At 63.1% G+C, this 56,849-nt stretch carries 54 protein-coding genes, 1 tRNA gene and 3 pseudogenes (2 of these 58 only partly in view); 22 read left to right on the forward strand and 36 right to left on the reverse strand.

Translation table 11 applies throughout. The features are described 5' to 3' along the window. On the forward strand, nt 1-312 hold the 3' end of the coding sequence (locus CDA09_RS21330) for a DUF4124 domain-containing protein (protein ID WP_121430489.1). It extends 333 nt beyond the left edge of the window; 312 of the gene's 645 nt are visible here — the last part of the coding sequence; its start codon lies off the left edge, out of view; it ends in the stop codon at nt 310-312. Between the two features lie 57 nt (nt 313-369). On the opposite strand, the gene CDA09_RS21335 is transcribed toward CDA09_RS21330, so the two are convergent. Next, nucleotides 370-1,236, reverse strand: coding sequence for a YicC/YloC family endoribonuclease (locus tag CDA09_RS21335; protein ID WP_121430490.1), 867 nt, complete (start codon nt 1,234-1,236; stop codon nt 370-372). Nucleotides 1,237-1,329: 93 nt separating this feature from the next. On the opposite strand from CDA09_RS21335, the gene CDA09_RS21340 reads away from it, so the two are divergent. Genes CDA09_RS21340 through hemW form a run of 5 tightly spaced genes read left to right on the forward strand, consistent with a single transcriptional unit; the run spans nt 1,330 to nt 5,760 of the window. After that, nucleotides 1,330-2,280 carry a serine/threonine protein kinase gene (locus CDA09_RS21340; protein ID WP_121430491.1) on the forward strand — a complete coding sequence of 317 codons (951 nt, stop codon included), beginning with the start codon at nt 1,330-1,332 and terminating at the stop codon, nt 2,278-2,280. Between the two features lie 10 nt (nt 2,281-2,290). Continuing rightward, nucleotides 2,291-3,208, forward strand: coding sequence for a PP2C family protein-serine/threonine phosphatase (locus tag CDA09_RS21345; protein ID WP_121430492.1), 918 nt, complete (start codon nt 2,291-2,293; stop codon nt 3,206-3,208). A gap of 8 nt (nt 3,209-3,216) precedes the next feature. Further along, entirely contained in the window at nt 3,217-3,936 is a 720-nt protein-coding gene (gene rph / locus CDA09_RS21350) for a ribonuclease PH (protein ID WP_121430493.1), read from the forward strand. Between the two features lie 4 nt (nt 3,937-3,940). Further along, complete coding sequence (gene rdgB, locus CDA09_RS21355) at nt 3,941-4,537, forward strand: RdgB/HAM1 family non-canonical purine NTP pyrophosphatase (protein ID WP_121430494.1); 597 nt, start codon at nt 3,941-3,943, stop codon at nt 4,535-4,537. Then, a complete protein-coding gene (gene hemW, locus CDA09_RS21360) occupies nt 4,534-5,760 on the forward strand; it encodes a radical SAM family heme chaperone HemW (RefSeq protein ID WP_121430495.1) in 1,227 nt (408 codons plus the stop codon). The genes rdgB and hemW overlap by 4 nt, the downstream gene beginning before the upstream one ends. Nucleotides 5,761-5,763: 3 nt before the next feature. Here hemW and sppA read toward each other — a convergent pair whose 3' ends face one another. The 4 genes from sppA to thiS form a co-directional block, all read right to left on the reverse strand. Further along, complete coding sequence (gene sppA / locus CDA09_RS21365; RefSeq protein ID WP_121430496.1) at nt 5,764-7,569, reverse strand: signal peptide peptidase SppA; 1,806 nt, start codon at nt 7,567-7,569, stop codon at nt 5,764-5,766. 119 nt (nt 7,570-7,688) lie between these two features. After that, nucleotides 7,689-8,471, reverse strand: a complete 783-nt coding sequence (gene trmB / locus CDA09_RS21370; protein ID WP_286164280.1) for a tRNA (guanosine(46)-N7)-methyltransferase TrmB — start codon at nt 8,469-8,471, stop codon at nt 7,689-7,691. Between the two features lie 113 nt (nt 8,472-8,584). After that, nucleotides 8,585-9,370, reverse strand: coding sequence for a thiazole synthase (locus CDA09_RS21375; RefSeq protein ID WP_121430497.1), 786 nt, complete (start codon nt 9,368-9,370; stop codon nt 8,585-8,587). A gap of 57 nt (nt 9,371-9,427) precedes the next feature. After that, the gene (gene thiS, locus CDA09_RS21380) at nt 9,428-9,631 is read right to left on the reverse strand and encodes a sulfur carrier protein ThiS (protein ID WP_121430498.1); all 204 of its coding nucleotides are present in this window, start codon (nt 9,629-9,631) and stop codon (nt 9,428-9,430) included. A 123-nt stretch (nt 9,632-9,754) separates the two neighbouring features. On the opposite strand from thiS, the gene CDA09_RS21385 reads away from it, so the two are divergent. Together CDA09_RS21385 and CDA09_RS21390 are read left to right on the forward strand one after the other, a co-directional pair. After that, nucleotides 9,755-9,829 (forward strand) — tRNA-Gly (locus tag CDA09_RS21385). Between the two features lie 223 nt (nt 9,830-10,052). Continuing rightward, a complete protein-coding gene (locus CDA09_RS21390) occupies nt 10,053-11,921 on the forward strand; it encodes a tyrosine-type recombinase/integrase (RefSeq protein ID WP_050417853.1) in 1,869 nt (622 codons plus the stop codon). Nucleotides 11,922-12,006: 85 nt separating this feature from the next. Here the strand turns inward: CDA09_RS21390 and CDA09_RS21395 are convergent, their stop codons facing one another. Then, a complete protein-coding gene (locus tag CDA09_RS21395; protein ID WP_050417854.1) occupies nt 12,007-12,648 on the reverse strand; it encodes a LysR substrate-binding domain-containing protein in 642 nt (213 codons plus the stop codon). 103 nt (nt 12,649-12,751) lie between these two features. Here CDA09_RS21395 and CDA09_RS21400 point away from each other — a divergent pair, with 103 nt between their 5' ends. Then, complete coding sequence (locus CDA09_RS21400) at nt 12,752-13,045, forward strand: helix-turn-helix domain-containing protein (protein ID WP_050417855.1); 294 nt, start codon at nt 12,752-12,754, stop codon at nt 13,043-13,045. A gap of 27 nt (nt 13,046-13,072) precedes the next feature. Here CDA09_RS21400 and CDA09_RS21405 read toward each other — a convergent pair whose 3' ends face one another. Next, a complete protein-coding gene (locus tag CDA09_RS21405) occupies nt 13,073-13,972 on the reverse strand; it encodes a LysR family transcriptional regulator (protein ID WP_050417856.1) in 900 nt (299 codons plus the stop codon). Nucleotides 13,973-14,146: 174 nt separating this feature from the next. On the opposite strand from CDA09_RS21405, the gene CDA09_RS21410 reads away from it, so the two are divergent. The 6 genes from CDA09_RS21410 (at nt 14,147) to CDA09_RS21435 (ending at nt 19,989) form a co-directional block, all read left to right on the forward strand. After that, nucleotides 14,147-15,175 carry an IS630 family transposase gene (locus CDA09_RS21410; RefSeq protein ID WP_050417857.1) on the forward strand — a complete coding sequence of 343 codons (1,029 nt, stop codon included), beginning with the start codon at nt 14,147-14,149 and terminating at the stop codon, nt 15,173-15,175. 112 nt (nt 15,176-15,287) lie between these two features. Then, complete coding sequence (locus CDA09_RS21415) at nt 15,288-16,646, forward strand: IS1182 family transposase (protein ID WP_050417858.1); 1,359 nt, start codon at nt 15,288-15,290, stop codon at nt 16,644-16,646. Nucleotides 16,647-17,015: 369 nt separating this feature from the next. Continuing rightward, nucleotides 17,016-17,462, forward strand: coding sequence for an IS66-like element accessory protein TnpA (gene tnpA, locus CDA09_RS21420; protein ID WP_198149581.1), 447 nt, complete (start codon nt 17,016-17,018; stop codon nt 17,460-17,462). Next, nucleotides 17,459-17,806, forward strand: coding sequence for an IS66 family insertion sequence element accessory protein TnpB (gene tnpB / locus CDA09_RS21425; protein ID WP_050417860.1), 348 nt, complete (start codon nt 17,459-17,461; stop codon nt 17,804-17,806). The genes tnpA and tnpB overlap by 4 nt, the downstream gene beginning before the upstream one ends. A 66-nt stretch (nt 17,807-17,872) precedes the next feature. After that, a complete protein-coding gene (gene tnpC / locus CDA09_RS21430) occupies nt 17,873-19,402 on the forward strand; it encodes an IS66 family transposase (RefSeq protein ID WP_050417861.1) in 1,530 nt (509 codons plus the stop codon). 2 nt (nt 19,403-19,404) lie between these two features. After that, a complete protein-coding gene (locus CDA09_RS21435; RefSeq protein WP_050417862.1) occupies nt 19,405-19,989 on the forward strand; it encodes a plasmid pRiA4b ORF-3 family protein in 585 nt (194 codons plus the stop codon). A gap of 293 nt (nt 19,990-20,282) precedes the next feature. Here CDA09_RS21435 and CDA09_RS21440 read toward each other — a convergent pair whose 3' ends face one another. The 15 genes and pseudogenes from CDA09_RS21440 to CDA09_RS21505 form a co-directional block, all read right to left on the reverse strand. Beyond that, nucleotides 20,283-21,107 carry an alpha/beta fold hydrolase gene (locus CDA09_RS21440; protein WP_083447098.1) on the reverse strand — a complete coding sequence of 275 codons (825 nt, stop codon included), beginning with the start codon at nt 21,105-21,107 and terminating at the stop codon, nt 20,283-20,285. A 99-nt stretch (nt 21,108-21,206) separates the two neighbouring features. Next, complete coding sequence (locus CDA09_RS21445; protein WP_083447099.1) at nt 21,207-22,583, reverse strand: OmpP1/FadL family transporter; 1,377 nt, start codon at nt 22,581-22,583, stop codon at nt 21,207-21,209. Nucleotides 22,584-22,765: 182 nt separating this feature from the next. Then, nucleotides 22,766-23,673, reverse strand: a pseudogene (gene bphD, locus CDA09_RS23780) (2-hydroxy-6-oxo-6-phenylhexa-2,4-dienoate hydrolase). After that, complete coding sequence (gene dmpG / locus CDA09_RS21455; RefSeq protein WP_050417864.1) at nt 23,673-24,707, reverse strand: 4-hydroxy-2-oxovalerate aldolase; 1,035 nt, start codon at nt 24,705-24,707, stop codon at nt 23,673-23,675. The pseudogene bphD and the gene dmpG overlap by 1 nt, the downstream one beginning before the upstream one ends. A 16-nt stretch (nt 24,708-24,723) precedes the next feature. Next, nucleotides 24,724-25,674, reverse strand: a complete 951-nt coding sequence (locus CDA09_RS21460; RefSeq protein ID WP_269469643.1) for an acetaldehyde dehydrogenase (acetylating) — start codon at nt 25,672-25,674, stop codon at nt 24,724-24,726. 191 nt (nt 25,675-25,865) lie between these two features. Then, nucleotides 25,866-26,648 (reverse strand): 2-oxopent-4-enoate hydratase, encoded by a 783-nt coding sequence (gene dmpE, locus CDA09_RS21465; RefSeq protein WP_083447177.1) that lies wholly within the window; start codon nt 26,646-26,648, stop codon nt 25,866-25,868. A gap of 171 nt (nt 26,649-26,819) precedes the next feature. Continuing rightward, entirely contained in the window at nt 26,820-27,755 is a 936-nt protein-coding gene (locus CDA09_RS21470; RefSeq protein ID WP_174718467.1) for a VOC family protein, read from the reverse strand. A gap of 26 nt (nt 27,756-27,781) precedes the next feature. After that, on the reverse strand, nt 27,782-28,615 hold the full coding sequence (bphB, locus tag CDA09_RS21475; protein ID WP_050417867.1) for a cis-2,3-dihydrobiphenyl-2,3-diol dehydrogenase: 834 nt from the start codon (nt 28,613-28,615) through the stop codon (nt 27,782-27,784). Between the two features lie 58 nt (nt 28,616-28,673). Next, nucleotides 28,674-29,732, reverse strand: a complete 1,059-nt coding sequence (locus CDA09_RS21480) for an NAD(P)/FAD-dependent oxidoreductase (RefSeq protein ID WP_286164282.1) — start codon at nt 29,730-29,732, stop codon at nt 28,674-28,676. Next, complete coding sequence (locus CDA09_RS23850; RefSeq protein WP_286164283.1) at nt 29,713-29,916, reverse strand: FAD-dependent oxidoreductase; 204 nt, start codon at nt 29,914-29,916, stop codon at nt 29,713-29,715. The genes CDA09_RS21480 and CDA09_RS23850 overlap by 20 nt, the downstream gene beginning before the upstream one ends. Next, complete coding sequence (locus CDA09_RS21485) at nt 29,913-30,242, reverse strand: non-heme iron oxygenase ferredoxin subunit (protein WP_083447100.1); 330 nt, start codon at nt 30,240-30,242, stop codon at nt 29,913-29,915. Before CDA09_RS21485 ends, CDA09_RS23850 begins: the two co-directional genes overlap by 4 nt. 41 nt (nt 30,243-30,283) lie before the next feature. After that, nucleotides 30,284-30,730: a BphX family protein gene (locus CDA09_RS21490; RefSeq protein WP_121430499.1), complete on the reverse strand. Its 447-nt coding sequence runs from the start codon at nt 30,728-30,730 to the stop codon at nt 30,284-30,286. Between the two features lie 71 nt (nt 30,731-30,801). Continuing rightward, complete coding sequence (locus CDA09_RS21495; protein ID WP_050417870.1) at nt 30,802-31,356, reverse strand: aromatic-ring-hydroxylating dioxygenase subunit beta; 555 nt, start codon at nt 31,354-31,356, stop codon at nt 30,802-30,804. 106 nt (nt 31,357-31,462) lie between these two features. Beyond that, a complete protein-coding gene (locus CDA09_RS21500; RefSeq protein WP_174718468.1) occupies nt 31,463-32,827 on the reverse strand; it encodes an aromatic ring-hydroxylating dioxygenase subunit alpha in 1,365 nt (454 codons plus the stop codon). Nucleotides 32,828-32,912: 85 nt separating this feature from the next. Next, nucleotides 32,913-33,647: a GntR family transcriptional regulator gene (locus CDA09_RS21505; protein WP_083447101.1), complete on the reverse strand. Its 735-nt coding sequence runs from the start codon at nt 33,645-33,647 to the stop codon at nt 32,913-32,915. Nucleotides 33,648-33,950: 303 nt separating this feature from the next. On the opposite strand from CDA09_RS21505, the pseudogene CDA09_RS21510 reads away from it, so the two are divergent. From CDA09_RS21510 to CDA09_RS21530, 4 genes and pseudogenes are all read left to right on the forward strand, one after another. Further along, a pseudogene (locus tag CDA09_RS21510) lies at nt 33,951-34,196 on the forward strand (IS66 family transposase); the annotation flags it as partial. 121 nt (nt 34,197-34,317) lie between these two features. Continuing rightward, entirely contained in the window at nt 34,318-34,674 is a 357-nt protein-coding gene (locus CDA09_RS21520; RefSeq protein WP_232299290.1) for a hypothetical protein, read from the forward strand. A gap of 146 nt (nt 34,675-34,820) precedes the next feature. Then, a complete protein-coding gene (locus tag CDA09_RS23735; protein WP_232299460.1) occupies nt 34,821-35,228 on the forward strand; it encodes a tyrosine-type recombinase/integrase in 408 nt (135 codons plus the stop codon). 205 nt (nt 35,229-35,433) lie between these two features. Then, nucleotides 35,434-35,671, forward strand: a pseudogene (locus CDA09_RS21530) (transposase domain-containing protein); the annotation flags it as partial. Nucleotides 35,672-35,706: 35 nt separating this feature from the next. On the opposite strand, the gene CDA09_RS21535 reads toward CDA09_RS21530, so the two are convergent. Then, nucleotides 35,707-36,051 carry a winged helix-turn-helix transcriptional regulator gene (locus tag CDA09_RS21535; RefSeq protein ID WP_050417872.1) on the reverse strand — a complete coding sequence of 115 codons (345 nt, stop codon included), beginning with the start codon at nt 36,049-36,051 and terminating at the stop codon, nt 35,707-35,709. A 144-nt stretch (nt 36,052-36,195) separates the two neighbouring features. On the opposite strand from CDA09_RS21535, the gene CDA09_RS21540 reads away from it, so the two are divergent. Continuing rightward, nucleotides 36,196-36,981: an NAD(P)H-binding protein gene (locus tag CDA09_RS21540; protein WP_164844454.1), complete on the forward strand. Its 786-nt coding sequence runs from the start codon at nt 36,196-36,198 to the stop codon at nt 36,979-36,981. 372 nt (nt 36,982-37,353) lie between these two features. On the opposite strand, the gene CDA09_RS23740 is transcribed toward CDA09_RS21540, so the two are convergent. Continuing rightward, nucleotides 37,354-37,536, reverse strand: a complete 183-nt coding sequence (locus tag CDA09_RS23740; RefSeq protein ID WP_050417873.1) for a hypothetical protein — start codon at nt 37,534-37,536, stop codon at nt 37,354-37,356. A 344-nt stretch (nt 37,537-37,880) separates the two neighbouring features. Here CDA09_RS23740 and CDA09_RS21550 point away from each other — a divergent pair, with 344 nt between their 5' ends. Both CDA09_RS21550 and CDA09_RS21555 read left to right on the forward strand, forming a co-directional pair. After that, complete coding sequence (locus tag CDA09_RS21550) at nt 37,881-38,141, forward strand: luciferase domain-containing protein (RefSeq protein WP_050417874.1); 261 nt, start codon at nt 37,881-37,883, stop codon at nt 38,139-38,141. Between the two features lie 10 nt (nt 38,142-38,151). Then, nucleotides 38,152-39,243, forward strand: a complete 1,092-nt coding sequence (locus tag CDA09_RS21555) for an alkene reductase (protein WP_232299291.1) — start codon at nt 38,152-38,154, stop codon at nt 39,241-39,243. Nucleotides 39,244-39,371: 128 nt separating this feature from the next. On the opposite strand, the gene CDA09_RS21560 is transcribed toward CDA09_RS21555, so the two are convergent. The 12 genes from CDA09_RS21560 to CDA09_RS21615 form a co-directional block, all read right to left on the reverse strand. After that, nucleotides 39,372-40,478, reverse strand: a complete 1,107-nt coding sequence (locus CDA09_RS21560; RefSeq protein WP_198149583.1) for an ABC transporter permease — start codon at nt 40,476-40,478, stop codon at nt 39,372-39,374. Nucleotides 40,479-40,516: 38 nt separating this feature from the next. Beyond that, complete coding sequence (locus CDA09_RS21565) at nt 40,517-41,671, reverse strand: ABC transporter permease (protein WP_050417877.1); 1,155 nt, start codon at nt 41,669-41,671, stop codon at nt 40,517-40,519. After that, nucleotides 41,668-43,629: an ATP-binding cassette domain-containing protein gene (locus tag CDA09_RS21570; protein ID WP_050417878.1), complete on the reverse strand. Its 1,962-nt coding sequence runs from the start codon at nt 43,627-43,629 to the stop codon at nt 41,668-41,670. Before CDA09_RS21570 ends, CDA09_RS21565 begins: the two co-directional genes overlap by 4 nt. Further along, nucleotides 43,608-44,717, reverse strand: a complete 1,110-nt coding sequence (locus CDA09_RS21575) for an HlyD family secretion protein (protein ID WP_050417879.1) — start codon at nt 44,715-44,717, stop codon at nt 43,608-43,610. Before CDA09_RS21575 ends, CDA09_RS21570 begins: the two co-directional genes overlap by 22 nt. Nucleotides 44,718-44,730: 13 nt before the next feature. Next, nucleotides 44,731-46,035 carry a TolC family protein gene (locus tag CDA09_RS21580; RefSeq protein WP_050417880.1) on the reverse strand — a complete coding sequence of 435 codons (1,305 nt, stop codon included), beginning with the start codon at nt 46,033-46,035 and terminating at the stop codon, nt 44,731-44,733. After that, a complete protein-coding gene (locus tag CDA09_RS21585) occupies nt 46,032-49,313 on the reverse strand; it encodes an efflux RND transporter permease subunit (protein ID WP_050417881.1) in 3,282 nt (1,093 codons plus the stop codon). The genes CDA09_RS21580 and CDA09_RS21585 overlap by 4 nt, the downstream gene beginning before the upstream one ends. Further along, nucleotides 49,313-50,392, reverse strand: a complete 1,080-nt coding sequence (locus CDA09_RS21590; protein ID WP_121430502.1) for an efflux RND transporter periplasmic adaptor subunit — start codon at nt 50,390-50,392, stop codon at nt 49,313-49,315. The genes CDA09_RS21585 and CDA09_RS21590 overlap by 1 nt, the downstream gene beginning before the upstream one ends. A gap of 266 nt (nt 50,393-50,658) precedes the next feature. Next, the gene (locus CDA09_RS21595) at nt 50,659-53,187 is read right to left on the reverse strand and encodes an MGDG synthase family glycosyltransferase (RefSeq protein ID WP_232299292.1); all 2,529 of its coding nucleotides are present in this window, start codon (nt 53,185-53,187) and stop codon (nt 50,659-50,661) included. Between the two features lie 2 nt (nt 53,188-53,189). Next, nucleotides 53,190-53,969, reverse strand: a complete 780-nt coding sequence (locus CDA09_RS21600) for a polyprenyl synthetase family protein (RefSeq protein WP_050417883.1) — start codon at nt 53,967-53,969, stop codon at nt 53,190-53,192. After that, the gene (locus CDA09_RS21605) at nt 53,962-54,909 is read right to left on the reverse strand and encodes a patatin-like phospholipase family protein (RefSeq protein WP_050417884.1); all 948 of its coding nucleotides are present in this window, start codon (nt 54,907-54,909) and stop codon (nt 53,962-53,964) included. Before CDA09_RS21605 ends, CDA09_RS21600 begins: the two co-directional genes overlap by 8 nt. A 2-nt stretch (nt 54,910-54,911) precedes the next feature. Continuing rightward, nucleotides 54,912-56,582, reverse strand: a complete 1,671-nt coding sequence (locus CDA09_RS21610; protein WP_050417885.1) for an ABC1 kinase family protein — start codon at nt 56,580-56,582, stop codon at nt 54,912-54,914. Then, nucleotides 56,582-56,849, reverse strand: partial view of a DUF2934 domain-containing protein gene (locus CDA09_RS21615; RefSeq protein ID WP_083447102.1) — the end only. Its footprint extends 593 nt past the window's final position; 268 of the gene's 861 nt are visible here — the last part of the coding sequence; its start codon lies beyond the right edge, outside the window; it ends in the stop codon at nt 56,582-56,584. The genes CDA09_RS21610 and CDA09_RS21615 overlap by 1 nt, the downstream gene beginning before the upstream one ends.

The raw sequence follows: 56,849 nt of genomic DNA on the forward strand, positions 1-56,849 counted from the left end.
CGCTGGTACTACGAGAGCGAAACGCGCACCAATCCGAACAACGAGGCGGCGATCGACGCCAAGCGCTCGGCGATGTTCGGCGCGTGCGGCATGAAGGAGCCGGACCGCGTGGAAGTGCGCCGGAATGTCGTCGTGCGCCAGGAGTTGGCGCCGGTACCCCGATCGATGGCGCCGGCTGGCCTCGACACGCGCTGCAACGGTTCCGACTGCCGGGACAGCGCCGGCAACCACTTCCAGAAGGATCGGCGCGGCACGCTCCACAGTCCGAACGGCCCGTGCCGCTTCATCGGCAAGTCGCTTCACTGCCCATGACCTGCTCGGGCAAGGGCGCGCCGCTCCGTTCGCCCGCTCGCGGCGCCCCTGCGGCACTTACTCGATGTTTTGCACCTGCTCGCGCATCTGCTCGATCAGCACTTTCATCTCCATCGCGATGCCGGTGACCTCGGTCGCGGCGGATTTCGATGCGAGCGTGTTGGCTTCGCGGTTGAGTTCCTGCATCAGGAAGTCGAGGCGCTTGCCGGCGGCGCCGCCGGCCTTGAGGATGCGCTGCACTTCGTCGATGTGGGCGGTGAGGCGCGACAGCTCCTCGGCGACGTCGATGCGCTGCGCGAAGAGGGCGACTTCCTGGCGGATGCGGTCTTCGTCGAGCGAGGCGACCGCTTCGCGCAGGCGCGTCGTGAGCTTGTCCTGATATTCGGCGACCAGTTCGGGGACGCGCGGCTGCGCCTGGGCGACGAGTTCGCGCATGCGGTCGAGGCGCTCGCGGATCATCGCGGCGAGCTTGTCGCCTTCGCGGCGGCGGGTCGCGACGAGCTCGTCGAGCGCGGCCTTCGCGAGTTCGAGCACGGCCGGCTGCACTTCCTCGAAGGCCACGCCGTCGTCTGCCAGCATGCCGGGCCAGCGCAGCACTTCGGCGACCGACAGGCGGGTCGCCTCGGGCAGGCGGTCGCGCACGCGCGCCTCGGCGTCGCTCAGCTGGTCGAGCAGCGCGGCGTTGAGGGCGAGGCTGCGCGGGGCGGCGCCGTTGGTCTGCAGGTTGAGGCGGCACTCGACCTTGCCGCGGGTGAGGCGCGCCGAGATCAGCTCGCGGATCGCCGGTTCGGCCTGGCGCAGTTCGTCGCCGATGCGGAAGAAGAGGTCGAGATAGCGCGAGTTCACGCTGCGCAGTTCGAGGTGGACGCTGACGCGACCGAGGTCGCGGGTCTGGACGGCGAAGCCGGTCATGCTGTGGATCATCTGTCATGTCTCCGGGAACCCGCGGCGATCCTGTACACTGCGGGTTCCAAACAAAAATCAGTCGCGGAAAGCCGGGTTCCAGCCTCCCTCCAAATGCCTGCGCAAACGAACTGCCCCCTTCCCGCCGGTTTCCAGCTGGACCAGTACCGGATCGAGCGGCAGCTTTCGCTGGGCGGCTTCTCCATCGTGTACCTCGCGCACGACCGGGAAGGCTCGCCGGTCGCGATCAAGGAATACCTGCCCAACTCGCTCGCGCTGCGCAAGGAGGGCGAATTCGAGCCGCAGGTGTCCGACGAGCATATGCCCGCCTTCCGCTACGGCATGAAGTGCTTCTTCGAGGAGGGCCGCTCGCTCGCGAAACTGATGCACCCCAACGTCGTGCAGGTGCTGAACTTCTTTCGCGCCAACGGCACAGTGTACATGGTGATGAAGTTCGAGCGCGGACGCACGCTGCACGACTATATCCAGAAACACCGCGGCGAGGTGACCGAACGCTTCATCCGCATCGTGTTCACACGCATGCTCAACGGCCTGCGCGAGGTGCATGCGCACAAGCTGCTGCATCTCGACATCAAGCCGTCGAACATCTACCTGCGCAACGACGGCACGCCGGTGCTGCTGGATTTCGGCGCCGCGCGGCAGACGCTGATGAGCGACCAGCCCATCCTGAAGCCGATGTACACGCCGGGCTTCGCGTCGCCCGAGCAGTTCGGGCACCGCGACGCGCTGGGGCCGTGGAGCGACATCTACAGCGTCGGCGCGAGCCTGCACGCGTGCGTCACGGGCAACGCACCGCAGCGTTCCGACGAGCGCGTCAAGGACGACACCGTGGTGCCGCTGCGCCGGACGCACGCCGCACACTATTCGGCACAACTGCTGGACACCATCGACTGGTGCCTGAAGCTCGACCCGCTGGCACGCCCGCAGAGCGTGTATTCGCTGCAGAAATCGCTGATCCGCCGCGACGAGGACGGCGACGCGGTGCATGCCGGCCTGTTCGGCGACCTCGGCGCACGGCTGAAGTCGTTCATCGGACGTACATGAGGAATTGCGCGTGAAGTTCACGATCTACCAGGAAAGCCGCATCGGCCAACGCAAGAACAACCAGGACCGGCTTGCCTACAGCTATTCGCGCGACGCGCTGCTGATGGTGGTGGCCGACGGCATGGGCGGCCACCTGCACGGCGAGGTCGCCGCGCACATCTGCGTGCAGTTCGTCACCGAAGCTTTCCAGCGCGATGCACGCCCGACGCTGCGCGACCCCTCGCTGTTCCTGTCGCGCACGCTGACGAACGCGCACAACGCGATCCTCGACTATGCCTTCGACAAGAACCTCGACGAGGCGCCGCGCACGACGGTCGTCGCGTGCATCGTGCAGGACGGCTTCGCCTACTGGGCGCACGCCGGCGATTCGCGCCTGTACGTGGTGCGCCGGGGGAAGATCGCGATGCACACGCGCGACCATTCGCGCGTGCAGCTGATGATGGACCAGGGCCTGCTCAATGCCGAGGAAGCCGCCCACCATCCGGGGCGCAACCGCGTGTATAGCTGCCTCGGCGGCAACCACGCGCCGCAGGTGGAGTTCTCCAAGCGCCTGCCGCTACACGACGGCGACGTGCTCGCGCTGTGCACGGACGGCGTGTGGGGGCCGCTGGGCGACGCGGCGCTGACCGCGGCGCTGTCCGCGCCCGACATCATGAAGGCGGTCCCCACCCTGCTCGACCGCGCCGAGAGCATCGCCGGGCCGAGCTGCGACAATCTGTCGATGATCGCGATGCGCTGGCACGACGACGTGACGCAGCCGCACGCGGACGCCGTCTCGACGCGCACGATGGCGCTCGACAACTTCACGACGCAGCTCGAGCGCTTCGACACCTCGCGTACCCCCGCTTCGCGCTACGACATCAGCGACGACGACATCGAAAAGGCGATTGCCGAAATCAACGCCGCCATCCACAAATTCAGCACATAGGAATTCCCATGCGCCCGAGCCACCGCCGTCCCGACGAACTGCGTATCGTCCGCATCACTCGCAACTTCACCTGCCACGCCGAAGGATCGGTGCTGGTCGAATTCGGCGCGACGCGCGTGCTGTGCACCGCCAGCGTCGAGGAGAACGTGCCGCCCTTCCTGCGCGGCAAGGGCCAGGGCTGGGTGACCGCCGAGTACGGCATGCTGCCACGCTCGACCCACACCCGCAGCGCGCGCGAAGCCGCGAAGGGCAAGCAGAGCGGGCGCACGCAGGAGATCCAGCGCCTGATCGGGCGCAGCCTGCGCGCGGTGATCGACCTCGCGGCGCTGGGCGAGCGCCAGATCATCGTCGACTGCGACGTGCTGCAGGCCGACGGCGGCACGCGCACGGCGTCGATCACCGGTGCCTGCGTTGCCGTGCATGACGCGATCGCGAAGCTGGTCGCCGCCGGCAGGCTCGCCGCGAGCCCGCTGCGCGACTTCGTCGCCGCGGTATCGGTGGGCGTGTACAAGGGCGTGCCGGTGCTCGATCTCGACTATGCCGAGGATTCCGACTGCGACACTGACATGAACGTCGTGATGACCGGCGCCGGCGGCTTCGTCGAGGTGCAGGGCACGGCCGAGGGCACGCCGTTCACGCGCACGGAACTCGACGCGCTGCTGGCACTCGCAGAGGGAGGCATTCGCCAGCTGTTCGCCGCGCAGCGCGCGGCCATTGCGGAGCGGTGACACGATGAGCAAACGACTCGTACTCGCCAGCAACAACGCCAAGAAGGCCACCGAGATGGCGGCGCTGCTCGCGCCGCTGGGCATCGAGGTGGTGCCGCAGTCGGCCTTCGACATCCCGGAGGCCGAGGAGCCGCACAACACCTTCGTCGAGAACGCGCTCGCGAAGGCGCGCCACGCGTCGAGGCTCAGCGGCCTGCCGGCGGTCGCCGACGACTCGGGCCTGTGCGTGATGGCGCTGGCCGGCGCACCGGGCGTGCAGTCGGCGCGCTATGCCGGCGAGCCGAAGTCCGACGCGCGCAACAACGCGCTGCTGATCGAGCGCCTGGAAGGCGTCAGCGACCGGCGCGCCTTCTTCTACTCGGTGGTGGTGCTGGTGCGCCACGCCGACGATCCGCGCCCGCTGATCGCCGACGGCGAATGGCACGGCGCGATCCTCGACGCGCCGCGCGGCGAAGGCGGCTTCGGCTACGATCCGCTGTTCTATCTCCCGCAGATGAGCCAGACCGCCGCCGAACTCGACGCGAAGCTGAAGAACACGCTCAGCCACCGCGGCGCGGCGATGCGCCACCTGCTGAAAAGGCTGGAAACCGACCCGCTGTGACCGAACGCCGCATCATCCCGCTCGCGGTCGCGCCGGCCGCGGGCACGGCGTCCGGCGCCCTGCCGGACCGCCCGCAGCTCGCCTCCCCGCCGCCGCTCGCGCTGTACGTGCATTACCCGTGGTGCGTGAAGAAGTGTCCGTACTGCGACTTCAACTCGCACGCCCAGCGCGGCGGCGAGCTGCCCGAGGCGGCCTACATCGACGCGCTCCTCGCCGATCTCGAATCCGCGCTGCCGCAGGTGTGGGGGCGGCGCGTGCATTCGATCTTCTTCGGCGGCGGCACGCCCAGCCTGATGTCGGCGCAGGGGCTGGACCGGCTGCTCACGGGCATCCACATGCTGCTGCCGCTCGACCCGCTGGCCGAGGTCACGCTGGAGGCCAACCCCGGCACCGTCGAGGCGGGGCGCTTCCGCGACTACCGCGCGGCGGGCGTGAATCGCCTGTCGCTGGGCATCCAGAGCTTCGACGACCGCCACCTCGTCCAACTCGGCCGCATCCACGGCGGCGACGAGGCACGGCGCGCGATCGACACCGCGCTCGCGCACTTCGAGCGCGTGAATCTCGACCTGATGTACGCGCTGCCCGAACAGACGCTCGCCGAGGCGCTCGCCGACCTCGCCACCGCGCTGGCCTTTGGCGTCACGCACCTGTCGTGCTACCACCTGACGCTGGAGCCGAACACGCCCTTCGCGCACAAGCCGCCGCCGCTGCCCGACGACGATCTCTCGGCCGACATGCAGGAGGCGATCGAGGCCCGGCTCGCCGCCGCGGGTTTCCGCCACTACGAAACTTCGGCCTTCGCGCAGTCGGGCCAGGAGTGCCGGCACAACCTCAACTACTGGACTTTCGGGGATTATCTGGGCATCGGCGCCGGCGCGCACGGCAAGCTGTCGAGCCACGAGGGCATCGTGCGCGAGATGCGCCACAAGCACCCCACGCGCTACCTCGAAGGCGCGCAGCGGCGCGATTTCGTGCAGGAACGGCACGAAGTCGGCGTCGCCGAACTGCCTTTCGAGTTCATGATGAACGCGCTGCGCCTCACCGGCGGCTTCCCGCGTCGGCTCTTCGCCGACCGTACCGGCCTGCCCTTCGCGGCGATCGAGGCGGAACTGATCGAGGCGCGGCAGCGCGGCCTGGTCGAGATCGCCGCCGACGAGATCCGCCCCACTGAACAGGGGCGGCGCTTCCTCAACGACCTGCTGACGCTGTTCCTGCGCGACTGAGCCTCAGGGCGCGTCGCACAGGCAGTGACCGTACAGGTGCTGCGGGTCGTTCCAGCGCAGCAGGTCGGCGGCTTGCGCCTGCACGCCGGCGAGGAGGCGCGCGAGCGGCGACGCGGCGCCGAGTTCCACCGGCCCTACGGCCGACATCAGGCGGCGCAGCAGCAGGTGGCGGAGGTTGATCTCGCCGGTCGGCCAGATCGTCTCGTAGTGTTCGAGCTGCGCGCGTTTCGCGGCTGCCGCGATCGCGCCCTCGAGCCCGCCGAGCTGGTCCACGAGCCCCAGGCGGTGCGCCTTCTCGCCGGTCCATACGCGGCCGCGCGCAATCGCGTCGACCGCGGCGATGTCCTTGCCGCGCGCGGTCGCGACGATCTCGAGGAAGCGCCGGTAGCTGTGCTCGACGCCGAGCTGTATCGCCTTCGCGAGCGCGGGCTCCAGCGGCCGGCGCGGGTCGAGCGAACCGGCGAGCGGGCCGGTCGCGACGCGGTCGGTGGTGATGCCCACGCGGTTCAGCGGCTCGGAGAATTCGGGGAACATCGCGAACACGCCGATCGAGCCGGTGAGCGTTTCCGGCCGCGCCCAGATCTCGTCCGCGCCGGCCGCCACCCAGTAGCCGCCGGACGCCGCGACCGAGCTCATCGACGCGACGACGGGCTTGCCGGCCTTGCGCGTGAGCTCCAGTTCGCGGCGGATCACCTCGGATGCCCAGGCGCTGCCGCCGGGGCTGTCCACGCGCAACACGACCGCCTTCACGTGCTCGTCCTCGCGCGCCGCGCGGATCTGCGCCGCGAGGCTGTCCCCGCCCACCGAATCCTCGTCCGCCGCGCCATCGACGATGGAGCCCTGCGCGACCAGCACCGCGACGTGTGCGTCCTCGTGCGGACGCGCGGCGCGCACCGCGGCGAGGTAGTCGTCCGCCTCGATGCGGCGATAGTCCTTGCCGTCCGCGCCGATGCGCGCCTTCAGCAAGTCGTGCCACTCGTCGCGCTGGCTCAGCGCATCGACGAGACCGGACTCGCGCGCGGCACGTGCGGTGTCGCCGTCGGCGGCCTCGAGCACGTCGGCGTAGCGGTCGACGTAACGGTTCAACACCTCCGGGGCAAGCTTGCGGCTGCTCGCGATGCGTTCGCGCATGCCCTTCCACAAGGCGTCGAGGAGTTCGACCGACGACGCGCGGTCCTCGTCCGACATGCCGGTGCGCGTGAAGGGCTCGGCGAAGGACTTGTATTCGCCGACCCGGAACACATGCACCTTCACGCCCAGCGCGTCGAGCGCCCCCTTGTAGTAGCTGACGTTGCGTGCGAGGCCCGGCAGCAGCACGAAACCGTCGGGCGCGAGATGCACTTCGTCGGCCACGCTGGCGAGGAAGTACTGCCCCTGCGTGTAGCGCTCGCCGCGCGCATACACGGGCTTGCCGCCACTCTTGAACGCGAGGATCTCGTCGCGCAGCTCGGAGAGCTTGGACAGCCCGCCCTCGCCGAGGAGATCGGTCTCGATGACCAGCGCCTTGATGCGCTTGTCCTCGCGCGCCGCGCGCACCGCCTCGATCATGTCGGGCAGCGAGGTCTGGGCCACCGATGCGCCGCCCGCGCGGATGATGCCCAGCGGGTCGTCGACGCGCACGCGCTCGACCAGCGTGCCCGCAGGCCGCAGCAGCAGCGCCGCCCCGTCGGGCACGGACGGCCCCGGACGGAGCGCGAACACCAGGACCAGCGCCAGCACCAGCAGGAACACGAGCGTGAGGACGACGCGCCGCAGCAAGTCGACTGCCCACCAGAGTCCCGCCAACATCCTGCCCAGAAATCCAAACATGCGCCTTACCTCGGTTCGCCCGGGGGGAGCGGCTTCAGCCGCGAACGGACGTTATGCCGAATGCTACCCGATCCTGGCGGATGCCGCGCCTGCCGCCATCTTCGCGGTGACCCGGGGCATCACCCGCGCCGCCGGAACACCAGATCCCACACGCCGTGGCCGAGCCTGAGGCCGCGGTTCTCGAACTTCGTCAGCGGCCGGTAGTCCGGGCGCGGCGCGAAGCCTGCCGCGGTGTTTTCCAGCGCGGGTTCGGCGGACAGGACCTCCAGCATCCAGTGGGCGTACTCCTCCCAGTCCGTCGCGCAGTGCAGGTAGCCGCCCGGCGCCAGGCGCGAGGCGATCAGCGCGACGAAGTCGGGCTGGATGATGCGCCGCTTGTGGTGGCGCTTCTTGCGCCAGGGATCGGGGAAGAACACATGCACGCCCGCGAGCGCACCTTCCGGGATCATGTCGCGCAGCACCTCGACGGCGTCGTGCTGCATGATGCGCAGGTTGGCAAGATCATTCTCGGCGATCAGCTTGCACAGGCTACCGACGCCGGGCCCATGCACCTCGATGCCGAGGAAATCCCGGTCGGGCAGCGCCGCGGCGATCTTCGCGGTGGTTTCGCCCATGCCGAAGCCGATCTCGACGATCTTCGGCGCGCTGCGGCCGAAGGCGGCGTCGAGGTCGAGCGGCGCGACGCGGTAGGGAATCGAGACCTTGGGGAAGGTCTCCTCGAGGTGGCGTTGCTGCGCGACCGACATGCGGCCCTGGCGCAACACGAAGCTGCGGATCGAGCGGCTGGAAAAGCGCGCCTCGGGGTCGCCCTGCGGCGAACAGGGGACCGCGGCGACCGCGGTATCGGGCGTGGCGTTGCCGGGCAGGTCGGAAGCCGGCTGGTCGGGAGTCGTTGCAGTCATCGTGTGGGGGCGGGCGGCGACGGCACGGAAACGGTCGCGCCCCGCTGGCGGATCGGGAAGGGGAATGCGGGAGTCGCAGCGGCCCGCGAAGCGCGCGCCGCCGCGCGGGCGGCTTACGAGCCGATCAGGCCGCTCGTCGGCGAGCTCGGGTCGGCGGAGTAGAACTTGCGCGGCATGCGCCCGGCACGGAAGGCTTCGCGCCCGGCCTCGACCGCCTTCTTCATCGCGCTGGCCATCAGCACCGGATTTTGCGCGTGCGCGATCGCGGTGTTCATCAACACGCCGTCGCAGCCCAGCTCCATCGCGATCGCCGCGTCGGACGCAGTGCCGACGCCGGCGTCGACGAGGACCGGCACCTTCGCCTGGTCGATGATGAGGCGCAGGTTCCACGGGTTGACGATGCCCATGCCGGAGCCGATCAGCGACGCGAGCGGCATCACCGCGGCGCAGCCCATGTCTTCGAGCATCTTCGCCTGGATCGGGTCGTCGGCGCAGTACACCATCACGTCGAAACCGTCCTTCACGAGGATCTCCGCGGCCTTGAGCGTCTCGGGCATGTTCGGGAACAGCGTCTTCGGGTCGCCCAGCACCTCGAGTTTCACCAGCGCGTGACCGTCGAGCAGTTCGCGCGCGAGGCGCAGCGTGCGCACCGCATCGTCGGCCGTATAGCAGCCGGCCGTGTTGGGCAGGATCGTGAAGCGGTCGGGCGGCAGCGCGTCGAGCAGGTTGGGCTCGCCGGCGTTCTGGCCGATGTTGGTGCGGCGGATCGCGACAGTGACGATCTCGGCGCCGCTCGCGTCGATCGCCGTGCGCGTCTCGGCGAAGTCCTTGTACTTGCCGGTGCCGACGAGGAGGCGGGAGCCGTAGGACTTGCCGGCGATGACCAGGGAGTCGTTCATGTTCGACCTGCGGGAATTCGGGGTTGAGGGAGAAGCGAGGATAGCGGCGCGAGTCGATCAGCCGCCGCCGACGGCGACGACGATCTCCAGGCGGTCGCCGTCCGCGAGCACGGTCTCGGCGTGCCGCCCCTTGGGGACGATCTCGCCGTTGCGCTCGACCGCCAGCCGCTTGCCGGCGAGTTGTCGCGCCTCGAGCAGCGCATGCACCGTCAGCGCCCGTTCGAGGCGTTCCGGCTGGCCGTTGATGGTGAGCTGGATCATGGGGAAACCGTCTGAAGCATCGGACAAAAATCTTACCACGCCCCGCGCCGCGCTCCCGACGCATTGCGCAGTGCCATCCCGGCCATTAGAATGGCGCCTCGGTTCGCGGCGCGGACCGGAAAAGCGGGTGTCGTATAATGGCTATTACCTCAGCTTCCCAAGCTGATGACGAGGGTTCGATTCCCTTCACCCGCTCCAATTAGGCTTCCATGGAGATCCACTGAGCTCCATAAGCTGTTGTCAGCAAAGAATTTTTCGCTAGACAACATTCCAATGAGATCCACCGAAATCCACCCACTGCTGGACTAAATTAGTCCATCCGGCAGTCCATCAAAGCGGTTGTGTTCGAGTCCGGATTGTTCCTTGGGCCGAGCGGGTGCCGGGATGAGCATCTGACTCCTGACTCTGTTCAGGAGCAAGCATGGCACTCACCGACATGTTCGTCCGGCAGGCGAAGGCCACCGGAAAGGACTACACGATCCCCGATTTCGACGGCCTCTCGTTGGCCGTCTCGGACAAGGGCACCAAGTCCTGGCACTTTCGTTACACCTGGCTGGGCCGACAGAAGCGGATGTCCCTGGGGACGTACCCGGAGATCAGCCTGCGCGAAGCGCGGGAGCGCCGCGACAATGCGCGGGCGCTGGTGGCCAAGGGCATCAACCCACAGCGGCAGCGAGAGAAGGATCGGCGCATCGCCACCCAGGCCGAGCAGAACACCTTTGAGGCGGTGTACGACAAGTGGCTCGCCTTCCGGGCGCAGGGGCGCCTCAAGAAAGGCCGGCAGACCACGCTGTCGATGATCCCGCGCATCTTCAAGAACGACATCCTGCCGAGCCTGCGCAAGCGTTCGATCTACGAGATCACCCGCGCCGACCTACTTGAAATCGTCGGCCGCATCGAGAAGCGCGGCGCGCCATCCATCGCCGAGAAGGTGCGCACCTGGTTCAACCAGCTCTTCCGGTATGCCCTCGTGATCGTGCCGGGCCTGGAACAGAACCCGGCCTCCGACCTGGATGTGGTCGCCATGCCCCAGCCGCCGGTACGCCACAACCCCTTCCTGCGCATGCCCGAATTGCCCGAGTTCTTGCAGTTGCTGCGCAAGTACCCCGGCAAGCTGAAAACGCAGCTTGGCCTCCGCCTGCTGTTGCTGACCGGCGTGCGGACCGGGGAACTGCGGCTGGCGACGCCAGACCAGTTCCACCTCGACGATGGCCTGTGGATCATCCCGCCGGAGGTGGTGAAACAGCTGGAATTGAAGATGCAGAAGGAGAACGTCCGGCCGGAGGACATCCCACCCTACATCGTGCCGCTGTCCGTGCAGGCGATCGAGATCGTTCGGCACATGCTCGACCAGTCCAAGCCAGCCCAGACGTACCTGTTCCCGGGGGACAAGAGCCTCAAGCAGCGCATCAGCGAGAACACCCTCAACAAGGCACTGCATCGCTTGGGATACGAGGGCCGGCTGACCGGCCACGGCATCCGCGGAACCATCTCGACCGCACTCAACGAACTGGGGTATCCCGAGAAGTGGGTGGATGCACAGCTTTCCCACGTCGATCCCAACCAGGTTCGCGCAACCTACAACCACGCCAAGTATGTGGAGCAGCGCCGACGCATGATGCAGGACTGGGCGGACCGGCTGGACCTGTTCGAGCAGGGGCAGGTCGAAGCGGCCAGTACGCTGCTGACCATTCAACTGGATGGCTTTCCCGTGGTCGCCACCGAAGCGGAGGAGCAACCGTTGTCGGCGGCCAGGGCTGCTCCCACGCTGGTGGTGTCGCAACCGCTCCAGGGGGCCATGGCGCTGGCCACGGCTCCGGTGCAGCGCCTTTCCGCAGTGCGCGTGCCCAAGATCGAGCCGGCCATCTCCAACGTCCAGCGCGAGCGGATGATCCTGCTCGACATTCTGGAGGCTCCGCACAACCTGTCGGTCGCCGACTATGCCAAGCTCGCAGGCAAGTCCCGTCGCTGGATCACTTACGAAATCCAGGCCGGCAACCTCCTGTCGATCAGCCTGGGCAACCGGGGACAGCGCGTGCCGGATTGGCAGCTCGATCCGCTCAAGCGCAGGCTGATCCAAACCATCCTCAAGCAGATGCCCCCGGGAGTCGACACTTGGCACATCTACCATGCCCTTATACGTCCGAACGATCTCTTCCAAGGGCAGTCCCCCATCGAGGCGGTGACGCCGGAGAATCTGCACCTCGCCGTCCATCTGGTATGCAGCGCCGTCAGCGAAAGGGTGGTGCAACGCGATAGTCGGACTCCACAACTGCCCCGGTACGCCTAGCGATACGCGCGATGGCGAACTTGCACTGCAAGATGCCGCGTGCCGCTTTCGTCTGGAAACACGCGAACGTACGATGGACGCCTCATCACGCCGGCTTGGTCTCCGTGATCTTCGCCGCCCGTTCGGCAAACCTCTCGACAGCCGGCACACACCCTCGCGACGGCAGCAGCAACTGGGTTCGGATGAGATAGGGACCGCCGGCCAGGGGGCGCATGGCAACACCCCAGCCACGTGCCTGCGCGATGCGCGATCGGGGCGCAATGCCGACACCGTAGCCTGCCGCCACCAGCAGAGCCATGAGTTCGAAGGAATTGACCTCCCGGGCAGAACGGTCTTCAGGCCCAATGACAGCATCAACCTGCTGGCTCAGCGCTTCACATGCCCGTGGGCACCGCCGAACCAATGGATAGTGCAGCAGCGCATCCAATGACACCTCGACGTGGGCAAGCAGCGGCGAGCGTAACGGAACCGCCAAAGCCAGTTCGTCACCCCAAAGTGGCTGAGTGTCCAACGCCAGGTGCGTTGACGTCGTCCCCACCGCCATGCCCATGTCGCAATCGCCGTTTTCCAGGCCACGGACCAGATCGCCGGCAGTGGCCTCCTGCAGCAGGACGAGGGTTTCCGGCTCCTCGACACGCTGCAGGGCAAGCAGTGTCGCCAGCTGTGGCGACAGCGCGTCAGCCGAAACGGCGAGTTTGAGTATCGACGATTGGCTGGGGGCACTCATGGATGCCATTTCGTGATGGAGGCCAGACCGTGGCAGCAAGCATCATAGCAAAGAGTTAAATTTAACGTGGTTAAAAGTATCGCGATATTCGACGCTTTTGCCGATGCAAAAGCGTACTGTCCAGCGAGGCCGCCCTGTCGGATCGACCACCTACGAACCTGAGCCTGCGCTGGCCTTCGGCCTGGCGGTTCGTGCGGCACGGATGGAACAGGGAATGGCTCAGGAAGAGCTGGCGTCCTTGGCGGAAATCGAGCGCTCCCACATGGGAAAGATAGAACGGGGTGAGCACATGCCCACGCTGGCGCTGATCCTCAGAATCGCCGGAGCTCTGAACAGAAGTGCCGCTGATCTGATCGCTGTGACGGAGGATAACCTGCGCTCGGGGCCAAAGACGTAACCGGTGAACGGCACCGGGCTTTGCCCGTTACTCGTCGATTTGAGCGTGTAGACGCGCCATAAAGCGGTCCAGAGGTATGGCGGAAGGGGTGTCAGCGCCACTGTCCGGTCGTAACAGGTACGTGGTGTGGGTGACATTTTGGGCCGCGAGAGGACGAGTCACCACGTCGGGGCGATGACAAACTCTAATTCGTGCAGCGTTCGCGAACCCAACGCCATAACCAGCTGCGACCAGCGTCAGCATCATGTCCATCGAGGCGACGTGCTCGACGGCGCCGGGTTTGCCCATCGCGGTGTGCAGCAATCGATCCAGCTCGCAATTGCTCCGCCCGAACAACCGGGGATCAGCCATTACGAGCGGATAACGCACCAACTCCTCCAAGGGCACCTGCTTGTGAACGAGCAGCGGATGCCGTGCCGATACGGCCACGACCAGCGGATCAATCCAGATCGGTTCGGCAACGATTCCATCCCCGACGTCGGTGGTATGTGCAAACCCCACATTGAAGCTGCCCGAACGCAGTCCGCGCACCTGCTCGGCCAGCGTCGCTTCTGTCAAACGTATCTCGACTTCCGGATCTTCCTCGCGACAGCGTGCGAGAAAGCCAGATAGCCGCGGATCGATGCAGCCGCAGGGGACGGCGATGCGAAGAATCCCCTGATAGCCTGACGAAACCGCTTTTACGTTTTCACGGGCAAGTTCCAGCGTCGAGAACAACCGAAGCACATCCTGGAGAAAAACTGCACCGGCCTGTGTCAGCCGTGTGCCGCGGCGGTCACGATCGAATAGCAGTGCGCCAAGTTCGTCTTCGAGCTCCTTGATGGTACGGGACAGGGGGGACTGCTCGATATGCAGCCTTTCAGCAGCACGGGTGAAGTGCAGTTCCTCCGCCAGGACAGCGAAGCAGCGAAGGTGGCGCAACTCCATGGTTTGTCCTCCATCGTGATGTTACCGTACGGTTCCACTTGCAGCCTCGGGATACTTGCAGTTCTAGTCAAATCACGAGGCCTGTCGGTTGGACCGCCTATCCAGAAGCGATGAATTACTAAGAAGTGCGTTGGTTAGCGAACATTGATTGAAGGCGACATGCGATAATTCGGCATGGAAAAGAGAGACGGTCGCTCCCTGTCGCATGCCACGCTCGAAGAAATGCGGATTCGGGCGGTGCAACGAGTTGAAGCGGGCGAGTCGCCCGAAGTCGTGGTCAAGGCGCTCGGCTTTTCGCGCCCGCGCATCTACGAGTGGCTGGCGCTGTACCGTGAAGGCGGGCTCGACGCGCTGCGTGCCAAACCTGTGCCGGGTGCCAAGCCCAAGCTCGACGGCAAGGCGCTCGATTGGCTGTACTGCACGATCACACTGTCGAACCCGCAGCAGTTCAAGTTCGAGTTTGCGCTGTGGACGCGGGCGATGGTTCGAGAACTGATCCGCACCCAGTTCAAAGTGGCAATGTCGGAGGTGAGCGTTGGGCGTCTGCTTCGCAAGTTGGGGCTGTCGCCGCAACGGCCGCCGATGCGCGCCTACCAGCGCGACCCGGCTCTGGTGACCGACTGGATCAAGAATGAGTTTCCGCGCATTCGCGCCGAAGCCAAAGCGGTCGGGGCGGAGATCTTCTTCGGCGACGAGGCCGCGGTGCGCTCGGACTACCATACCGGCACGACCTGGGCGCCGGTGGGGGTGACGCCGGTGGTGAAGACGACCGGCGCCCGCTTCAAGCTCAATCTGATCTCGGCCATCAGCCCAAAGGGGCAGTTGCGGTTCATGTGTACTGAGGGGAACGTCACCGCGGACGTCTTCATCGAGTTTCTGAAGCGACTGATGCAGGGCACAACGCGGCCAATCTTCTTGGTGGTCGATGGTCATCCGGTGCATCGCAGCGCCAAGGTCCGAAAGTTCGTCGAGGGGTTCGATGGCAAATTGCGGCTGTTCCGGCTGCCGGCCTACTCGCCCGATCTGAATCCCGACGAGCACGTCTGGGCACATCTGAAAAGCCACAAACTGGGCCGCAGCATCATCAAGGGGCCCGAGCAGATGAAGAAGCTCGCGCTGCGCTTCATGCACTCGCTGCAGAAAACCCCGGACATTGTGCGTGCGTTCTTCAGGCATCCGAGTACCCGCTATGCGGCCGAATAGAATGTACGGTAACCAACGCACTTTTTAGTACTCGTCAGGCGCTACTGAAATACTAGCAGCCTGTCGGACTATCGCCCGGTAAAATGCCGTGTCACCCTTGGAGCCTGACTGCGTGAGCCGCTTCCGCCCGATCGACCGCCAAACGGACTACCTGCTGCCGCCGTCGGTGCAGGACTGGCTACCCGAATCGCACCTGGCGCGCTACGTGGTCGATGTGGTCGACGGGCTGGACCTGTCGGAACTGGAGCGAGCCTACGCCGGCCGTGGAAGCGACGCCTACCATCCGGCGCTGCTGCTGTCGCTGCTGATCTACGGCTACGCGACGGGGACGCACTCGAGCCGCAAGATCGAGCGGGCCACCTACGATTCGCTGGCCTTCCGCTTCATCGCCTGCGACCAGCACCCGGACCATGACACCTTGGCGAGCTTCCGGCGCCGCTTCGGCGAGCAGTTCGCCGATATCTTCGTGCAGGTACTGCAAGTGGCGCGTGAGAATCGGCTCTCGCGCTTTGGCACGGTGAGTCTGGACGGCTCCAAGATCCACGCCCACGCCAGTCGGCACAGCGCGCTCTCCTACGGACACGCCGAAAAGATCGAAGCCCAGCTCAAGGCCGAAGTGCAGGAAATGCTCAAGCTGGCCGAAGCGGCCGATCAAAGCAGCGTGCCCGAAGGCGTGGATCTGCCGGCGGAAATTGCGCGTCGCGAAGCGCGGCTGGCCGCCATCGCCGCCGCCAAGGCCAAGATCGAGGCGCGCGCCGCCGAACGCTTCGCGCACGAGCAGGCCGAGTACGAGGCCAAGATGGCCAAACGCCAAGCCAAGCAGGCGGCCACGGGCAAGAAGCCCGGTGGCAAGCCCCCCAAGCCGCCCCAGGCGGGTCCGGGCGCCGAGGACCAGATCAATCTCACCGACGAGGACTCGCGCATCATGAAAGTGGCCGGCGGCGGCTTCGAGCAGTGCTACAACGCCCAGGCGGTGGTCGATACCGAATCGATGCTGGTGATGGTCCCCCACGTCACCCAGGCGGGCAACGACAAGGAGCAGGTCGAACCGATGCTGACGCGCATCGGCGCCTTGCCCGAAGGGCTCAATCGGCCCGAACAACTGCTGGCCGACACCGGTTTCTTCAGCGAACGCAACGTCCAGTGCTGCCAGGACGCCGGGGTCGAACCGCTGATCGCCGTGGGGCGTGATGAGCACCATCCCGATTGGCGCAGCCGCTTCGACGAACCCGCGCCGCTCGAGCGCTCAGCCAGCCACGTCGAACAGATGAAGCACGCCCTCAAGACCCGCGCGGGCCGCGCGGCCTACGCGCTCAGGAAACAGACGGTAGAGCCGGTGTTCGGCATCATCAAGTCAGTGATGGGCTTCCGCCAGTTTCTGCTGCGGGGCTTGGACAACGTGTGCAACGAATGGACCCTGGTGTGCCTGGCGTGGAACTTCAAGCGCATGGCCGTATTGCGTCCGCAGTGAGAAAAAAGGACAGGGGCATTGTGATTTCGAACAAAAACCGCCGATTGGAGCCTGAAATGCCCATCGTCTCTCACAATGTGAAATCAATCCCTCGGCCGCGGTGCCCGCGAGCTTGAAGTCCGACAGGCTGCTAGACGGGAACCCAATGGGATTTGCTCGCAGCCTCGCGCCCAAGCCGTTCCGAACCAGGTATGTTTGACCCGTTCAATAACAGCCAAGGCGTGCGTCAGATCGATATGGCTGTACGGGCCGGTACGTGGTGGATAGGCGCGGTCGGTAGCGATACCACAGTAGATCTGCACAGCCTTCCGAGTCAGACGTAAGCGTCCGCCCAGCACCGTCTTTCGGGACTGACAGAGATCGCCCAGAGTGGTCCCCACCAAATATCTGGTGGGGACCACTTTGGCCACGAATGGCAACGCCCGGGTAACCCGCAAGGGGAGCCCAAACTACCCGGTCGATTTCAAACGCCAGCTGGCGGCCCTCGCATGCGAGCCGGGGATTTCGGTGGCGAAGCTCGCACTCGAGCATGGCCTCAACGCCAATCTGCTGTTCAAGTGGCGCCGCCACTATCGTGCCGGCCTGTTCGGCAGCCCACAGCCGGAACATGTAGCGGCTGCGCCGCGGGGCGGAATCATGGCGCCGAAGCTGCTGCCGGTAGTGACCTTGTCGTCGACGGCCAGGCAAGACGCGGAGGGCGTGAAGCAGTCGCCTGCGCTCGAGATCGTCGTGGGCGGCGCCGTCGTGCGGGTGATCGGCGAGGTCAGTCGCAAAGTGCTGCGCACGGTCCTTGACTGCTTGGCCGAGCGGGCATGATCGGTCTACCCGCCGGCACGCGTATCTGGTTGGTAGCCGGGGTGACCGACATGCGACGCGGCATGGATGGCTTGGCGGCGCTCGTGCAAGGGGCGCTCGCCGAGAATCCGTTCTCCGGTCACGTCTTCATCTTCCGCGGTCGACGGGGCGATCTCATGAAGCTGCTGTGGTGGAGCGGCGATGGGCTGTGCCTGTTCGCCAAACGCCTGGAGCGCGGCCGCTTCATCTGGCCGCAGGCGACCGAGGGGGCGGTGCATCTCACCGCGGCGCAGTTGTCGATGCTGCTCGAAGGCATCGACTGGCGACGGCCCGAGCGGACCTGGCAGCCCGACTGCGCGGCCTGAAGCATCGAGGCACGGCGCGCCCGGGAGGGGCTGTTCACGCCCCCCAGCATCGCGTAGACTCTCGTCATGGATGCGACGACGCCTCTTCCCGACGACCAGGCCGTGCTCAAGGCCCTCGTGACGGCGCAGCAGGCCGAGATCGCCCGCCTGAACCTCATCATCGCCAAGCTGCGGCGGATGCAGTTCGGCCGCCGCTCCGAACAACTCGACGCGACGCTCACCCAACTCGAACTCGCGCTCGAAGGCATCGAGACGGTTCGACGCGAAGCGGCCGCAGACGTCTCGCCAGACACGGCGTCCGGCGTAGCCCCGTCACCGAAACGCCCCGCCCGCAAACCCTTGCCTGATCATCTGCCGCGCGAGACGGTCGAGCATGCACCGATCGAAGTCTGCTGCCCCGACTGCGGCAGCACGTTCGTGAAGCTCGGCGAGGACGTCTCGGAGATGCTCGAGTACGTGCCGGCCCACTTCAAGGTCATCCGGCACGTGCGCCCGAAGCTCGCCTGCTCACACTGTGAGCGCATCGTGCAGGCCGCAGCGCCCTCGCGACCCATCTCCCGCGGATTGTCCGGGCCGGCCTTGCTCGCGCATGTGCTGGTGGGCAAGTTCTGCGACCACCTCCCGCTGTACCGGCAAAGCGCCATCTACGCGCGCTCGGGCATCGAACTGGACCGCTCGACGCTCGCGGACTGGGTCGGGCAATCGGCACAGTTGCTCGATCCCCTGGTCGAGGCGCTGCGCCGCTACGTGCTCGCTGCCGACAAGGTCCATGCCGACGACACCCCGCTGCCGGTGCTCGCGCCCGGCGAAGGCAGAACCAAGACCGCGCGGTTGTGGACCTATGTGCGCGACGACCGCCCGGCCGGCAGCGACGATCCACCGGCGGTGTGGTTCGCATACTCGCCCAACCGCAAGGGCGAGCATCCGCAGCGTCATCTGCGCACCTTCAACGGCATCCTGCAAGCGGACGCGTACGCCGGCTTCGACCCCTTGTATGCCACCGGTCGCGTGCAAGAGGCCGCCTGCTGGGCGCACGTGCGACGCAAGTTCTTCGACGTGCATCGGGCACAGGCTTCCCCCATCGCCGCCCAGGCACTCGCGCAGATCGGCCAGCTGTACGCCATCGAAGCGGCTATCCGCGGCGAGCCGCCCCCAATTCGGCGGGAGGTGCGGCACAGCCGGGCGCGCCCGCAACTGGAGGCTTTGCACGCCTGGCTGGAAACCCAGAGCCGGCGCGTGTCGCGCAAGTCCGGCATCGCAGAGGCGATCCAGTACGCCCTGAATCATTGGGGGGCGTTGATCCGCTACGTCGAGGACGGACGCATCGAGATCGACAACAATGCCGCCGAACGCGCCCTGCGCGCGGTGGCATTAGGACGGAAGAATTTCCTCTTCGGCGGCTCGGATGCCGGGGGCGAGCGCGCGGCGGCCCTCTACAGCCTGATCGGTTCGGCCAAGCTCAACGGCCTCGATCCGGAAGCGTATCTGCGCGACGTGCTCGGACGCATCAGTGAGCATCCGATCAACCGGATCGACGACTTGTTGCCCTGGAATCTGGGCCGCGATCAATCCGAACCCTTGCGCCAGGCGGCCTGACCATGGGCAATGTCGTACGAATTGCGAAGGCGCGGCCCGCGCCGCATCGGCTGCAACTGCGCATTGAGCTCGCCTGGGTCAAACCCGCCATCTGGCGCCGGGTGGTCGTGCCGGAAACCATCACGTTGCCGAAGCTGCACCAGGTCATCCAGGCGGTGATGGGCTGGCTCGACTGCCACCTGCACGAGTTCGAGATCGCCGGCGAGCGCTACGGCGTCCCCGATCCCGACTATGACTTCGAACCCGTGCGTACCGAGCAGCGCGTGCGGCTGGCGACCGCGCTCGGCGGCGCCAAGTCGTTCCGCTACGTCTATGACTTCGGCGACGACTGGGAGCATCGCATCAAGGTCGAACGCCGTCTGCCGCCCGACCCGCTCTTCGATACGGCACTCTGCATTGCCGGCGCCAACGCGAGTCCGCCCGAGGACGTCGGCGGCGAACCCGGGTATGCCGACTTCGTCGCGGCGATGGCCGATCCAAATCATCCCGAACACCACGACATGCGGGCATGGCACGGGGAGCCGTTCGACCCGACCGCTTTCGACGTCACAGCGGTCGATCTTCGCCTGCACAGAATCAAGATCTGATCGTCAAGACGGTCTGGGGCGGACGCTTACAGTCAGACGGGACGCGGGGCTGAAGAGCGCAAAGGAAGGCGACTTTCCTTCGCAACTAAAACAGCCCTTTCATTGGACGCGACCACGACCATGCAGGCGATACACGATGAGGCTATGTGAGTCTTGTATAAGAAGGACTTGGTTCCACAACCAGCGGTAACGCCTTCATGAGACCATCAACTCGATTTCTCCTTCCAATCAATTCGGACGCATTACCCAATTATCTGGAAGAAGAAATTTCGCCGGATGCGCAGAACGCTCAATCAATGCGGCTTGCTAAGAAAGTCTACAACCAATCTACAAAAGTCATTGGCGGCTTCAATTTGCACCCAGTGCCCACAGCGAGCAAAAGAATGCAACTGGACGTTCTCCAATAGTTGAAAAAGACGAAGACTGCTTGACAGTGGTACCACCTGGTCATCACGGCCGTGAATCAAGAGCACCTCATTCGCGAGGTTGCGAATTTGCTCATCCGAGCTCGCCAGTGCGTCAACCCAGCGCTGCCGAGGAGCGGGGAACATACTGCCGAATGACTCTTGAAAGCCTGGCCGAATGCTTGCCTCATAACGCAGTTTTGCAAGTTCATCATTCACAAGCGAACGATCAAAGGCAAATATATCCAGCAGGTTGCGCATTTTTTCAATTGACGGCGTATAACCCCAAACTGCATCCAGCCCAGGGGTAAGTTCGAAATGTGTTCCAGCTGCGCCCATCAAGACCAAACGGCCAATGCGGTCGGGGTGCTTAACGGCGGTTGCGATTGCAAGGGCACCACCGAAAGAATTCCCAATAAAATCTGCACGCTCGATTTTCAATGCGTCAAGCATACCTATGATGTGCTCAACCCAATTATCCTTTGAGTAGATGTAATTCTTCGGGCGCTCTGTAAAACCGAACCCTGCCATATCCGGTGCTATGACGCGAAATAATTGCCCCAGTGTTGGCAACACCAAGCGCCAATTTGCATAAGCGCTGACACCTGGACCCGATCCGTGAATAAGAAATACAGGCTCTCCAGTTCCGAGCTCGTGATAATTGGTCTTAATTCCAGCAGCGACGATTTCCTTTCCAATTTCTACGTTGGTCATTTCAATTTCCTAGTTAATTCACCATAAAATATTAAAGCAGGTAGAATCTTGTAATTTTAAGATTTGCACAACCATGACAATTCCAACTTAATATCAAACCTAAAAACGATAAGTGAAGGCAATAGTGGCACTATCTTGGGCGTGATTTATTTCGATAGGAGCAGACGTGTTTGGCAATGAAGAGTTTTGCATCGTCTTTTTAAATGAATGAGTCCAAGCAAAATCAAAACTACTCATAGGTGTAAGTTGGTAACCAAAGCCAAGAGTCCCGAATCTATTTGGAATAGCAGGGATTACAGCCAATACCGTGTCCGATCTCAAAGTCTGTGTAGTAACACGAGCACCTCCGCGCAATGTCCATTTTCCGGAAGTGTAGGCGACACCCAACGACAATGCAGTCTGGTCCTTATAGTTTTGAGGCAGATCAATATCGATATTTTGACCAGCGTTTGAAACAAAGGAGACATGAATATCTTTTACTGCATGTTTCCAGAATACCCTGGAGATATCCGCCACGACCATCCACTGATCGTCAAAACGATGGCTTATTCCGAAATTCAATTGTGCAGGCGATTGGAAGTCCTTAATACGAATCTTTCCATCTAGCTTGACTTGGCCTGCCAAGCCATTAATTGCGGTAAGGGTAGCACTCCCAGTCATGTCATCAAGATGTGATTCAAGAACGTACGAAGCACCCAGGATCGTATCCTTGCTGACCTTGTACGTCAGGCCGATTTTCCCTCCCCAGCCCCAGGCGTCGGCGCCACTCGCAATTGGTTCATTCTTGGTGAAGCTCAAATGCGCACCACGCATATCCGGCAACCCTCCAAGTACAGGGATCAAACTTCCCCGCGCACGCCCGGCGCCAATTAAGGAACCCACTTGATCGGCCCCGAGGAGCATATCTAAATTCAGTCCCTGCCACACTGCATCCACGCTTGCGCCAACGGCAAGACTATCAGTCATCTGAAAGCTTGCGGCCATGGGTATATTTAGTGTCAATAAGCGACTTGAATTTTCCAAACCCGTATTCAATCCACCTGTTGCACGTGAAAGAAAGCTATCCTTTCCGTACTCTGTGCCTACTCCGCCACGTGCAAAGGCTCCAATACCGAATGCAAATCGTTCGGCACGATAAGTATATGCCATTTGCGGAGCCGCATAGGGTCCTCGGTTGTTGGAATGCTCATTGGATTTTGCGGATTCGCCCGTCGCGGTGTTCTTGACTGATAGATCTGCAAAAATGACGTCCATTCCAAGATGCATTTCCTCGCCAGGCTTGCCAAGGGATAAGGTAGCGGGATTTGTCATCATGCCGGCCGCACCGACGTCAAAGGCTGTAGCGGCCCCACCCAATGCCCCTGAAACTGGACCATGACCGACAAGCCGATAAACATCGCTTGTTGTCGCCAAGGCAGTATAGGATACCCCTGCTAGAGCAACGCCCATTACACTAGACTTAAGATTGAATTGCATACAGCCTCCTCCATTTTTATATGTTAATTAAATAAATCAACCCCGTTTTTTCTAAGGGGGGGGGGCTTACTTCCTGTTCCGTTTAATTGCTTCTGATTATTCATCTCGAAAATCCGGAATTCTTACTTCTCGTTCGTAACCGGTGGTTACGTAGTAAAGTGGTCTATCGAGCCCCTTTGGTGTCAATGTTGTAAGAAATCGATCAACAATCGATTAAACTCTTCAGCATGTTCCCATTGCGCCCAGTGACCGCACCGAGGCAAGACATGCAAGCGCGCATCATGGATGTGCCAAGCCAACTTCAATCCATGGTCAAGAGGTACGAAGCGGTCGTCGCGCCCCCAGATGACAAGCGTTTCTGCCTTGATCTCTCCTAATCTCGATGTAACGTCCCAAGCGCTCAATGGCACGCGTTGCGTACTGACAAGAAAATTTCGAAGGTGTACTTGATTATGCTGAATAGCCCGCCAGCGGCCCTCAATCAGTTCATCGGTGATCTGGGTCTGATCAAAAACAAATACCGATAGCATTTGCTTCAAATTTTCAAGCGTAGGCTCGGCATACAGCTTGAAAAGCAATTTGATGCCTTCCATGGGCATCGCGGAAAACAGACTCGAGCCAAGCCCCCCCGGCCCCATCAGAATGAGCTTACCGATGCGCTCCGGATATTCGATGGCAAAATTCAGTGCGGTGGCCCCCCCATCGAGTTGCCCACCAGGTGCGCTTTTCCGATGTTTAGGGCATCCATCAAACCCTTGACGGCGCGTGCGTTCACGAGACCTCGCTGTTCGTCCATTACGACGGGGTCGGATTTATTAAATCCTGGCGAGTCCTTCAAAATCACGCGATAACCGGCTTGAACCAGCGGGCCCAGATTGCGGCTATAGTTACTCCATCCACCTGCCCCGGGCCCACCACCGTGCAACATGATGACGGCCTCGCCGTCGCCAGCTTCGTTGAAATGAACCTGGAAGTCTTCAAATCCCTTCTCGTTGATCTTGGCAAACCTGCTGGTTGTAGATTCCGTATATTGATTCATTTGCATCTCTCCCCCTGTTAAATATATAAAACGCTCAGCGCCAAGGGGCATTATGCGGAGGCAATAGAGCGATCCTTAGCCATGGTGATGGCGGTATCCTCGATCATGTCCTCCTGCCCGCCGACCATACCGCGGCGGCCCAGCTCGACCAGAATGTCGCGGGCCGGCACGCCGTACTTGGCGGATGCCCGCTTGGCAAAGAGCAGGAAGGAGCCATAGACCCCGGCATAACCCAGGGTCAGCGCATCACGGTCGATGCGGATCGGGAAGTCCATCATTGGCACCACGAGGTCTTCGGCAACGTCGGTGATCTTGGCGACATCGACACCGGTTTCGATGCCCATCAGGCTGCACACGGCGATCAGGACTTCCATCGGCGTATTACCGGCACCGGCACCGAGGCCGGCCGCAGCAGCATCGATGCGGTTGGCGCCGACTTCAATGGCGGCGATGGAGTTGGCGACGCCCATGGCCAGGTTGTGGTGGCCGTGGAAGCCGAGTTCGGTTTCCGGCTTGAGGGCAGCGCGCACAGCACCGAGACGTTCCTTGACGCCTTCCGGAAGCAGATGACCGGCCGAGTCGGTGACGTAGATGCAGTTGGCGCCGTAGCCTTCCATGAGCTTGGCTTGCTTGACGAGACCTTCGGCGCTGTTCATGTGGCTCATCATGAGGAAGCCGACGGTATCCATGTCGAGCTTGCGGGCCATGGTGATGTGCTGCTCGGAGACATCGGCCTCGGTGCAGTGGGTGGCGACACGGATGGTGTTGACGCCGAGTTCGCGCGCCATCTTGAGGTGATCGACGGTGCCAATGCCAGGCAGCAGCAGGGCCGAGACCTTGGCCTTCTTCATCTTGGGAATGACGGTGCCGAGGTATTCTTCGTCGGTATGGGCCGGGAAGCCGTAGTTGACCGAGGAACCACCGAGGCCGTCGCCGTGGGTGACTTCGATCAGCGGGATGCCGGCTTCGTCGAGGCCGGTGGCGATGCTGACCATCTGGTCGAGGGTCATCAGGTGACGCTTGGGATGCATGCCATCCCGCAGGGTCATGTCGTGGACGGTAACGGTCTTGCCTTTGGCGGTCATGATTATTTTCTCCGTATCAGTTGGAACCGCAACCGGCCAGTTTGGGGGAACCGGTAGCAACCCTGGGTTCGAGGGTGAGGCGACCAGCAATAATTTCTTCGGCGAACATTTCGGCGGTACGGGCACCGGCAGCAGTCATGATGTCGAGGTTACCGGCGTAGGTCGGGAGGAAATCCCCGAGTCCGGTGACTTCCATGTAGACGGACACACGGTTGCCGTCGAATACTGGACCGTTGACCAGGCGATAGCCCGGCACGTATTTCTGGACTTCCTTGATCATGGCGTGGATGGATTCAGTTATTTTTTCCTGATCAGGCGCGGTTTCGGTCAGGCAATGCACGGTGTCGCGCATGACAAGCGGTGGTTCGGCCGGGTTGATGATGATGATGGCCTTGCCTTTTTTGGCGCCGCCAACCTTTTCGACAGCACTGGCGGTCGTGCGGGTGAATTCGTCGATATTCTTGCGGGTGCCGGGGCCGGCGCTCTTCGAAGAGACAGTGGCGACGATTTCGCCGTAAGCGACCGGCTGGACACGGGAGACGGCTGCAACCATCGGGATGGTGGCTTGTCCGCCGCAGGTGACCATATTGACGTTCATTTCGCGCTTGCCGACGTGCTCGACGAGGTTGACCGGCGGCACGCAGTAGGGGCCGATGGCCGCCGGCGTCAGGTCGATCATCAGGACGCCGAGCTCATTGAGCTTACGACTATTCTCGGCATGGACGTAGGCGCTGGTCGCATCGAAGGCGATCTGGATGCTATCGGCGAGGACATGCGGCAGGAAGCCATCGACGCCGGTGGCACAGGTCTTGAGGCCCATGTCGGCGGCGCGCTTGAGGCCTTCGGATTCGGGGTCGATGCCGATCATCCACACCGGTTCGAGGAAGGGGCTGCGCTTAAGTTTGTACAGAAGATCGGTGCCGATGTTGCCCGGGCCGATCAGGGCGCACTTAATCTTGTTCATCAAAACTCCAATTCATAAAGCATAGATTTAACATGCACATATACACAATTCTTTTGGGGGTGGCGTTATTTGCATGGCACGTCCCTCTGCAAACTTAGCCTATTGGAAATCAGTATTGCTGAGGAATACCGCAACACAAGGAGCGGCATAGTGACTTAGTGGCATCCAATAACCCCACGTCAATGGCTATCCAGTCAGACAAAGGAGACGGAACAACTACCGATACCTCCAATTGCCACACGATAATGGTCGCCTGCATGAACACTAAACATACTCGCAAGCGCCCCAGAAAGAATAATTTCTCCTGCCTTAAGTGGAATTCCCAGGCCACCAAGTGTATTCCCCAACCAAACTACAGCATTGATAGGAGACCCCAACGCCGCCGCCCCTGCTCCTGTCGCCACAATCTCACCATTCTTTTCCAAGACCATGCCACAAGTTGTTAGATCAAGCTTCCTCGGATCGGCCATGGTGTTTCCGAGCACGAATAGGCCGCAGGAAGCGTTGTCTGCGACCGTATCCTGTATCTGGATTTTCCAGTCCCGAATACGCGAATCGACAATTTCAAAGCAAGGCATAACAAAATCGGTAGCCGCAAGGACTTCGGCTGCGCTGATTCCTGGCCCCATCAAGTCGCGCTTTAACACAAAGGCAATTTCGCCTTCAATTTTTGGCTGAATAAGCGATTCAATTGGAATGCGCGCTCCGTCACTGATAGACATTCCATCGAGCAAATACCCGAAATCAGGCTGATAGACCTTGAGCAGATCCATTACAGGCCGACTTGTGATTCCAATTTTCTTTCCAACAATTCTCTCTCCTGCTTTTTGGCGGCAGGAAATCATCCGTAACTGAATCCTGTAAGCGTCATCAATTGAGATACTGGGATAACGGTTGCTCAAAGGCTCGAGCATTCTTTTTGCACATAATGCGTCGTAAAGCTCGTCTCCCAGCTTGGTGACAATATCTTCATCCATCATGCCATTCAATCTCCTATTCGGAACTTTAGTAAATCCACCGTCTGCCGTCATAGACCGCTAGCTTTTGTTTAGAAAATCACACAGCTCTCACTTTGTCCTAAAGGCGTTTTCCTATCCCCCCCAAACATCTGAAAATCCACCGTTTGGGAAGAATAGTTTGATCACACGCTATTTTTGTTTCCGGAGCGACTTGTGCCCCCACATGGCTGTGCGACTGTGGCGGGTCATTGTCCAGTTGCAATCGTCAACAGCACGAGCGCCCCAACCAAATTCCATTTCGAATCCTGATGGCGTCCGGGCATAAAATGAAACCATATGGTCGTTTACATGTCTGCCAATAGTGGTGGTCAGGTAGCTATTGGGCTTTTCTTCTGCAACTCCAAGATTGGAATCGGTAGTTTGGTCATCAAAACCGTCCAAACGATCACATGCATGCCCAACGTCATCCAGCGTGGCGGCTTGGAGCATGAAATGGTGGATGCGCTTAGGCATGGGGGCTTCAGCGATTGCCATGGTATGGTGACGTCCATTACAATGCAGAAAGTGGCCACGTACCGTCATATCCGGACCTAAAGGAATATCGATTACGTCCGACAATTTGAAGCCAAGCACGTCAACGTAAAATGACAAACCCTTGACAACATCTGGAACGGCATAAAAATAGTGCCCCAACCCTTGCTCTCCCGTTTGAAAGCCTGTTACGCCCGTTGGCGAAACAAAGGGTTTTTCGTAGGAATCCCCCGCGCCATAGAAGATTTCTATTTGCATGCCGAACGGGTCTTTGAAGGCAATCAGATCAAGCACATCGCGCTTTTTCGCGAGATCGCCAACATCGCTTATGATTTTTACTCCAGCTTCCTGAAGTCGGACACGCATTTTTTCTAGAGCGCTAGGATTAGCAACTTCAAATCCTGCGAATGCCAGATCATCCAAGTCGCCTTGTTCTACGCCAATACGCCAGCTTCTCGAATCCATTCGAAAACGGGCCTGTTCATCTGTTGAGCATGGCGTTTCCATCAAACCGGCCAGCTTGGTGAGATACCGCCGCCATTCCGGAACATCGTTTACGGAAAACCCCATATAACCCAATGCCTTGATCTCCATCCTATTTCTCCTTGGTTGGTTATGAATCACTTCTGTAGTTTCAGTTTCTCTTCAAGATCTTTGCCACCAACTGCAGAGAAGAGGCCGCGAACGCCCATCCCACCGTCGTAGTTGAGAACAGCGCCGGTGGCTGGAGCTGCATCTCCGTGGTTGGCAAAAAATACATACGCTCCGGTGTACTCCCTCACATCGGGCATTCGACCAATTGGGAGGACGGATTCAAGTAATTCGCTAAGCGGAATACTCGAAATGGAACGATCCCCCATGCCCAACGATTGCGGGCCGCGTAAATCCGTTGCCATGCCTCCAGGCGCTACACCATTGACGCGGACATAGGGAGCCAGTTCATAAGCAAGCTCTTTTACAACACCAATCAGTGCATGCTTCGATGCGGTATATAGCGGGCCGCCGCCATTGGGATAAAAGCCAGCATTTGAAATCGTGAATATGACCCCCCCCCGACTCGAAACGAGATAAGGAAGAGCAGCCTTCACCGCGAGGAGACCGGATTTGACATTGATATGAAAGATTTCGTCGAAAGACTCATCGATCCTTTCGTCTGGGATATCCACCAACGGGGTGTTGTAATCCCAGATTCCAACATTGGGAATCAGAGTATTGATCTTTCCAAAGGAATCCACGCACCGCTGGACTGCGGTTTTATTGTCAGCCAGCAAGCGGGCATCACCCGCGACTCCGATCACCCGCCCTGGATGCATCGACTCTAGCTCTTGGATGCCTTTCTCGCATCTGTCGAGCACCCCCACCTTTGCACCTTCCGTAACGAAGCGTTCGACGAGCGCACGACCAAGCCCAGATGCACCGCCTGTAATAAAGACAACCTGATCTTTCAGATTCATCTTGCTATCTCCAAATTGAAGCGCGACATACATTCCATATTTTGTCCGTAGTCATCATCTAGGCGGTTACGGTTCGCGCCGCATTCCCCTTGAGTAGTTCGCGGATGCTTATTTCCGTATCAGCGAGGTGGTCAGGCACTATCTCTATTTCGGACATCACTAAACGGCTTACGCCACCGAAGTCCTTGGTCGCATTAATCGCCACCGCAGCCAGCGCCTTGCCGTCCAAGACCCGGAACAGCACGGTTTGCTGATTGGGTTCGAACTCGCCACGCTGCACATATTCACCGGGTCCCTGCATATCCCCAATCATCTGGATGCGGTGCCCTGCGATCTCGGTCCACGATGTAGCGACTTGGGGCACCGGATTGTATTCGCCTAGCATCGCGGCTACCGCCGCTTCCGCCTGTTGCTGCGAGTTGATATAGGTCTCTAGCGCGCGGCGGCCCCCGTGCCTTAGGGGCCACACAGCTACGTCGCCAGCGGCGTAAATATCGGGCGATGATGTTTGTCCGCACGCATCGACCACTACGCCTTGATTGCAGGCGACGCCAGCTGCCTTCAACAGGGTATCTTCCGGATCGCCGCCAATGCTGGCCAATACGAGTTCGGCTTCCAACTCTCTGCCATCAGCAAACACCAGCGAACGCACACTGCGTTCACCGCTAAGATGCGAAATATGCGCATTCAATTCGATTCGAACGCCCATTGCCTCGAGTTGCTCGCGGCACCACGCGCCAACTTGCCGGCCTAGAACGCGCGTCAGTAACTCATCGGCGCATTCCAGGATCGTGACTTCAAGTCCCGCTTTGCGCGCGGAGGTAGCCACTTCACAGCCGATCAGACCCCCACCGATAATTACGAGGGATTTCGCCGCCGTGAAGGCCTGGCGTAACGCGGCGCAATCCGCGAAGTTGCGAAGGCTGAACACGCCTTCCAGATTGCCGCCAGGAATAGACAGCTTGCGCGGTCGCATTCCGGTGGCGAACAAAAGCCGGTCGAAGTCCAGGCTCAAACCTGAGTGCAGGGTTACAAGGCGCTCCTTGGCGTTGATCGCAAATACGGGGTCGCCCAGATGCAGTTCAATCCCTTCGCTCTCAAACCAAGCGGCCTCCATCAGCAGAGGCGGAGTCTCCTGCGCCCCCCCCTAGAACCCCTTTTGACAATGATGGGCGATCATAGGGCAGCCGGGATTCGTTGCCGATCAGATGAATCCGTCCGGCATATCCCCTTGCGCGAATGGCGCGCGCAGCCGTTGTCCCGGCGTGTCCCGCGCCAACAATGACGATACTCTTGATCATTGGACAATATCTCCGGCGCTAAAATCGATGTACACAGCATTTCCTTCTACATGTATCGGAAAGACTTTCAGCGGTTTAGTCGGTGGATATGCTTTGACTTTTCCTGTCCGAACGCAGAATTTCCCGCAGTGCAGCGAACACTCAACGACATCCCCGTCCAAGTACCCTCCCTCGGACAGAGACCAATCGCCGTGAGTGCAACGATCTTGTGTTGCAAATAGCTCTCCGTCCACATTGAAGATCGCGACATCGAATTCTTCGCCGGAAATTTTGAGCGCTTCGCCGACAGGGATATCACTAACCTCACAAACTTTCTCAAAACTCATAATTCTTCACCTCGTAGATTGGACTTAACTTTTGAATCCGCTCAATTTTTTTCTGCATCAACAGCATGGGCTTGGTTCAAGCGGTCGCCTACCTGGCGCCAGAGGCTGATTCCCCATATGATCCACACCAAATGAATAGCAAGTGTAGTAAGCCCAAACCACAGGGTCTCGCCACTTAAGACTATGCTATAGACATCCCACATTGCGTCAAAAATCTCGATGAGCACAACGACAGGAATAATGCCTGCATAGCGAATGGGTTCGCGCAGGGCCCAAAGGGCAAGCACACCCACAGCGCCAAGCTGCATCCCGACCACGAGCCATGCATCCTGAAGCAGCATCATGAGTTCCCCTTGAAAGCCATTCGCGACAGAGGGGTACATCAGCATCAGGACGGCAGCACTACGGGCAGGAAGCAGTCCCAAAAAATTTAGTAAATAAAAGATGCCGATTGCAGCCAGGAAACGGCGGATTGCTTTATCGTTCATTGCTTCCTCCTGAACGACAGGATTCACACCCCAGGTGCGAACCCTGTCGTCGGTTCTCCGATACCCCAGCCTTAGAAGAACATGCTCAGATTGTTGGCCGTGATCGTGCCTTGATCGAGCAATACTGTGCGCTTGTCGATCTTGAAACCCAGACCATCATTTACCCGCAGGAGAATATCGCGACGCTCCCCGACGTAAATGTCAGTCATTCGTTCAAGACGATTGCGATAGCACAAGAAGGCGGAACTCACTTCGAGCTTCTCAGCTGACACTTCGCGCACAATCACATTAGTGATCATGTGACGGGATCGGGAAGGGGGGTCTTCGGTCCAGTTAAGGCCTGACAACCTGCCACGGATACGGGCAGTCAATCGACTGTGGTCTTCGTCGAAGTGGGCGTTACATCCCGGACCGTAGTATTCCAGGTTCGAATTCTTTGTGGTCTGAGTGGTCCGAATTGGAACCCAATAATGGATGTCCTCAGTGAGCAGGGTTAACCATTCTTGATATTTACGATGATCAAGAAGTTGCGCTTCCCGATAGTAAAACTGTTCGACTGCGTTTTGGAGCTCAAGACTCACAGGCTTTTCGAGATAATTAAACGGTTGTGTCAATTCTATGGACATGGAACGTCTCCATTATTTCGTTTGGATCGACGTTTCGGCAGGTCTGGCCTGACGAGTAGATCTATTTGGTTAGTGCGGCAGGGATAACGACTTGGGCGGCGGTTAATTACGGCCTGAGGGTTTCCCAGCTCGGCTCGGACATCATGCGGCTCCAGTGGTGATACATACCGCGCGCAGCCTCCTCACCATAGACATAACTGGTCTTCCCGGGGAAATCCGGATTGTTTGCATTAGGCTTACCGACCCCCATTGAGGCGCAGAACGGTCGACTGCGGGCCATATGCCCCCGCAAGACACGCTGTACTTCAACCCAGTTTTCACCATCGTCCTGCTCGTAGGTTCCGCCCTGGTTGAAGGTCATGATGTTCATTCGGCGATATTCGTCCTTGATTTCTGCGGGGGCATCAGCATCAACAACAATGAACGACCAGACTTCGAGTTCGTTCGGTCCACGTGGATGCCAAGTACGAACAGTATTGATGCCCGGCAGGAATGAACAGGTCGGGAAAATTGTCATGTGTTGCGCAACCATGCGGTTAGCTGGCAGTTTGTTGCCAAGCCGCACCTGTGCGCGTTCAGCGGCCGGACCCTTTGTCCAATAGTCCACAACTTTTGGCCCCATAATTGCGTACAGCAGGGAGAAGTCGTCATTGAACCATCCCGTTCCATGGCCACCCCACGCCGCGCGGAATTGGTTCCCAGTAACAGGCAGCTTTACGTCGGATAGGTCTTGATCGGGACGTAGGCTGGAAACGACCCCGGCCACATGCGACATGGTGCACGCGTGATACATGTCGCTACAAAACTGTTCCGCGGCAAATTTCCAATTGCATGGAATGACGGTCCGCTGCATCCCGGTAATCACTTCGGTGCCAGCTTCGGTGCGATCAAACATCACATCCATGTATGGAGTGGCGTCACTGAGATAGTCAATCAAGGGCGGCGCTTTTGCATCCCAGTTGGCAAATACCAAGCCCTTGTAGGTATCTACCCGCGCCTGCAGCGGACCCCAGTCGGCTTTTTCGAAACCACAGTCCCCTTCTTTCTTGTCACAGAAGGCTTCCTTTTCAAACGGAACATTGACAAGATTGCCTGCGATGTCGTAGGCCCAGCCGTGATAGGTGCAAGTAAAGGACTTTGCATTACCATAAGTTGAGCGCTCAATGACCATCCCACGGTGACGGCACTGATTCAGAAACACTTTGATGGAGCGATCCCTTTGGCGAACCACGATAACCGGGTCTTCGCCCATATACGTCGTGATGTAGTCACCTGGATTTGGAATATGCCCCTCGTGGCAAACCAGCAGCCACGAACGAGCGAAAATCCGTTCTAGTTCCAGTTCATACAGATCCTGGTCACTGTAGATACGTGGGTCAAGCAGCCCTAGTTCTTCGTCGACGAGGCCACGAATCTCCTCGGGACTCCACTTTCGAGAAAGCCTAATCGTGGCTTGTGAAACTTCGTTCATTGACGAACTCATATTTATCTCCTCAATTGCCCTTGGTGAAGAGCTGTTAAACGCACCTATAAATTTAGCTTGCGGCGTAGGTGCTTCACCGCAGCAATGCAAACTGCCGAACTACACTGACCGACGACTCAATGTGCTGACGCAGCAGCAGGGAACATTGTTCGGCGTCACGCGCAAGCGCACTTTGAAAAATGAGCTCGTGCTCCGCGTGGACATTTCTCTCGGGCAAAGTGTGGGGCGACGTAAGGCGCCGGTAGCGCTCGAGGTGAATATTCAGAACAGCCAAGAATCTGAAGGTCCAATCGGACGAACAGGCGCTAATAAGTGAACGGTGGAAATTGCGATTCGCTATCTCCCATTGGTCAAACTCGTCATCAGGGTTACGCATTACGTGCTCATCGGACCGAGCGAGTTCGCTATATGCGGCAACCAAATTGCTTTCCCATTCAGAGCCACCACACTTCACACTTTCGCGAACAGATTCACACTCAAGCGCTATGCGGGTTCGAGTGAGCCCCTCCAAGTCTTGCAACGACATTGGCGCCACGAAAAAGCCTCGCTGGGTCTTGGCATGCACCAAGCCATCAGAAACCAGGAGGCTCAGGGCTTCACGCACTGTCCCGCCACTTACATCGAAACGCCTCTGAAGGTCATCAATCAGCAGTCTCGATCCTGCCGACAAGACTCCTTGCACAATTTCGCATCGAAGCCTGTGCATAACTGACTCAATCAGACTGCGCGGCTTTCCTTTAGGCGACGCAACGCCGGCCGCAAAAAGGTCAATGCCAATTGCTTCTTTACCCAACGCTGGCTGATTCATCGCTCTTCTCACCTATCTTTTCTGAAATTGACCTTCGAAAGCGCCTAGAGACAGCACATCGCACTTGTGGCGGCGCTGCTGCTCGACTGGCGACGTACTTGTCACGAGTGTCGATTAACGATAATCGATTTTTTGGAGGTTCGCACGCTGCAGCGCAGCATTGCAAGAGCACCACTAAGTGCTCTGGTACGAACGACTGGCCCAAGCGATGATCTTTTGGGAAGACGAACCCTGCTCAGGGGCGTACATCTGGAAGCACGCTCAGCTCAACACTGACGCGCCGGCCCCGCCTTTCAAGCGCGTCGAACTGCAAGGCCTAGAATCGGGCAACAAGGCATCGGGTTGCTCGAGCCGATCTACACCACGCAGTTCGACTCGATTCGCGCCTCGTGCGTCAAGGCGATGGACGAGACGCCGATCAAGGCCCGGCGTGCGGGGCCGGGGAAGTTGAAAGCGGCGTACTTCTGGCCGGTCTACGGCGAACTCGACGAAATCTGTTTCCCGTTCTTCGAGAGTCGAAGGATCGAGCACGTCGAACAGGCGCTCGGCCTTCCGTCAAAGAGATCGCCGATCTTCTGCGCCACCAAAGCCTCGACACGGCCAACACCTACGCCCGCGTCGATCTGGAAGGGTTGTGGACCGTGGCCCTGCTGTGGCCCGGGAGTCTGCCATGAACGCCCTGGTTTCATGGATGACTCGGGTCGAGACGTATCTGGCGTATCGGCGTCGTCACGGATTCAAGCTCAGCATCGATGCCACGCAGCTTCAATCGTTTGCCCGCTTTGCTGACGAAGCCGGCACGGCAGATCACCTGACGGTGGCGCTGGCCATCGCATGGGCCCGCTCGTCGCGGCGGCGGAATCCGCTCATGTGGGCGAGTCGTAACGAGGTTCTGCGTGGCTTCGCACGTTTCTGCCTGCGCGACGATCCGGCGACGGAGATGCCGCCGCAGGGGCTCTTCGGCCCGGCGCACCGGCGCCTCGTCCCGCACATCTACACGCACAGCAGGTCCTGGCGATACCCATGAAACGCTTCGAGCGGCCCCTGCTCGAGTATCTCTCCCGCGATGAGGTTCAAGCCGTTCTCGCCGCCCCCGACACGAGCACCTGATGTGGTCACCGTGATCGGGTCATGTTCGCGTTGCTCTACAACACCGGCGCGCGAGTTTCCGAAATGATCGGCATCCGGGTGGCCGATGTCACGCTCGCCACGACGTCCTCGGTGCGCTTGCAGGGCAAGGGGCGCAAGCAACGAACCGTGCCGCTGTGGAAGGAGACGGCGGCCGAAATCGGTCACTGGTTGAAGTATGCAGACTTGCGTGCAGACCAGCCCCTGGTCCCCAACCGCAGCGGGCGACCGATGACTCGCACGAATGTGGCCGACCGACTTGCCCTCGCGATCACGGCCGCGACGACGCAGTGTCCGCGGCTGGCGGGGCGCAGAATATCGCCCCATTCCTGGAGGCACACGACGGCCATGCATCTGTGCAGGCCGGTGTCGACATCACGGTCATCGCCTTGTGGCTGGGTCACGAGAGCCCGGTCACGACCCATGGCTATGTCGAGGCTGATCTGGCAATGAAGGAACGTGCCCTCGCGACCCTCGCGCCCCCGGAGACCAAACGCAAACGCTATCGCCCAAGCGACGCCGTCCTCAAATTCCTCGAAAGCCTCTGAATTATGCAAACCTGTGCATGCGGACCACCGTACAGGAGAACGCTCGCGACGGCGTAGCTTGCCTAATAGTTGACCGAGGATAACGGCGCTTATCGAAATATTTCGATAAGCGCCGGAACTGGCTGTTCTGCTGGACCGAACTCGGCGCCAGGCAGGTCGGCATCATGCAGATGCCTGATCGTCACTTGCCGCCTGCACGAAATCGATTCGTATGACTATCTGGTCGATGTCCTGCAGCGAGTTGGTCAGCATCCGGCCAGTCAGGTCCACGAACTGACGCCACGCATGTGGAAGCAACTCTTCGCTAGCAATCCTCTCCGATCGCCTTTGCAAAATCCACAGGCGTAGGCAAGTACGCCGGGCAGTTACCGGTTACGCTTGGCCTACCTGACTGACGCTTGCGTCGGCACTTGCGCCTGAAATCTGGCACGTGCGACGGCGATCGCCGGCTGGTGGTGCTCCGCCCAAGCGATGAGTGCGGTGAGCGGGGGCATGAGCGAGGTGCCGAGCGCCGTGAGTCCGTAACGCACCGCTGGCGGCGTGGTGGAGGTCACCTCGCGCCAGACGAGCCCGTCGCGTTCGAGATGACGCAAGGTTTCGGCGAGCATTCGACGGGAGATGTCGGGTACGGCGCGGAGGAGTTCATTGAAGCGCATGGAGTTGTTGGCAAGGGTGATCAAAATCAAGACCGACCACTTGTCCCCCAGCCGATCAAGCACATCACGCACCGGGCAACTTTCGCCGTGGGTGGGCAAAGGCAGTGGAGTGGTTCCCTTATGATTACCTTGCGACATACGCGTGCCTTCTTGTGCAGTTTGACGACAGTTCCTAGAATGCACCAAGTTCTTTATTGTAACCTGAAAGGTAATGCTATGCCCCATTTTCGCGACGCACGGATTTTCATCACCGGCGCTTCGGGCAAGTTTGCCACTCAGGTGCTGCGGGCGCTCAACGCCCAAGGCGCCCGGTACGTGACCGCAGGGAGCCGGTTCCCGGTGCGGATCAGCGGGCTCGCCGAGTCAAAAATCAGGGTGGATTTCGACGACCCAGTCAGCCTGGACGAAGCCTTCGAGGGTATCGATCGATTGCTGATCGTTGCCACCGATGCTTTGGGTGAACCTGGCAAGCTCGCCCGCCAGCAGAAGGCGGCGATCGAGGCGGCCGCCAAGGCTGGCGTCGGGCATATCCTCTACACCTCGATGACCAACCCTGGACCTGAAAGTCTGATCCCCTTCGCGCCGGACCATCGCAGCAGTGAGGAGGCGGTCATCGCCACCGGCATCCCTTACACCATTCTGCGTAACAACTGGTATTTCGACAACCTGCTGTTCACGATGCCCTCGGTGCTTGCGTCGGGGCGCTGGTACACCGCGGCCGGCGATGGGACAGTGGGCTATGTGACGCGCCTCGACTGCGCGGCAGCGGCCACAGGCGCCCTGCTCACAGAGGACCAGTCATCGATCCAGGACATCACCGGCCCTGTGGCCTTGACCGTTGACGCGCTGGCAATCGCGACCAGCAAGCAACTGGGCAAGCCCATCGAGGTGGTCCAGGTCTCCGACGACGCGCTCGCGGCCGGGATGCGCGACGCAGGGGTCCCCACCCATTCGTTGAGCTCATGGTCGCCTTTGATGCCAACGTGCGCGCAGGGCACATGAACGTGGTCACCGATGCGGTGACATACTTCGCTGGCCGTGAACCGCAAAGCCTGGGCGACTGGCTGGCGGTGAACCGCACGGCCCTGACAAGCTGAGCCCATGCGCCGCCAGCCCACGCGCTACCTCCCTCACTGCGGCGGGCCCCGTTTTTTCATGGGCTGGATCCACCCGACACTTACGAACTCACCTGGCCGGCGCCGGGTGCGCCATGGCTGGCCGAGCGAGCGGGCTGCTCGAGGCCGCAGCCATCGCCACCGCCTTCGACGGACAGGGCTTCGACCACGGGGTGTTCGTGCCACTGAAGATCGCCCCTCCCAAAGCAAGATTTCCATGCGCGCAGACGTCGCTCAAAGCCGGCCTCGGCCTCGACGTTCACTTGACCGCAGGCGCGGCGCTCGCCCCGTTGCGCGAGGAAGGGGTGCTGATCATCGGCTCGGACAACAGCTTCCACAACATGCAGGAGATGATAGCGGGTATGCACGGGCGCAGCCGGGTGCGAGCCGTGAATTCGATGCCTGGCTGGAGGCGGTCGCCGCCGACACGCGTGAGGAACATCTGTTACCCCTGCATGTGGTGGCTGGCGCCGCCGCTGGCGAGCCACGCCGCAAGATGCTGGAAGATCACGTCATGGGCACCGTGGAGAGTGCCTTTGAATATGGAGGTATGGAGGCAGGCCATGAGCTTCGAATTTCCGCCACGCCCGGGCGAACGTCCGCGGACCACGCCTTGTGCACCGCACACCCAGATCAGCCAGAACAGCGCTCCGGAGGTGCACCGGACCTTCAAGGTACACGCATCGAGTTGCCTTCGTGCGCAGCGAGCCATCGAGAATCTCGGTCCCCGGGGCCGAGGCTCTGGTGCTATCCCATGAGCGCGCATGTGGTCCGCCCCAAGCCTTCATGGTCGGTCGCGAGTTCGCCCATGTGCATCCGGCTGATGACGGTTCGATGCACCTGATTCTGCCCCTGGAGCTGGTCAGCAAAGGCTGGGGCGAGCCACATCCCATGGCCGAGGCGGGCTACATCCCGGCCAATGCCGTGATGGCCTACGCGCCCCGGGACATCGCCGAGATCGACATCCTGCTGGGCATCCTGCGCACCTCCTGGGACTTTGCCTGCGGCCATATAAATCTACCTTCAACCATCGTCATCCATGAATGAGGAGAAAGCAGTGACTCAAAACAACCGTGATTTGTACTCACCGGCCACCGTCGCCGGCCACCGGCTACAGAACCGCATCGTCATGGCGCCGATGACGCGCAACCGCGCCATCGAGAATCTGCCCAACGCGCTGATGGCCGAGTATTATGCGCAGCGCGCCTTGGCCGGGCTGATCATCACCGAAGGCACCAGCCCCTCGCCCGAAGGCCTGGGTTATCCGCGCATTCCAGGGCTGTTCTCAGAGGCCCAGGTGGCCGGCTGGAAGGGCGTCACCGGCGCGGTTCACAGCCGCGGCGCCAAGATCTTCGTCCAGTTCATGCACACCGGACGTATTGGCCATCCGCACAATCTGCCGCAGGGCGCGCAGGTACTGGCTCCCTCGGCCATCGCCGCCGCCGGCGAGATCTACACCGACCGCGCCGGCATGCAGCCGCACCCGGCGCCCCGGGCGATGAGCCTCGACGACATCGCCCGCACCCGGCAGGATTTCGTCAAGGCGGCCCAAAACGCCATTGCTGCCGGTTTCGACGGGGTCGAGCTGCACGGCGCCAACGGCTACCTGCTGGAGCAGTTCATCCGCCCCACCAGCAACCAGCGCAGCGACGACTACGGCGGCCCGATCGAAAACCGCGCCCGTTTCGTGCTGGAAGTGGCCAGGGCCACGGCAGAGGCCATCGGCGCCTCCAGGGTGGGCATTCGCCTCTCGCCCTACGGCGTGTTCAACGACATGCCGCCTTACGCGGAAATGGAGGCCGACTACACCTACCTGGCCGAGCAATTGGGCAAGCTGGGGCTGGCGTATCTACACATCGTGGATCATTCCGCCATGGGCGCGCCTGCAGTGCCGGAGCAGATCAAGCAGGCCATGCGCGCGGCCTTCGGCGGCCCCGTCATCCTGGTCGGCGCTTATGACGCGCAGCGCGCCCAGGACGATCTGAACGCCGGCCGCGCGGATCTGATCGCGGTCGGGCGTGATTTTCTCGCCAACCCGGACCTGCCCGACCGGTGGCAACAGGGGTTGGCGCTCAACGCGCCGGACTTCGACACTTTCTACACTCCCGGCGAGAAAGGCTACACGGACTACCCTACCCGCGCCGCTTAGCCGGCCACCTCGCACGCCGCGGTGATCGACAGGGACGATCGGTCATCGCATGGCGGCGCGGCAGAAGCTGATCTACATCACGTGGCCCGATGAACAGAGGGTGCTCGTCACCCGGTTCACGTCATGGCCTAGCCAAACTGCCGCCTGAACCTGCGCACGCCAATACCGAAGATCCCCACCCCCAGCAGCGTCAATCCCAGCAGCGAATCCCACAGCACGTCGAGCCCCGCGCCCTTGAGCAGGATGCCGTAGCCCATCTCGATGAAGTAATAAAGCGGCGAGAGGTACATTGTCTCGCGCAGTCCGGCGGGCATGGCCTCGGGCGGGGTCCAGGCGCCGGACAGGAAGACCATGGGCATGAGGATGAAAATGGCCAGCATCGCCGCCTGGGCCAGGTTGCGGCTCAGGGTGGCGATGTAGAGACCGAGCCCGGAGGTGGCGACGGTGTAGAGGGTGGTCACGGCGAAAAACAGCGGCAGGCTGCCCTTGATGGGCACGCCGAAGACCGGCACCAGGACCAGGAACAGGGAGATTGCGGTGCCCGCGAGGATCACCAGGGTCATGGAGATCACCTTGGGCAGCAGGATCAGCGCCGGGGTCAGCGGCGAAACCAGCAGTTGCTCGATGGTGCCGCGCTCCTTCTCGCGCACCGCGGCGGCGGCCGGCAGCATGATGGCCATGACGGTGATGACGGTCAGCAGCTCCGAGATGGGGATGAACCAGGCATCGTTCTGGTTCGGGTTGTACCAGACGCGGTGCTGGTCCTGGATCATGGGGACAGTGTCGAGGCTCGCCTCGCTCGCCCCCATGCGCGCCAGCGCCGCCTCGAAGCCGTAGCGACCGATGATCTGGCCACTGTAGCTGGCGGCCAGCGTCCCCAGCACGGTGTTGCTGGTGTCCACCAGAACCTGCACGTCCGTGGGCCGGCCGCTCTGCAGGTCACGCTGAAAGTAGGGAGGGATGTCCAGCACCGCCAGCGCCTGCCCCTGGTCCAGCAGCGCCTGCCCTTCGCGGCTGTCCTGGATCTCGCCGCCCAGCTGGAAATAAGGCGGACGGAAGCGGTAGATCAGCTCGCGGGAGGCGGCGCTGTGATCGGCATCGTGCACCACCACCGTGGCATGGTTGAGCTCCAGGCGCACATTGCGGGTCATGTAGATGTCGGCGGTGAACAGGAAGACGATGGCGAACATCAGAAAGCCGTCGCGAAAGAGCTGCAGCAGCTCCTTGACTGTCATCGCTGCCAGCCGCGACCACCAGAGTGTCAACCTTGAGTTCATGTGCGCGGTCTTTTGTGAAAGAGCGCGAAGCTGATCAGCCACAGCACGGCCGCGTAAATGGCCAGCGCCAATGCCTTGCCCCAGAGCTGTTCCAGGCCCACCCCCTTGAGGAAGCTGCCCAAGGCGATGTCGGTGAAATACATGGCGGGAAACAGGTGCGCCTCGAATTGCCCCTGCGGGTCCATGGAGGCGATGGGCACCAGCAGGCCCGAGTACAGCACGGAGGGGATGATGGTCATGACTACGGTCAGCATCATCGCCGCCACCTGGGTGCGCACGATGAGCGAGGCGAGCAGGCCGATGCCCGTGGTGCAGGTGACATAGATCACCGAGGAGAGGAAGAAGAACAGCGGATCGCCCTTGAACGGCACGCCGAACAGACCGGTGGCGAGCGCCCACAGAATGAGGCTGTTGACGATGGAGATACCCACGTAGGGCAGGAGCTTGCCGGCCAGGAATTCGCCGCGGGTGACGGTGGAGGCATAGATGTTGTAGATGGAGCCGCTCTCCTTCTCGCGCACCACCCCCAGCGCGGTGAGGAATGGAGGCGCCACCATCAGCACCAGCATGACCAGCGCCGTGGCGATCGACCAGGTGCTCTTGAGCTCCTGGTTGTAGAGATAGCGCAGCTGCACCCGCACCGGCTGGGCGAGCGCCGCCGCCCGTTCCGGCGCGACGCCGAAGCGGCGGCTGATATAGGCGGCCAGCAGTTCGCCGTTGAAGGCCGCGTTGATGGCGATGACGTAGGCCTTGCTGGTCGAGGCGCGAAACGGGAAGGTGCCGTCGATCAGGCTCTGCACCGCCGCGGGCCGCCCCGCCATGAGGTTCTCCTCGAATTTTGGCGGAACCACGATGGCGAAGCGGATGCGGCTGTCGGCGAGCAGGGGGTCGAGCTCGCGTTCGCTCTTCACATGGCCCCGGTAGTCGAAGTAGCGCGAGTCGATGAAGCGGTGGGTGTAGTCGCGCGAGAGGGCGCTGCGGTCATGGTCCACCACCGCGAACGGGATATGCTCCACGTCGAGCGACAGGCCGTAGCCGAAGACCAGCATCAGCGCAGCGGGCACCACGAAGGCCAGCGCGAGAAACAGGCGGTCGCGCACGATCTCGCGCCACTCCTTGTGGGCCAGCGCCGCGATGCGTGCGAGGTTCATAGCCGCTGCTCCCCCTGTTCCAAGGCCGTGATCCGGTAGACGAACACATCCTCCAGCGAGGGCGGGCGCGGTGTCACGCCGGCGAGCCCGATGCCGCGGCCGGCGAGGATGGTCTGAATCTCGCGCGTCGCGGTGTGCGCATCGCGGGCAAACAGATGGATGTGCCGGCCGAACAGCGCCACCCCCGCGAAGCCCGCCTGCTCCAGCAGCGCCATGGCGGCCAGCGGCCGGTCGGTGGCGACCTCCAGCAGCTCGCCGGCCTCCTCGCGCAGGGCCTGCTTCAATGCCGCGGGCGGGTCGTCGGCGACGATCCGTCCGGCGTGCATCAGGGCCAGGCGGTCGCAATGCTCGGCCTCGCTCATGTAGTGGGTGGTGATGAGGATGGCGACCTGCTCCACGCGGGCGAGATGGACGAGGATGTCCCAGAAGCGGCGCCGGCCGATCGGGTCCACGCCGGAGGTGGGTTCGTCCAGGAACAGGATGCGCGGCCGATGCACCAGGGCGCAGGCGAGCGCCAGGCGCTGGCGGATGCCCAGCGGCAGGCGGCCCGCCAGCTGCCGCTCGCGGCCCGTAAGCCCGGTCAGCTCCGCCACCTGTTCGATGCGCTCGCCAGCCGCGTGCCGCGCTACGCCGTAGATGCGGGCATAGAGGCGCAGGTTCTCCAGCACGCTCAGGTCCTGATACAGGGAAAACGCCTGGGAGGTGTAGCCGATGCGCGCCTTGATCGCCTGCGCGGCAAAGTGCATGTCGGCCCCGGCCACCCGCCCCTCGCCATCGCTGGGCGGCAGAATGCCGGTGAGCATCTTGATCAGCGTGGTCTTGCCGGCACCGTTGGCGCCCACCAGACCGAAGATATCGCCCTGATGGACGGTGAAGCTCGCGCGATCCACGGCACGGAAGCCGTCGAAATCCCGCGTCAGATCCTTGGCGAGGATGGCGACATCGTCGCCAGGCGGATCGCCGTCGCCGGCCCGAGGTTTGGCAACGGCCCTCTCCTCGACCAGCCGCTGCCGGCGCAGGAGGGCGACGAAGGCGTCCTCGAGATCGGGCGTGGTGGCGTGCAGGTCCCGCAGAGACAGTCCCTTGAGGAGCCCGGCTACCGTGCCGACGGCGGCTTCGGGCTCCGCGTCGTCCACGAACACCCGCAGCCGCGGCCCCACCGACTCCGCCTGCGCAAGGCTGGCCTGGATGCGGTCCAGCGCCTCCACCTGCGGCTCGGCCTCGAGTTCCACCACGCTGCCCGGCGTCCGGGCCCGGATCGCATCGGGTTCGCCGCTCGCAAGCACGCGCCCGCCGTGCATCAGGGACAGGCGGTGGAAGCGCTCGGCCTCGTCCATGTAGGCGGTGGAGATCAGGGCGGTGATGCCATTCTCGCGCAACAGCTCGGCGAGGATGGCCCAGAAATCCCGGCGCGAGACCGGATCGACACCGGTGGTGGGCTCGTCCAGGACGATGAGCTCCGGCTCGTGGATCAGGGTGCAGACGAGGCCGAGCTTCTGCTTCATGCCGCCGGAGAGGTGTTTCATCGGCCGGCCGGTGAAGCGGTCGAGCCGCGTCATGGCCAGGAGCTTCGCCTTGCGCGCGGCAATCTCTGCGGCCGGCACGCCGCGCAGGCGGGCGAAAAAGTCGATGTTTTCTTCCACCGACAGCTCGGGATAGAGGTTGAGGCCCAGGCCCTGGGGCATGAAGCCGAGCCGGCCCTTCACCCGCTCGGCCGCCGCCTCCGAATCGATGCGGATGCCGAACATTTCGATCGAGCCCTCCTCGAAGGCGAGCACCCCGGCGACGGCCTTCATGAGGCTGGACTTGCCGGCGCCGTCCGGCCCGATGAGGCCGTAGATTTCACCGCGCCGCACCTCGAGATCGACCCCGGCGACCGCCGCCTGCCGGCGATAGCGCTTGCCGAAACCCTGCACCCGGACGGCCGGCGCGGGCGTTAGCGGCGCGGCTTCGCCCATGGGGTGTCCTCGCGCCAACGGATGATGGCATCGGCCGGCAGCCCCGGCGTGAGGCGGTGCTCCGGGTTTACATCCAGATACAGCTTGACCGCATAGACCAGCTTGACCCGCTCGTCCGGTGTTTGCACCTCCTTCGGCGTGAACTCCGCCCGCGCGGCGATGTAGCGCACCGTGGCGGGGAACGGCCGGTCGGGGAAGGCGTCGGTGTACACCCGCGCCGGCAGCCCCAGGCGCACCTTGCCGATGTCCTTCTCCGGCACATAGGCCTTGAGATAGAGGCGGTCGAGATCGACGATGTCGAAAAGCGGCGCACCCGCGCCGACCACCTCGCCCGCATTCACCAGACGCTGGGTGATGATGCCGTCGGCAGGCGCGACAATGGCGAGATCGGCGAGCACGCTCTCGGCCTCTTTCAGCGCGGCCCGCGCCTGATCGAGCTGGGCGGCCAGGGCCTTGACTTCATCCTCCCTGGCGCGCAGCCGTTCATCGCCCAGACGCGCCTGGGCAAGCTGCCTTTCCGCCACGCGCACGGCCTCTTCGGCCGAGCGCGCCTGGTTGGCCGCAACCTCGGCGGCCAGCGCCATCTGCTCGTAACGGTGCCGATCCACCGTTCCCGCCTCGGCCAGCCTGCGGAAGCGCTCGGCATCCCGCGCCGCCTGCTCCGCGCTGGAGTGGGCCGAGGCGAGCTGCGCGCGGGCATGGGCGAGGTTGGCCTCGGCGGTTTGGATCGCCAGGGGCAGGTCCTTGCGCGCGACTGCGAGCGCCGTCTGCGCAGCCCGCCATTGCGCCTCCATGGCGCTTGCCGCCTGGCGGGCCTGATCGAGTCTGGCGCGGACCTGGGCATCGTCCAGGCGGGCGAGCACCTTGCCCTTCTGCGTGCTATCCCCTTCGCGGGCAGGGAGATCAGCCACCTTACCCGGCATCTTGCCGGCGACGGCATAGTGATCGCCCTCGATACGGCCGTTGGCTTGGATCAGTCCATCAGGCAGCGGCGGCGTGCGCAGCCAGAACCACCAACCCGCGACGGCGAGCAGGGCCAGCACGGTCAATCCGGAAACGAGCCCAACGGACGGGATGTTTTTCTTCACGCTGGCTCCCTCTCTAAAGATCGCCCACGGCACGCTTCAGTCGCAGTCCAGCCAGCGCGGCGTCATAGTGCGCGGCGGCGTGATTGGCCTCGCTGTTGACGCGCAGGGTTTCGGCGTCCAGCACCTCGGTATGGGTGGACAGGCCGTTGGCATAGCGGTCGCGCACCACGCGCAGGTTTTCCTCGGCCTGGTCGATGGCCGAGCGGGTGACCTCGATGCGCTTTCCCGTTTCCTCCACGTCGAGCCAAGTCTGGCGCACCTGCAGGGCGACCACCGAGGCGAGCTCCTCGCGCTGCTCCGTCAACGCTGCCGCCTGGCGCTCGACCGCGCCGGCGCGGTGACCGGCCACACCGCCATCGAACACGTTCCATCGGGCTCCCAGGGTGACCATCCACTGCCCTTCATGCACCTGATAGCGGTTTTGCTGGTAGCCATAGCCGCCGGACAGCGCAATCTGCGGACGATTTTCTCCGCGCACGGCTGCCGCCTGATGGCGTAAGGCCTCGATCTGTCCGGCCAGCGCGGCCAATTCGCTGCGCTGGACGAGCGCCCGCTCGGTCAAGCGCGCCAAGGGTACCCGACCCGCATCGGGGGCCAGTTCATCCAAGCTGACGGCCTGGTCAAGCGGTCGCCCCAGCAGCCGGTTGTAGGCCGCGCGGGCCAGATCCAGGGCATTGGCCGCCTGCAGGGCCTTTTGCCGTGCATCGGCCAGGGCGACCCGCACGGAGAGCAGGTCGCTCCTGGCCACCATGCCCTGCTCGTGCAGGTTTCCCACATCGCGAGCATGGGCCGACAGACTCTCGACATGGCTTTCGGCGACCTTCAGCATCCGGCCGGCGCGCAGCCCGTTGACGTAGGCATCGGCCACGCGCAGCTTGAGGTTCTGCACGTCGGCCGTCTCGCCCAGCCTCGCCGCCTCCAGGCCCGCCGCCGCCGCATCGATGCCGCGCTCGATGCGGCCCCCGGTGTAGAGCGGCAGGGTCGCCATGGCCTTGTAGGCGGCGCTGTCTTGCTGGGCCATCGGCATCTGCAGCGACTGGCCGAGCAGGTCGGCCCTGAACGCCGGCGTCTTGTCGAGGGCGATATAGCCTGCCTCCAGACTCACGCTGGGCAGGCTGCTGGATCGGGCAGCCTCCAGCAGGCTCTCGGCGGCGCCGGTGTTTTCGCGCGCCGCCTTCAGGCCGCGGTCCACGCCCAGGGCGGTGTCCCATGCCTGCGGCAGGGATTCGGCAGCGGCGTTGCCCGCGAGCAGCGCGGCGGCCAGGCCTGCCAGCGGCAGCAGGCCGCGGAGTCTTTTTGGGTGATGAGCGGAATTCATGTTGTTCCTTCTTTTGTGGCCGCTTCTTTGCGCTGTTTGTGGCGCAGCAGCAGATAGAGCAGCAGGGGCACGACGATCAGGGTGAGCACGGTGGAGACCAGCGTGCCGAAGATCAGCGAGATGGCCAGGCCGCCGAACACCGGGTCGGCGAGCATCACGGCGCTGCCCAGGACGATGGCCAGCGCCGTCAGCAGGATGGGACGCAGGCGCACCGCACCGGCTTCGAGGATGGCTTCGCGCAGGTCCATGCCCTGGCGCCGGTAGTCGAGCACGAAGTCGATGATGAGCAGCGAGTTGCGCACCACCACGCCGGCCAGGGCGATGATGCCGATCATGGAGGTGGCGTTGAACGGCTGCCCCATGAGCCAGTGTCCCGGAAAGACACCGGCCAGCCCCAGGGGGATCGCCGCCATAGCGACCAGCGGCAGGCTGAAGGACTGGTAATAGGCCACCAGCACCAGGAAGATGAAGGTGATCGCCAGCCCCAGGGCACCCAGCATGTCGCGGTAGGTATCGAGCGTCATGCGCAGTTCGCCATCCCAGAGCAGGCGGGGGCCGTCCAGGGTGTCGGGCGCCACCGGCTTGAAGCGCAGGTTGCCGGTCACAAGGCGGCTGCCGTCGGCCAGCGCCAGGCCGTCCAGGCGCCGGTCGAGATCGAGCACCGCGTAGACGGGGGCGGTGGATTCGAGCTCGCCGCCCACGAAGGTGACGCGCTCGCCATCCTTGTGCAGGATGGGCCGGTCGGCCCGGGCGGGCGCCACCTGCACCAGTTCCGACAACGGCACCCGCTGGCCCTGCCGATTGGTCAGCGACACCCGTGTCAGCAGTTCGGGGTCGATTTGGTGGCTGCGCGGGATTTGCAAGCGGATGGGCACGGGGTTCTTTTCGCCTTGAACATGGGCGCGCCCCAATGCCTCGCCGTCGATCAAGCGGCGCAGCGCGACGGCCACCTCGGCGACGGTCAGCCCGGAGAGCGCGGCCTTTTCCCGGTCGACGGTCAGGCGGTGTTGGTACACATCCTCGACCTCGGTGTCGGTGACTTCGACCATGTCGTAGGTTTGCCCGAAGGCCGCTTTGACCTGCCCGGAGAGCGCGCGCAGTTGCTGCGGGTCGGTGCCGTAGATTTCGGCCAGCACCGTGGCGCGCACCGGCGGCCCCGGCGGGTCTTCCACCAGCTGCACGGTACTGCCGGGGAAGCGCGCGGCGATGGCCTGCACCGCGGGACGCAGCTCGCGAACGATATCGATTGAGGTCTTGTCGCGCGCCGTTTTGTCCCGGAGGTTGACGCGGACTTCCCCCACATGCGGTCCCTGCTTGCTGCCGGCGCCGCGCAGCAGGCCATTGAAGTCGATCACACCGGCCTGGCCGATCCAGCTCTGGTAATCGCTCACGTCGGGGTTCTGGCGCAACAGGGCACCGATCTCACGGGCGAGGCGATCGGTGGTTTCTACCGGGGTGGTCTCCGGCAGGTCGAAGGTGATGTTGAAGGTATTCTTGTCGTCCTTGGGCATCATCGCCATCTCGACGCCGAACCAGGTCTGCGGCCCGCTCAGACCCGCCGGGCGCACGAACTGCCAGGCGGCCTGGAACAGGGAGAGCACGATCGCCAGGGCGGCCAGCAGAAAGACGCCCCGCCGTCTGGGCGGGCGGTCCACCAAGGGCGCCATGAGCGCGTGGTAGAAGCGGTGCAGGCGGTCCCCGGTGTCGTGGTCTTCCAGGTCGTGCCCCTCGCCCGGTTTGAGCCAGCGGTTGGCCGCCCAGGGCACGACGGCATAGGCCACCAGCAGGGAGGCGGCCATGGCGACGGGGACGTTGAAGGCGACCGGATAGAAATACTGCCCCGTCATGCCGGAGACGATCAGCAGCGAGCCGAACACCAGCATCACCGCCAGCGTCGCCAGGTTGGTGGGGGAGCCGATCTCGTTGACCGCCTGCACCGTGGCCCGCGCCTTGTCCTCCTGGCCGAGGCGGGCGTAGCGGCGGTGGATGTTCTCGATGACGACGATCGCGGCATCGACCAGCAGCCCGAGCGATAGGATCAGCGCGAACAGGGAGACGCGGTTGATGGTCAGGCTCCCGAAATAGGCCGCGCCCAGGGTGAGCGCCAGAATCAGCGGCACCGTCACGCCCACGATCAGCGCCTCCTTCAGCCCCAGGAAGACGGCGGTCACCAGGAACACGGCCAGCACGGCGATGCCCAGGTGCTCGATCAGGCCGTTGACGGCGGCGTCCGCCTTCTGGCCGTCGTTGCGGGTCACCACGAGCTCGACGTCGGCCGGTACGAATTGCACCCGCATCCGCTCGATGCGGGCGAGCACCTCATCAGCAACGACCACGGCATTGGTGCCGGCCTTCTTGGCCACAGCCAGTGTCACCGCCGGCATCTCCGCCTGCTGCACCTTGCCGAAGCGCGCATCGGCCGGACCGAAGGCCATGCGGCTCAGTTTATCCCGCTCTTCGGGGGGGCCGTCGACGACGCGCGCCACCTCGCCCAGGTAGATGGGGCGGCCGGCGTGGTTGCCGACGATCAGGCGCCCGAGCTCCTCCGCCGAGGCGAGGAAGCCGTCCAGGTACACCTGGCGGTTCTCGCCCTGCTGCACCACCGTGCCCAGGGGAGCGGCGACGTTGCCCGCGCTCAGGAAGGCGCGCACCTGGTCCAGCGTCACGCCAAAGGACTGCAGGCGCTGCGGGTCTAGTTCGATGCGCATCTCCCGGTCGCGGCCACCCTGCACGAAAGTGGTGGATACCGCCTCCAGGCTGCGCAGCCCCTCCAGCATGCGGTCGGCCAGCCGCTTCAGCGCATAGTCGTCATAGCGCTCCGAGGCCAGAGTGACCGTGACGATGGGCACGTCGTCTACGTCCACACTGCGGATGAGCGGCTCCATCGCCCCGAGGGGCAGGCGGTCGCGCTGGCCGAGCACGCGGTCGTAGAGCTTGACCAGGGATTTCTCCTTGTTCTCCCCTACCTTGAACTGCACCATCAGCACGCCCAGCGAGTTCATTGCCGTGGCGTAGGTGTGGTCCACCCCCGGGATCTGCTTGACGATACCCTCCAGTGGCCGGATCACTAGTTCCTCCACCTCTTCGGGGGAGGCGCCGGGCAGGGCCACCCGCACCTCGGCGCCGGGCACCACGATCTGCGGGTTTTCCTCGCGCGGGGTGAGCGCCATTGCCAGCAGGCCCAGCAGCGCACAGGCGAGCATGAACAGCACGGTCAGTTTGGAGGAAACGAATATCTCGGCCAGGCGTCCGGCGCTGTTGAGTCTGCGGTCGGTCATCACGGCGCCTCCGCCGGCATGACGCGGTCGCCGTCGCGCAGGGCGGGCTCGACCGCTGCCACCAAGCGCTCGTCGGCTGCCAGACCGGCGCTCACCTCGACCCGGTCGGGCCATTCGCGGCCGGTGCGCAGCCAGCGGAACAGCGCCCGGCCCTCGCCGTCCAGCACGAAAACGCCGGTGAGCCCGCCGCGCTCGGCCAGCGCCCGCCGCGGCACCACCGGCGAGGGGCTTTCCCCGACCGTGAAGACTGCGCGGCCGAACATCCCCGGCATCAGCCCTACCGTCTCTGGCAGCGCGATCTTGACCTGGTAGCTGCGAGTAACAGGATCGCCGGAGGGAACCACCCGGGTCACCGTGCCTTCCAAGGGCGTGGGCAGGCGGTCAAGGCTGACCACCGCCGGCTTGCCCTCGCCCATGGCGGCGACCTGGCCTTCCGCCACGAAGGTCTCGAACAGCAGGCCACGCCCCGACTCCACGGTCAACAACGGCATGCCGGGCACAGCGAGATCGCCGGCCCGTTTCAGGCGGGCCACCACCGTGCCGGCCACGGGGCTGACGATTTCGGCATAGGCGCGCTGGGCCAGCGCCGTGTCGAGACCGGCGCGCGCCTGGTTCAGGACCTCGCGGGCGGCGTCAAACTTCAGGCGCACCTTGCGCATCTCGTTTTCCGAGACGCTGCCGCGTTCGAACAGGCGCTCGAATCGCTCGCGGTCGGTCTGCGCATCCCGGAAGGCGGCCTCGGCTGCGCCTTGGGCCGCGCGCGTTTGGCGGATGCCGCCTTCCACGTCCGCGGCATCGAGGCGGGCAAGCACCTGGCCGCGCCGCACCCGTTCACCCTCCTGCACCCGGATCTCGCGGATATAACCGCTCAGCCGCGAGGCGACCTCGACGCGCTGATCGGACACCACCGAGCCGACCGTAGTGTACTCGACCGGTGCACTGGCGGTCGCCGTCATGACCGGAAGATTCCAGGTCTTGGCGTCGATTTGAGTCGGGGCCTCCGGCGCTTTACCGCATCCGGTCAAGAGAGCGTAGAGCACCAGCGGCGCCATGTGTGTGAGCAGGTTTTTTCTTTTCATGGGGCGGGTTTTTCCGATTGGACTTTAAATGGTGATTAGCAGGACGCGGGCCAGCCATTCTGCGGACGCGGCCTTGTCGGTGCCGCGAGTGTTGCGGCGGCCGGTGCGGAGCGGCCTCGTAGGCAGCGCGCTCCGGCTGGGGCATCCGCATCTGAAACTGTTTGCCGAGCTGATCGGCACCGAATGCCGGTGTGCTGCCGAAAGACAGAAGAGCGCCGGACAGAACGTGCGAGAGCCACATTGAATGGGGGCGTGGTGAAGGCAAGTTACTTCTCTCTTTTGCGGAAATACACCTGGGCAACGCGGCGAGCAAACACCACCTTTTGACGCCACCAAACATGCAGCGATGTCCGCACTCTGTCGGTCCACGAAGCGCCCGGGGGCAACAGCTCCCGTCCCAGCACCGACTCGAACGCCCGTAGCTGCGCCAAGTAGACCTGGACGTGACGCAATTCGAAGCGCTGCGGGTCGATCTGCCCGTAGTCTTCCACGAGCCGGTTGAATAGCGCGCGCAGCCGGTCCGCGCGAAGACGGAGCAGACCGTCTTCGGCATGCTCCGTCGCCAGCCGGGCGAGTTCGAGTCCCCGATTGACGAGCGCGTCAAACCCCTTGATGGCAGGGCGACCCTCCAAGCGCCCGATCCGCTGGAACGGAAGTTCCAAGTACACCGCGAGCACACGCCGCAAGTCGGCGAGGATCGCCTCCTCCAGTGCCAGGGGAGGACGCTCGACAAGCGGGATATCCTCGGTTCCCGATGCCGACCGGCAGGCCCGCAAGTCCTCGACATAAAGCCGGGAATCGCTGAAATACCCAGTGACCTGTCGGGTTGTTGCCTGCTCAAGCTCGTCGCGAGACGCGTCGCTGAGCACGCGCGCCATCGAGCGCAATGGCTGCCACATCGAGAGCGGAAAACGGGAAAAGCGATAAGGCGCCTGAGTTCCAGGCAGCAAACGGTAGGCGATCAATTCCTCCTGCAACGACGGGTCTTCTTCGAACCGTGCTCGGATGCCCTCGAACACGTCCAAAGGCATGCTCGGCAGCCCTATCCGGTTGCCGAGGGAGCGGCGGCCATAGCCACCGGCCGCAAGCATCTGCGCCACGACGTCCGCGCAATTGAAATCGCTCCGGTGCCATTGCAGGCTGCCATCCCGGAACGCGCCTTCCTGGCGGCGCGCCTCGGCCACCATCGCGGCGCGGCTTTCGGGGGGAACGCCCCGGACGCGCAAACCGAGCGTCTCGCGGCCGTAGGCCATGCCATAGGTGTTGGTATGAACTTGCGATGGGGACGGACGAGTGACACCGTACAAATAGTCCGCAAGGCTCACGTGCTGGAGAAAATTTGGATCGACGGAAGGGTCCGCGATGTAGTTCGCGCTATAAACGACGCCCTCGATACGGATGGCAAGGTGTCCGAACGGATTTTCGCGGACGAGCCGCTCCGGCGTCTGCGAGGTCGCGTAGGAAAGCAGCAACTCGACCTCGGCCGGTGACTCGGCGTCGAGTCGTGCGAGCGCTGCGTCGATACCGAGCACCGGCGCGCCATCTTCGACCCCGTAAGTCGGCAATGGATGTACGGGATCCTCCGCGTCGTCCAGTGCGAACCGGGCGATGCTGACGATGTTCGTCCGCTCTCTGTACTGCCGTTGGGCGGTGAGGATTTCTTCCCGTCGGACCGGATCGGAGAGGATTTCCTCGACCAGTCTTCCCGCGTCTTCCGCATTGCCAGCAAAACTGGCCAGCCCTTGGCGCACGAACAGGGCGGCGTTCTCGCGCTCGTGGCCGCTGATGACATCGAGGAGGATAGTCGGCACGCCGATCGTGAACGCTTCCGCCGGCGTCAGTCCTCCCGCCTTGGTGATCAGGACGTCGGCGGCACCCATGTACGCAGTCATGTCGGATCGTGGCACCAGTCCCACGACCTTCAGTGTTAGCCGCGACGGCAGGCTTCCGCGCAGCTCCTCCAGCCTGGCGCGCAGGCGCGCATTCGCGCCACAGGCGGCGATGATCTGCAGGCTGCCGGGAACATGACGCATCACGCCGTCGATGATGCCCGCATAGTCCCCCTGGCCTTCCTTGCCGCCCGCGAGCGTCAGGGTGGGAATGTCCGGCGATAACCCGATACGCGCGCGGATGTCCTGGCGAGCGACTGCGGACACCGCCTCAAACTGCACCGGCATCCCGCTGGTGATTACCTTGTCCGGTGGCACGCCTGCCGCCAGCCAGCGCGATTCCAGTTCCGGGTGCGCCAGAAAGGTGCGATCAATCAGCTTGGAGATACGTGGAAAGTAGCCCTCGAAAAAGTCCGTATGCAGCCATCCGATTCTTCGATTGGCCAGGAACCCCTTTTCGCGCAGCGTTCCCAGCACCTGGGCGGCGCCGTAGTGGGTCGACAGGATGACGTCCGGCGCCTCTTGGGTCAGGTAGGCGTTAACTTTCCCCTCAGGGTAGTCAGTGGGCAGCATCGACAGCGAGGGAATGCGGTTGCCTCCGGTTTGCGTCGCGTCGAACAGGCTCTCGAAGCACTCGGGCAAGTTGCTGGCGACGAACCAGTACAGGCGTTCGTCGACTCTCCGCCAAACCGGGTGCATGAAGGCGCGAATGTCCTGTAGAACCACCTCGGTGCGCCGGGATTGTCGATGTATTTCAGCCCTTATGGCTTGAGCAGCGCTGATGTGCCCGTAGCCGATCGACGAATAGAAAATGACGATCTTCTTCGGTGGCAAGGACGCGTCCATTTTCATTCCCTGCTGGCTTGTCACGCGGGCCGGCTGAGGGTTGGGGCTCATTAAATTCATGATTACTTTTCACTGCCTCCAGCCTCGATGCTGGCAGCGATCCGTTCAGCCAGTTCGAGTGGACGGCCGTTCCCTGTGGCCGTCGCAAGGGTGCGCGCCTCCTGCGTCGCCTGACGGCACAGGTCGCGCGCGGCGCACAGGAGGGCGGTGCGTGCCTCGCAGCGCTCCATGGCATTGGCTTCTTGCAGCAACACGTGGCTCGCCACGAGGGTTTCGCCGTAGCGCCGAGCGACGCCGGCGAGCGGTTCCGGGTAGCCCGCGAGCGCAGCCCCTGTGGCACCGGCCGCCCCGCCCAGCGGCGCCGCCAACCGTTGACGGGTTCGCACCCGCTGCGTCGGGTCATCGACGCCATCTCGCGCCGGGCTCAGATTGGCGGCCTCCAATTCCGCGGCACGGTTGACCGCATTAGAAACCAGGGCGAGGACTTGCAGGTCAGCGCAGCGCACCAGCAGGCGGAAGGCCCCGGTGGTCAAGTAGTCGCCCGCCAGCACGGTGGCGGCGTTGCCGAGATGCGCGGATGGGCCGCTCGCCGCATCGACGTGGGCATGCAATTGCTGCAGGCTGAGATGGATCAGGTCCAGGGCCGTGCCGGCATCGATGCCCGCCTGCCCGGGATGGAAGCTGCTGGTCACCAGCGCCCGGATCGGAATCTGCTGGCCTGACAGCAACAGGCGCAAGGCAAGCTGGACGGGGGCGGCCTCGCAGGTCAGGGCGCCTGTAATGGCGGCGCGGACGCCCGTCATCACAGCCTCGGGGAAGTTCATGGGATGCCTGTCAGTCATCAGTGGGCGCTCCTGCCCAGCGGGCCAATTGCTGCGCCGCGCTGCGGTAGCCGATCTCGATGATTTCCTCGGCGCGGTCGAACTCCATGAAACGCACCGCGCCCAGCGGCGGGCGGATGAGGATGTCCGACTTGTCCTGCCGCAGGCTGGCCTGGGTCATGCGCGCCTGCATGATGTAGATCGAGCTCAGCAGCACGTCGAAGATGCCCGGCAGCGGTTCCGGCTCCTTGTGCAGCCAGGCTTCGAACTGGGCCAAGCCGGGGTTTGTTCGCAGGCTTGCCATCAGGCGCGCCATGGCCTGGGTATGGAATGTTCCCTGTGAGTTCGAATCTTGGCGGGATACCCGGCTCGCCACGATGTCGTGGTTGAGGTCGACGGCGATGACCAGGCCAGCGCCCATGGCACGCACCACGCTCACCGGCACCGGGTTGACCAGACCGCCGTCGACGAGAATGCGGCCATTGCTGCGCACCGGCGTGAAGATGCCGGGCACCGAGATGCTGGCACGCACCGCATCGATCAGGTCGCCCGAGGCGCACGCCACCTCCTCGCCGCTCATGATGCAGGTGGCCACGGCGCGGAAGGGAATCGGCAGGTCCTCGATGTTTGCCGCTGCCACATGGGCGCGCACGAAGTCCGCGATTCTTTGCCCGTCGATCAGGCCCGAGCGGGGGAGAACGGGGTCGAGCAGACCGGCGATCTGGCGCCAATCGAAGGCGCGAAAACGATCGGCCAAGCCCCCGATCTTGCCGGCGGCATATACCGCGCCCACCACCGCGCCTATGCTGGTGCCGGCGACCAGATCGACCTTGATCCCGGCCTCCTCGATGGCGCGCAGCACGCCGATGTGCGCCAGCCCGCGCGCTGAACCGCTGCCCAGCGCCAGGCCGACCTTGCGCGCGGGCGGATTGGGAACGGTTTCGGGTGCGGGTTTCGCCATCTCTAGCCCTTGCCGCCACGCCAGATGGAGAACAGCACCCAGATGCCGCCGATGACGGCGGCGATGAAGCCGAGCAAGCCGAAAGATGGCAGGCCGGGCTCGCGCTCGACGGTCATGACGATGGCCGAGCCGATGATCAGGGCGGCGGTGACGACGCTGATCGCCAGGCGGCTGGCGGCGCGGTCGAGACGGTCGCCGAAATGCTTGAGGGGCAGGACCTCGACTTGCACCAGGAGCTTGCCGCGCCGCGCGGCGCGCAGGAGCTGGCGCAGGTCTTGCGGCAGCCCGGCGACGAGGGCAAGCGTGTCGCGCAAGGCGCGCCAGCCGCGCCAGACCAGGGCGCCGGGCGCGGCGTGGGCGAGCAGCACCCGTTCGAGAAACGGCGTAGCCTCGCCCGCCATGTCGAAGTCGGGGTCGAGCTGGCGCCCCAGTCCCTCCAGGGCGATGAAGGCCTTGATCAGCAGCGCCAGGTCGGGCGGCAGGGTGAGGCCGTGCTCGCGCAGGATGGCGACCAGGTCGGAGAGCATGGCGCCCAGATCGAGGTTCTTGAGCGGCACGCCGTGATACTGGTCGGCGAAGGCGTCGATCTCGGGCTGCAAGGTCTCGCTGTCGATCTCGGCGCCGCCGCTCCAGTCCAGCAGCACTTCGGCCACCTTCTCCGCATCGTGGCTGACGAGACCGTGCAACAGCACGGCCAGCTGATAGCGGCGCTCCTCGGAAAGGCGCCCGACCATGCCGAAGTCAATGAAGGCGATGCGGTTGTCCGGCAGGTAGAAAACGTTACCGGGATGCGGGTCGGCGTGGAAGAAGCCATCTTCGAGCATCATCTTGAGCACGGCCCGGGCACCGCGACGGGCCAGCAGCCTGCGGTCGAGGCCGGCCGCGTCCACGGCGGCCAGGTCGCGGCCGGCAATGCCATCGACATAGTCCTGCACATTGAGCCGCCCGCCGGTCCACGGCCAGTGGATGCGGGGAACGACGATCTCGGGGTGATCCGCGAAGTGGGCGGCGATGCGCTCGGCGCTGCGGCCCTCGGCGGAAAAATCCAGTTCGCGGCGCAGCGACAGGGTGAAATGGCGCACCACCTCCCGCGGCCGGTAGCGGCGCAACTCGGGCGCTTCCGCCTCGACGATCTCGGCGAGACGGGCCAGCAGGCGCAGGTCAGCCTCCACGATCGGCCGGATGCCGGGGCGCCGCACCTTGAGGATGACCGCCGTGCCGTCAGCAAGCCAGGCGCGATGCACCTGGGCCAGCGAGGCCGCCGCAAGCGCCTGCATCTCCAGGCGCGGAAAGATGGCCTCGGGCGGCTCGCCCAGGTCCTCCGTCAGTTGCGGCAGCAGCTCGGCGAAAGGGATGGCGGGCGCCGCGTCCTGCAGCTTGCTGAACTCGGCGATCCATTCCGGCGGGAACAGATCTACGCGGGTGGCGAGGATCTGCCCCAGCTTGACGAAGCTCGGCCCCAGCTCCTCCAGCGCCCGGCGCAAGCGGGCCGGCGGCTCCAGCCGCGCCAGTTCCTCCGGTTCGTGCCAGTGCAGGGCGCGGCCGGCACGTTCCAGGGCGCCCGCCATGCCGATCCGCCGCACCAGATCGCCGAAGCCGTAGCGGATCAGGACTGAGGCGATGTCATGCAGGCGGCCCAGGTCGCAGACGGCGCCGATCGCTTGCCATAGCATCAAACGTCCTTGCCGGTCTCTTTCGATTCCAGGCGGGCAGCGATGCCTTGGAGCAGGCCGGCGGCCAGACCGGCCAGCAGCGCGGCTTCATGGCGCACGACCTCCGCCCCTTTCTTGGCCTGTTCGCGCGCACCTGCCGTAACGGCCTGGGTCAGTTGCTCGAGCGCGATCCGGGTACGTTGGCCGACGGCCGAGCCACTGCTGCGGGCATGTTCGGCAAGCTCGGTGAAGGTGGCCTGGACAGTGCCCCGGGTATCGCGCGCTGCG

The sequence above is a fragment of the Azoarcus sp. DN11 genome (assembly GCF_003628555.1).
Taxonomy (GTDB): Bacteria; Pseudomonadota; Gammaproteobacteria; order Burkholderiales; family Rhodocyclaceae; genus Aromatoleum.

Coding starts and splice junctions, on each gene's coding strand:
- CDA09_RS21335 (WP_121430490.1), bottom strand. CDS start 1,236: ATGATCCACAGCATGACCGGCTTCGCCGTCCAGACCCGCGACCTCGGT.
- CDA09_RS21340 (WP_121430491.1), top strand. CDS start 1,330: ATGCCTGCGCAAACGAACTGCCCCCTTCCCGCCGGTTTCCAGCTGGAC.
- rph (WP_121430493.1), top strand. CDS start 3,217: ATGCGCCCGAGCCACCGCCGTCCCGACGAACTGCGTATCGTCCGCATC.
- rdgB (WP_121430494.1), top strand. CDS start 3,941: ATGAGCAAACGACTCGTACTCGCCAGCAACAACGCCAAGAAGGCCACC.
- sppA (WP_121430496.1), bottom strand. CDS start 7,569: ATGTTTGGATTTCTGGGCAGGATGTTGGCGGGACTCTGGTGGGCAGTC.
- trmB (WP_286164280.1), bottom strand. CDS start 8,471: ATGACTGCAACGACTCCCGACCAGCCGGCTTCCGACCTGCCCGGCAAC.
- CDA09_RS21375 (WP_121430497.1), bottom strand. CDS start 9,370: ATGAACGACTCCCTGGTCATCGCCGGCAAGTCCTACGGCTCCCGCCTC.
- thiS (WP_121430498.1), bottom strand. CDS start 9,631: ATGATCCAGCTCACCATCAACGGCCAGCCGGAACGCCTCGAACGGGCG.
- CDA09_RS21390 (WP_050417853.1), top strand. CDS start 10,053: ATGGCACTCACCGACATGTTCGTCCGGCAGGCGAAGGCCACCGGAAAG.
- CDA09_RS21395 (WP_050417854.1), bottom strand. CDS start 12,648: ATGAGTGCCCCCAGCCAATCGTCGATACTCAAACTCGCCGTTTCGGCT.
- CDA09_RS21400 (WP_050417855.1), top strand. CDS start 12,752: ATGCAAAAGCGTACTGTCCAGCGAGGCCGCCCTGTCGGATCGACCACC.
- CDA09_RS21405 (WP_050417856.1), bottom strand. CDS start 13,972: ATGGAGTTGCGCCACCTTCGCTGCTTCGCTGTCCTGGCGGAGGAACTG.
- CDA09_RS21410 (WP_050417857.1), top strand. CDS start 14,147: ATGGAAAAGAGAGACGGTCGCTCCCTGTCGCATGCCACGCTCGAAGAA.
- tnpB (WP_050417860.1), top strand. CDS start 17,459: ATGATCGGTCTACCCGCCGGCACGCGTATCTGGTTGGTAGCCGGGGTG.
- tnpC (WP_050417861.1), top strand. CDS start 17,873: ATGGATGCGACGACGCCTCTTCCCGACGACCAGGCCGTGCTCAAGGCC.
- CDA09_RS21435 (WP_050417862.1), top strand. CDS start 19,405: ATGGGCAATGTCGTACGAATTGCGAAGGCGCGGCCCGCGCCGCATCGG.
- CDA09_RS21440 (WP_083447098.1), bottom strand. CDS start 21,107: ATGACCAACGTAGAAATTGGAAAGGAAATCGTCGCTGCTGGAATTAAG.
- CDA09_RS21445 (WP_083447099.1), bottom strand. CDS start 22,583: ATGCAATTCAATCTTAAGTCTAGTGTAATGGGCGTTGCTCTAGCAGGG.
- dmpG (WP_050417864.1), bottom strand. CDS start 24,707: ATGACCGCCAAAGGCAAGACCGTTACCGTCCACGACATGACCCTGCGG.
- dmpE (WP_083447177.1), bottom strand. CDS start 26,648: ATGGATGAAGATATTGTCACCAAGCTGGGAGACGAGCTTTACGACGCA.
- CDA09_RS21470 (WP_174718467.1), bottom strand. CDS start 27,755: ATGGAGATCAAGGCATTGGGTTATATGGGGTTTTCCGTAAACGATGTT.
- bphB (WP_050417867.1), bottom strand. CDS start 28,615: ATGAATCTGAAAGATCAGGTTGTCTTTATTACAGGCGGTGCATCTGGG.
- CDA09_RS21480 (WP_286164282.1), bottom strand. CDS start 29,732: ATGGAGGCCGCTTGGTTTGAGAGCGAAGGGATTGAACTGCATCTGGGC.
- CDA09_RS23850 (WP_286164283.1), bottom strand. CDS start 29,916: ATGATCAAGAGTATCGTCATTGTTGGCGCGGGACACGCCGGGACAACG.
- CDA09_RS21485 (WP_083447100.1), bottom strand. CDS start 30,242: ATGAGTTTTGAGAAAGTTTGTGAGGTTAGTGATATCCCTGTCGGCGAA.
- CDA09_RS21490 (WP_121430499.1), bottom strand. CDS start 30,730: ATGAACGATAAAGCAATCCGCCGTTTCCTGGCTGCAATCGGCATCTTT.
- CDA09_RS21495 (WP_050417870.1), bottom strand. CDS start 31,356: ATGTCCATAGAATTGACACAACCGTTTAATTATCTCGAAAAGCCTGTG.
- CDA09_RS21500 (WP_174718468.1), bottom strand. CDS start 32,827: ATGAACGAAGTTTCACAAGCCACGATTAGGCTTTCTCGAAAGTGGAGT.
- CDA09_RS21505 (WP_083447101.1), bottom strand. CDS start 33,647: ATGAATCAGCCAGCGTTGGGTAAAGAAGCAATTGGCATTGACCTTTTT.
- CDA09_RS21520 (WP_232299290.1), top strand. CDS start 34,318: ATGAACGCCCTGGTTTCATGGATGACTCGGGTCGAGACGTATCTGGCG.
- CDA09_RS23735 (WP_232299460.1), top strand. CDS start 34,821: ATGATCGGCATCCGGGTGGCCGATGTCACGCTCGCCACGACGTCCTCG.
- CDA09_RS21540 (WP_164844454.1), top strand. CDS start 36,196: ATGCCCCATTTTCGCGACGCACGGATTTTCATCACCGGCGCTTCGGGC.
- CDA09_RS23740 (WP_050417873.1), bottom strand. CDS start 37,536: ATGTTCCTCACGCGTGTCGGCGGCGACCGCCTCCAGCCAGGCATCGAA.
- CDA09_RS21550 (WP_050417874.1), top strand. CDS start 37,881: ATGGTCGGTCGCGAGTTCGCCCATGTGCATCCGGCTGATGACGGTTCG.
- CDA09_RS21560 (WP_198149583.1), bottom strand. CDS start 40,478: ATGACAGTCAAGGAGCTGCTGCAGCTCTTTCGCGACGGCTTTCTGATG.
- CDA09_RS21565 (WP_050417877.1), bottom strand. CDS start 41,671: ATGAACCTCGCACGCATCGCGGCGCTGGCCCACAAGGAGTGGCGCGAG.
- CDA09_RS21570 (WP_050417878.1), bottom strand. CDS start 43,629: ATGGGCGAAGCCGCGCCGCTAACGCCCGCGCCGGCCGTCCGGGTGCAG.
- CDA09_RS21580 (WP_050417880.1), bottom strand. CDS start 46,035: ATGAATTCCGCTCATCACCCAAAAAGACTCCGCGGCCTGCTGCCGCTG.
- CDA09_RS21585 (WP_050417881.1), bottom strand. CDS start 49,313: ATGACCGACCGCAGACTCAACAGCGCCGGACGCCTGGCCGAGATATTC.
- CDA09_RS21590 (WP_121430502.1), bottom strand. CDS start 50,392: ATGAAAAGAAAAAACCTGCTCACACACATGGCGCCGCTGGTGCTCTAC.
- CDA09_RS21595 (WP_232299292.1), bottom strand. CDS start 53,187: ATGAATTTAATGAGCCCCAACCCTCAGCCGGCCCGCGTGACAAGCCAG.
- CDA09_RS21600 (WP_050417883.1), bottom strand. CDS start 53,969: ATGACTGACAGGCATCCCATGAACTTCCCCGAGGCTGTGATGACGGGC.
- CDA09_RS21605 (WP_050417884.1), bottom strand. CDS start 54,909: ATGGCGAAACCCGCACCCGAAACCGTTCCCAATCCGCCCGCGCGCAAG.
- CDA09_RS21610 (WP_050417885.1), bottom strand. CDS start 56,582: ATGCTATGGCAAGCGATCGGCGCCGTCTGCGACCTGGGCCGCCTGCAT.